We start from the raw sequence: 42,609 nt of genomic DNA, 5'->3' as shown, positions 1-42,609 counted from the left end.
ACAGGGTGTGGGAGAGTAGCACACCGCCGCACCACACTTGAGGACCCCGGAAGGCGAACAACCAACCGGGGTCCTTCGCATACCCAACCTATACAACCACGCATCCACCAACACCAGCACCCCACCAACACACGTTCGTCACGCCAGACGGCATCACGCACGACTTCCGCCAGAACGGTACAGAAGACCGTCATGCTCAAAGACGCCACGCACGACCTTCGCCAGGACGGTACAGAGGATCGTCACGGGACCACCCTCAATGGATGACTTCCGTCGAGGATATACAGAGAATAGCCATGCTCACAGGCGTTTTGCATGACCTTCGTCAGAGAACCACTTAGAGAACCGAAGGGCGCCACCTGTAGATATCGCTACAGGCAGCGCCCTCTTTGCGTATATGTCAGGTTGTTCAGCACTGCGAGGTGGGCAGAAGCGCCACATCACACGAAATATAGCGGCGCTGCCATTCGAGGCACTGATACGTCTGTGTGGCGTCGGAAAGCGCGCGGTGCTCTTCGGTGTCCGCGATGCCATACCGGCGGATCAGATCCACCAGACGATGGCGTTCGGTGGGGAAGAGGCGCTTGTCGATCGTCATCGTGTCGAGCGTGGGGCGCCGGAAATTGCTGACGAACTGCAATGTGCGGTGCTCGGCTTCGGCGAGGAAGCCCATGTCGAAGCGCACATTGTGCCCGATGATCATATCGTCACCAAGAAAATCGATGAAATCCTCGAGCACATCCTCAATGGCCGGCTGCTGCTCGACCATGGCATTCGTGATGCCGGTGATCTGGGTGATGCGCGGGGAGATGAGCACACCGGGATTGACGAGCTGCGCATACCGGTCGGCGATACGGCCGTCACGAATCTTCACTGCACCGATTTCCGTGATGCGATCACGTTGCGCGCTCAGACCAGTGGTTTCGAGATCCAAGGCGATGTAATCCTTGGGGAGTCGTTCGGCAGGCCGAGTGACCAGAGGCATAACTGCTCCTTTTCCATAACCGCATTGCCAAGGCTCCACCATGGAGCGTGACTGTGGCATATCGGGTAAACTCTATCGACATCTCTTCAAAGCACGAGTCTAACGCATGCCATGCGGCGAACACACAATAATAAGGTGCTTCTTCGCAAAGAATTCTCATTGTTTTGCATTACTGCACAAGCACACGGAATTGCCCAGTACTCGTGCCGTTGTGGTCAAGATAGCTCGTGGTCTCGGCCATCGCGCGGCGGATGCTGTCCGACGTCACCTCATCCGCGTCGTCGTTGAGCATGAGACGCATCTGGTGCCACAGCGCATTGCCGTGGTTCGAAGGGCTCACGCCCTCGTCAACGAAGCCGAACGACTCGTAGAACCCCACAAGACGCTCCTTGCACGTCAACACGATGCCCGAGCGGTGTGCGATCGCGGTGTCGAGAATCACACGGCGCATCAGATAGGCCGCGCATCCGCGGTGCTGGTACACCGGGGCGGTCTCCACGCCGAACAGCATCTGCCATGCGCCGCGCTCGTCGTGCATGTCCGCGCAGCTGTACATGTCGTCGTGCAGGTCGCGCTCGTCGGTCGTCATGCCATTGATGAAGCTGACGAGCATGCCGTCTTCGAGCTGTGCGGGGAAGCACGTGTCGCCGGCCGAGGAGTCGGGATTGACCAACAGCCAGAAATGCTGGGGGAAGCGCTCGATGCGGTTGGCGAGGCTTTCGATGTCAGCGGCCTCTTTCGGAGGGAAGCATGCGGCTTCCACACTCGCCAGGGCATCGAGATCATCTAACGTGGCGTGACGCACAAACATGCCCACCATCGTCTCTCGAGGTGTGGTCAACATGCCGCATGCCATGCATCTGTGAGCGTACAGCGCAACAACGGCAACAGCCGGCAGTGCGTGGGATCTAGCAGCATGCGTGCGGTGGCGAATGCAGACGCTTACAGGAAAATGTGCCGTGTTTTGCGCCGCGGCCTGTATGCGGCGAGCTATATTGCAAGAAGCAAGGCCTACATGGATGAAGGATCGAGGAGCATCATGGCTGCGAACACCGCCGGATCAATCAGTACAGGGAAGGGGGCCGCCGTGCAGACGGCAGCACAAGGCAAGACCCATCCCAAGCGCACACTTACCACAAAGGACCTCATCGTCTTTGGCATGATCTTCATGGTGCCAATCGCCCCGTTCTCGATCATCGCCTCGGTGGCCGCCGTCTCGCACGGCATGCCGGCCATCGCGTATCTGATCGCCATGGTGGCCATGCTGTTCACCGCGCTTTCGTTCGGCATGATGGTGCCACTGTTCCCCTCGAGCGGCAGCATCTACATCTACGCCTCGCATGAGATGAGCACTGGCGTGGGCTTTGTCGTCGGCTGGCTCATGATCCTGCAATACCTCATCACACCGGCGATCATGCTGCTCATGGCCGCCAACGCGTTGCACCAATACCTGCCGGGAGTGCCGGTATGGGTGTGGTGTGTGGTGTTCCTTGCGCTCATCACCGGCATCGCCATGCGCGGCATGGGCGCCACTGTGCTCGTGGACAAGCTCGCCCTGACCGCCGAGCTCATTGTGCTCGCGCTGTTCTTCGTCTTCGGTGTCATCTACGTGGTGCGCCACCCCGAGACCGCGCACTTCTCCGGCACCGCCTTCTTCAATCCATCCAAGTTCGACATGGGCGCGATGATGAGCGCCGTCTCGCTGTGCGCGCTGTCGTATGTGGGCTTCGGCTCGATCGTGACGCTTGACGACGAATGCGTGCAGCCGAAGAAGGGCCCGGGCAAAGCGATGATCATCATCGTGCTGATCCTCGGCTTCCTGTACATGTCGATGAGCTTCCTGACGATGTGCATGGATCCTTCCGACAACATCATGATCGCCAACCAGAACAGCGGCTTCTACACGGTGGCCGGACTCGCCGGCAAGTGGCTCGGCGTGCTGTGCGCCGTGGCGAATGCGCTCGCCCTCGGCCTGTTCACTTCGCTTTCCGGCATGACCGCGATTTCGAGCCTCATGTACACGATGGCGCAGGACGGCGGCCTGCCCAAGTTCCTCGGCACCCTGAACAAGAAGACGAATGTGCCCACCGGCGCCACATTGTTCACGGCCGCCGTGAACCTTGTGCTGATCTTCGTGTTCATCTTCGTGGGGCAGAACACCGCGGCCAAGCTGAGCAACTTCGGCGCGCTCTCCACATATTTCCTGCTCAACGTGGTGGTGATCTGGGGTCTGGGCATCAAGCGCCGCCAGTACAAGGGCCGCACGTTCTGGCGGTCGATCCTGTGCCCGCTCATCGGCGCCATCGTGACCTTCGTCATCTTTGTGTCACTGGGTGTTGAGGTATGGGTCGTCGGCGTGATCTGGACGGTGCTCGGCATCGTCTATTACCTCGTGTGGACCAAGGGCATGCACCACACGATGGATCTGGAGCGCTCCGTGGCATAACGCTCAACGCGGTGCGGTAGGCATTGGTATAGCCTTCGCGCATCACGCGATATAACGCACGGTTATCGGCGGGCGTGTGCAGTGGAAAAACCACTGTACACGCCCGTTTTGTTGTGATGTCGCCAGGGCTTGCGCCGCTTCGGGTCTTCCGCACTGTATCAATTCTTCGTATAGCCACGCCGCGATGCCGCCGCCGCACGTCCCGTACATTATGAGTTGTCGCGGCCACCCGTGTGGGCTGCCCTCACCTTGGAATGCAGCGGAGGGGAGACGAATGAAGTATACGGTAATCGGCGCAGGCGGCATGGGCATACAGTTCGGCGTGCTCCTGCAGGAGATGGCTGGATGCGATGTGGACTTCATCGATGGCTGGAGCGAGAACATCGAGGCGATCCGCGCCAACCACGGCGCGTATGTCTCGCAGGACGGCCATGATCGCCATCTGGTGCCCATCGACATCTACTACCCGGAGGAATACACCGGCGACCCCGATGTGTGGATCGTGTTCGTCAAACAACATCAGCTGGCGGGGTTGCTCGAACGGTGCGCGCCGTTGTTCCGCAGCCACCAGGCCGTGTTCTCCGCAATGAACGGCCATGGGCATTTCGAGCGGCTCAACGGGTATTTCCCCGCGGACCGCATCTACGGGGGAACAGCGCTCATCGGCGCGTACGTGTATGGCCCGGGCGATTTCAACTTCACGGGCGATGCCCATGCCAAGGCGATGAACCTGTGCGCATACGACGGCCATACGCCCGAAAGCGATCCGGTGGAGCGCGCCATCGTCGAGGACTTCCGTGCGGCGACCCTGAACCCCACGGTCGTTGAGGATTTCGAAGGCATGTGTGTGGCGAAGATCGTGTTCAATTCCGTGCTCAACACGCTGTGCACCATGTACCGGATCCGCTTCGGGGAATTCGCGGCGCATCCCAGTGCCGCCACGCTCACCGAGCTGTTGGTCGATGAGGCGTACAGCGCAGCCGAGGCCGCGGGCATCACGCTGCTCGGCACGCGGGAAAGCGAAGTGGACACGATCATGCGCACCGCCGCCGTGGCACACCCGAAGCACTATCCGTCGATGTACCAGGACCTCACACGATGCCGCCCGACTGAAGTCGACTCCATCAACGGCTATCTCGCCCAGCTTGGACGCGAGCACGGCAGCCCCTGCCCGCTCCATGCGTTCCTTACGGACGAAGTGCATCTGGCGGAACACGCCTATGCGATCCACCACCCGGAAACCATCTGAACCTTACGAGAGGACAACCACCATGGCAATCATCACACGCCGCACCCCAGTTTCGACCATCGCAGCAGCGCTTGCGGCATGCGTGCTGTTCTCCACAGCCGCATGCGGCGGGAACGCTGCCGCCGCCTCCGGCCAGATCGACAAGCCGCAGGACGGCGGCACCACGACGATCGAAGTGGGGGTATGCCCCGGACCGTATGGGGACATGGTCGAGGAGGTCATCGCGCCACTGCTCAAAGACGATGGCTACGAACTCACCACAAAGGAATTCAACGATTACGTGCAGCCGGACAAGGCCCTCGCCTCGGGGAGCATCGACGCGAACCTCATGCAGCACGGCAACTACCTGACGAAGTTCAGCGCAGACAACAACCTTGATCTCGTGTCCCTCGGCCAGGTGCCCACACTCGGCTTGGGCGTGTATTCCAACAAGTACGATTCCATCGACGAGATCGCGGACGGCGCCAGCGTCGGCATCGCCAACGACGCCTCCAACATGGCGCGCAGCCTTGGTGTGCTTGAACAACAAGGCCTCATCACGCTCGATGGCGATGTGGACGCCACCAAGGCCTCGACCGGCGACATCGCGTCCAATCCGAAGAACCTCACGATCAAACCGCTGGACGCGGCACAGCTCGCGCGTTCCCTCGGCACCGTGGACGTGGTGCTTGTTCCCGGCAACTACGCATGGGCGGCCGGTCTCAAGGCCCAGGACGCCCTCGCCCTTGAACAGCAAGGCGACGGCGTGATCAACGTCTTCGCCGTGAGCGGCGCCAACAAGGATTCCGACTTCGCACAGAAAGTGCAGCAGCTGCTCGTCAGCGACGAATTCAAGGACGCGATCGCCGCCAGTGAATTCAAGGACTTCGGCAAGCCGACCGCGTGGAAGGAGTGAGCCATGGCCGCCATCATCACACTTGACGACGTCTCGGTCACATTCCATGAGGCCGGGCGCACCATCGAGGCGGTCAAACACGCCAGTCTCGAAGTCGAACAGGGCGAGATCTTCGGCATCGTCGGCTTTTCCGGCGCCGGGAAAAGCACACTCGTGCGCACCATCAACCTGCTGGAACGCCCCACTTCGGGCCGTGTGCTGATTGACGGGCACGACGTCACGCAGTTGAAGGGAAGTCCGTTGCGCAGCCTGCGCAAATCCATCGGCTTCGTCTTCCAAGGATTCAACCTCATCGGCAATGCGACCGTGGGCAGGAACATCGAGTTCGCATTGCGCGCAGGAGGCGTCCCCAAAGCGCGCCGCCGCGAACGCACGCAGGAACTGCTCGAGCTCGTCGGGCTCTCAGGGAAGACGGACAGCTGGCCATCGAGCCTTTCGGGCGGACAGAAGCAGCGCGTGTCGATCGCCCGCGCACTGGCGAACAATCCGCGCATACTGCTGTGCGATGAGGCGACGAGCGCGCTCGATCTGGAGACGACCGAAGGCATCCTCGCCTTGCTCGAGCGCATCAATACGGAACTCGGCGTCACCATCGTCTTCATCACCCACCAACTCGAGGTCGCGCAGCGCATCTTCGACCGTGTGGCCGTGATGGAAAACGGCGTGATCATCGAGCAGGGGAAGACGTTCGATGTCTTCGCCGACCCCCGGCATGAGACGACGCAGGCGCTCGTGGAACGGTTCCTCGGCGTGGCGGTGCCGGAACGCCTGGTGCCGGAGCTGCCCGCCGGGCGTCTCGTCGAGCTTCGGTACAAGGGCGACCATGCGTTCGATCCGCTCATCAGCGCGGTCTCCAGCCGGCATGGTGTGGCCATCAATGTGCTGCACGGCAACGTCGAATACTTCGGCACACAGCCGATCGGCACTCTCGTGGTGCTTGTCTCGGCGATTCGCGAAGGGCAGCGCGGGGCACAGGATGTCGAGGACGCGCTCGACGAACTGCGCGGAACCGTGTTCGGCTTCAAAGAACTGACCGATGCTGCCGTCGAGGAAGCGCTCGACTCGCCGTACGGCGGCGGCCCGCGCACGGCAGCACAGACGAAAAAGACCGTACAGCAGGAGGTGCTGGTATGAGTGACACAGTGGAGATTCTGCGCGAACATCTGGGCAAGGCGCTCTGGGACACCTGCACGATGGTCGGCATAGCCACGGTAGTCGGCGTGGTGTTCGGCACGGCGCTCGCGGTCGTGCTGTATCTGACACAGGCGCGGCTGTTCACACCGAACCGGCTCGTCAACACGGTGGTCGGGTTCGTGGTGAATGCCATCCGTTCGCTGCCTTTTCTGATCCTGCTTGTTGTGCTGATCCCACTCATCCAACTGTGCATCGGCGATCCGTATACGCCGGCCGGTGGCGCCATCGCGCTATCAATCGCGGCGATCCCCTTCTTCGCGCGCATCGCCGAAAGCGCGTTCGCCGACGTCGATCCGGGGTTGCTCGAAGCGGCGGTCTCGACGGGAGCGCCACTGCGCCAGATCATCGCCGGTGCGGTGTTCCCGCAGGCGTTGCCGAGTTTCATTCGGGGCATTGTGCTCACGGTGATCTCATTGCTGGGCTATTCGGCGATGGTGGGCACCATCGGCGCCGGCGGCATCGGCGACCTGGCCATCCAATACGGGTATAACCGGTATGAGACCGGCGTGCTCATCGCAATCGTCGTGCTGCTTGTGCTCCTCGTCCAGCTCATCCAATGGGCCGGCGACCGCCTTGCGCTTAGGTTCACGCACTGACAGTCCACGACCATCAACCATCGACCGTCAACCATCCATCAGGAGTGTCCATGACCATCGTATTGTCGGAAACGGCCCGGTCCATACCGCCGAATGTGTTCGAGCGGATGGACCGCACGGTCGCCCAGGCGCGTGCACGCGGCGTCGATGTGATCGACCTGTCGAAAGGCAATCCCGACGGATTCCCCGAAGCGCGCATCCGTGCAGAGGCCAAAGCCGCCGTGGACAGCCCTGCGAACGCCCGTTATACGCCATTTGACGGCAAGCCGCTGTTCCTGCAGGCGGCGGCCGCATGGTACGCGCATGAGCACGGCGTGGCGTTGGACCCCGGCACGCAGCTGTTCGCGGTCGAAGGCGCCGTCGACGGGCTTGCCTCGGCCTTCGCCGTATTGCTCGACCCCGGCGATGCGGTGGCGTTCGCCGACCCGTACTACCCGTCGTACCATTGCATGGCCCGGATGCTCGGCGCCGAGGAGCTGCCGCTGCCCGCGCGCGCCGAGCTGGGCTGGCTGCCGGACCTCGACGCGGTGCCGGTCGAGACATGGGAGCGCGTGAAGCTGCTCGTGCTGAACTACCCGAACAATCCCACCGGCGCACAGGCCCCACCGCGGTTCTTCGCCCGCGCGGTGGAGCTCGCCGCCCGCCACGGGTTCGCCATTGTGCATGATTTCGCCTACGCCGGCCTCGGTGTGCACGAGAACCAGAAGAGCCTGCTCGCGGTGCCGGGCGCGCGCGACGTGGGACTCGAGATCGTCTCACTGTCGAAGATGTACGCGATGGCCGGCTGGCGCGCGGGGTTCGTGGCCGGCAACGAACAGCTCGTCGCCGCCGTCAAGCAGTACCACTACCAGATGGGCTCCATGGTCACGTCGTTTGTGCAGGACGCCGGCGCCGCCGCGCTCACCGGGGATCAGGCGTTCGTGCGCGAGCAATCCGCACGGTACGCGGCGCGGCGTGCGATTGTGGCCGAGGGCCTGCGTGCCGCCGGCTACAGTGTGTTCGCATCCCAGGGCGGATTGTATGTATGGGCACAGGCGCCTGCGGCGATGACGGGCGATGAACTGGCGGCGCGCTGGCTCGGTGAGGCCGGAGTGGCGGCGTTGCCGGGCAGTTGCTTCGGCAACGCTGGCGTGCGGTATGTGCGCTTGAGCCTGCTCCAGCCTTCACAACGGCTGCACGAGGCCGTGGCGCGCATAGGCAAGCTCTCCCCGGATATGGAAAAACTGCACGCTTGAAGCGAATATGCTTCACAAAACAGATACAATGAGTCCGCGGTGACCTGTGCGTCACCATCCACCAGCCGAGGGTCTTTGAAAGGAGGGGATCGTCGTATGCTCGATTGGGCGTTCGTTTCGCGGTACGCGCCGTTTTTTGTGACCGGCGCGGAAATGACGCTGTTCATATCGGTGTTCGGCATCGCGCTCGCCATACTCACCGGATTGGTGTGTGCGGCGATCGAGACCGCGCGCATACCGGTATTGCGCCAGATCGTCCGCGTGTACATCGAGGTCAGCCGCAATACACCGCTGCTCGTGCAATTGTATTTCCTGTATTTCGGCTTGCCGAAACTGGGGTTTGTCTGGTCTGCGGAGATGTGCGCGATCATCGGCCTGGGTTTCCTCGGCGGTTCCTACATGAGCGAGGCGATGCGCGCCGGGCTTGAGGCGGTGCCGCAGATCCAACGCGAGAACGCCTATATGCTGGGCCTCAGCTCGCGGCAGACGATGTTGCATGTGGTGATTCCGCAGGCGGTCAGCACGTCGATCCCCGGCGTGGTGGCCAACGTGATCTTCCTGATCAAGGAATCCTCCGTGGTCTCGGCGATTGCGCTCGCCGATGTGATGTACATGGCCAAGGACCTCATCGGCATGTACTACACCACCTACGAGGCGCTGTTCCTGCTGATTGTGACATATTTGATCATTCTGTTGCCGATCTCGATCATCGGCACCTGGCTGGAGCGGAGGTTCGATTATGCAAAGCGCTAACATCCTGCTCCAGCCGGGCGTGATGCCGCGTCTGCTGCAGGGCCTGTGGGTCACGATATGGCTTGCGGCGGTCTCGGTGGCGTTGAGCGTGCCGGTGGGTCTTGTCACCGGTTGGCTCATGACATTGCGCAATCCGGTGATCCGGGTGATCATGCGCATCTACTTGGATTTCATCCGCATCATGCCGCAGCTCGCGTTGCTGTTCATCGCGTTCTATGGATTGGCGCGCGCATGGAACTGGAACCTGGATGCGACCGGCGCCTGCGTGTTCGTGTTCGTGCTATGGGGAGGCGCCGAACTTGGCGACCTCGTGCGCGGCGCACTCGAATCGATCCCGGCGATCCAATACGAATCGTCGTACATGCTGGGCCTGAGCAACTGGCAGACCTTCACGCATGTGATTCTGCCGCAAGCCGTGCGCAGGCTGCTGCCTGCCTCGGTGAACTTGGCCACGCGCATCGTCAAGACCACGTCGTTGGCCACCCTGCTCGGCGTCGTCGAAGTGATCAAAGTGGGCCAGCAGATCATCGACGCGCACCGCTTCGATTACCCGGCCGGCACACTGTGGGTCTATGGCGTGATCTTCGCGATGTATTTTGTGGTGTGTTGGCCGCTTTCGATGGCAGCACGGTATCTGGAAAAGAGGTGGGCGAATGAGTGAGCCAATGCTCACGGTCGACAATCTGCTCAAGCACTATGCGGGGGCGGAACGCAATGTGTTCGACGGCATATCGTTTGACGTGCCGAAAGGCAAGGTGCTCGTGATCATCGGGCCATCCGGCTCGGGCAAATCCACGCTGTTGAGGTGTGTGGCCGGCCTTGAACCCATCCAAGGCGGCACCATCGCGCTCAACGGCCAGGTGATCGACCGCGGCGAGCCCGGCAACGAAAAGTCGGGGCGGGCCAAGCGCTCGAGCCAGCTGCGCACCAAAATCGGCATGGTGTTCCAAAGCTACGACCTGTTCCCAAACCGCACTGTGCTCGGCAACATCACGATGGCGCCAGTCATGGTGCAGAAGCGGCCCAAGCCAGACGTGGAGCGCGAAGCGATGGAACTGCTCAAGCGCGTCGGCCTCGCGGACCGCGCGCAGGCCAAGCCGCACGAGCTTTCGGGCGGCCAGCGCCAGCGCGTCGCCATCTGCCGCGCGTTGATCGAACACCCCGAGCTCATGCTCATGGACGAAGTGACCGCGGCGCTCGACCCGGAGATGGTGCACGAAGTGCTCGACGTGGTGCTCGAATTGGCCGATGCGGGGCAGACGATGCTCATCGTGACGCACGAGATGCAGTTCGCGCGGGCGATCGCCGACAAGATCATCATGATCGACAGCGGCGGCATCGTGGAAACGTCCGACGATCCGGAAGCGTTCTTTGCGCACCCAACCACACAACGCGCGCAGGAGTTCCTGCGCACCTTCGAATTCAGCCGCCACCGCCGCACGGAAAAGGACGGCGCCGGCGCACAGACGGCGTGACGCCGCAGGCGCACGCACCAGCAGAGAGGAACAACTCATGACAACAGCAGTATGGAAGAACGTGGGCAAGACCCTTGCCGCAGCCGCCGCGGGCGTGCTGCTCGTGCTCGGCGCCGCCGCCTGCGGCCCGAACGCGGGCACGCCGAGCGAGGCGGGTGGAACCGCCACCGGTTCGAGCGCGCAGGGCGGTTCGGCCGCCAAGGCCCGCACGCTCGACGAGATCAAGAAGTCGGGGGAGCTGCGCGTGGCGGTGTTCTCCGACAAGGCGCCGTTCGGCTATGTGGACAAGGACGGCAACTACGCGGGCTATGACGTGGTGTTCGCCGAACGCCTCGCCAAGGACCTGGGCGTGAAGCCGGTGTACACGTCGGTCGATCCGGCGGCGCGCGTCGACGTGCTCAGCTCGAACAAGGTGGACGTGACGCTCGCCAACTTCACCGTGACGCCCGAACGCGCGGAGAAGGTGGACTTCGCGAAGCCGTACATGAAGGTCTCGTTGGGCATCGTGTCGCCTGAGGACGCGCCGGTCAAGGACGTGAAGGACCTCGAAGGCAAGACGCTGATCGTGGCCAAGGGCACGACCGCCGAAACGTATTTCGAGAAGAACCACCCCGAGATCAAGCTGCTCAAGTTCGACCAGTACGCGGATGCATACAACGCGCTGCTCGACGGCCGTGGTGACGCGATGAGCACCGACAACACCGAAGTGCTCGCATGGGCCAAGGCGAACAAGGGCTACGTGGTCGATGTGACGAATCTGGGCGATGTGGACACAATCGCACCGGCGGTGCAGAAGGGCAACACGGAACTGCTCGACTACATCAACGAAGAGATCGAGGCGCTCGGCAACGAGCGGTTCTTCCACGAGGATTACAAGGAGACGCTCGAACCGGTCTACGGCGACGCGGCGAACCCCGACGACATCGTGGTGGAAGGCGGCGTGGTCGAAGAGGAAACCACCAAGTAAGTGATATGGGCTCCCGCAAACGGGGACCGTGATTCCAGTGTGACCCCTGTCCAGCTCGTGGGCAGGGGTCGCGCGCGTTTTGACGCCATTGCTACGATTGCGGGCAATGAGGCTTGCGGCCACCGTGGCCGCGCCGAGAAGGAGATTCCATGGCAATCGCACTTGTGGTCATCGCTGTGCTCGTCATCATCGTGCTGGTGTGCACCGCGTATGTGGTGCCGCAGCAGCAAGCGTACATCATCGAACGGTTCGGCAAATTCCATGCGGTCAAGTTCGCCGGCATCCACTGCAAGCTGCCTCTGATCGACCGCATCGCGATGAAGACGAACATGCGCGTCTCGCAGCTCAACGTGAAGATCGAAACGAAGACGCTCGACAACGTGTTCGTGGAGATCGTGGCCTCGACGCAGTACCGCGTGAACGCCGAGAACGTGGCGAAGGCCTACTACGAACTGCGTGACCCGCAAGGACAGCTGCGTTCGTACATGGAGGACGCGCTGCGTTCGGCGATCCCCACGCTCACGCTCGATGACGCGTTCGCGCGCAAAGACGATGTGGCGGCCGACGTGCAGCAGACCGTGGGCAACGAGATGGCTCGTTTCGGTTTCACCGTGGTCAAGACACTGATCACGTCGATCGACCCGAGCCCGCAGGTCAAGACGGCGATGGATTCGATCAACGCCGCCCAGCGCGAAAAGGAGGCCACGCGCCAACGCGCGGAGGCCATGCGTATCCAAATCGAGACGCAGGCCGCCGCGGAGGCGGAGAAGGTGCGTCTGCAGGGCGAAGGCCAGGCCAACTACCGTCGCGAGATCGCCAACGGCATCGTCGACCAGATCAAGAGCCTGCAGGAAGTGGGCATGGACATCAATGCCGTGAACAACGTGGTGCTGTTCAACCAGTACCTCGACGTGCTGCGCTCGCTGTCCGAATCGAACAACGCGAAGACCGTGGTGCTGCCCGCTTCCACGCCCGGCGGCTACAGCGAGGTGTTCGACCAGATGACCAAGGCGATGGTCACATCCCAGGAATCCTGACGGTTCAGGCGGCGAGGAAGTCGGCGATGCGCCCCGCCTGACCATAGCCGGCGCGGTACATGCGTTCGAGGCCCTCGTAGGTCTTCGACAGCGTGGACAGCCCGTACAGCTCCTCGGGGGCGAGGATCAGCACTGTGCCCTCCGCTTCGTATTGCTTGGCCGCAGCGACTTCGGTGTTGTACGTCTCGTAGCGTTCGAGCAGACGGTCGGCCGCTTCGGGGTGGCTCCGGCGCAGGATGCGTGCCGGAGCCACATCCTTGTGCTGTTCGCGGATCACGTCTTTCGGGCGTGTCAGCACGAGCACGATGCGGTCGCAGCCGTCATCGATCGCCTTCTGCACCGGCACCGGGTCGGCGATGCCCCCGTCGAAATACGGCACGCCGTCGATCACATACGGCTGGCAGGCCACCGGCACGGCCGAACTCGCCTTGAGGATGTCGTAATCGTCGTAATGCATGTCGTCTTTGGTGAAGTACTTCGTGGAACCGTCGCGCGCGTCGCACGCCACCACGGTGAATTGCGTGGGGTCGGCGGCGAAGGCCTCGTAGTCGAGCGGGTTCTCGCCGTCATGGTTGCTCAACGTGCCATACACATAGTCGAGATTCGCGAAGTTATGGTTGTGGATGAACGAATTGACACTCGCATACTCTTTGCGGAACGCATACTGCGTGTAGAACGTGTGGTTGCGCCCATGCTGGTGCGCGAGGAACGACGTGAGGTTCGCGCTGCCGGCCGAGACGCCATAGCAGTGGTCGAACGCGATGCCTTCCTCAAGGCAGCGGTCGAGCACGCCTGCGCCGAAGATCGCGCGGAATCCGCCGCCGACGTCGATGATCGCGGTGGTATGGGGGTTCTGTTCACTCATATTCGCCTCATGTATTCTGTGAAATGTCTGGGGAAATCAGCCGGTGCCACGCCTCACGCGGCGCACGGCGGGGCGTCGAACAGCACCTGTGCAAGCTGTTCGACGCGCGGGGAGGGGTCGGAGTTGGTCAATGTGACGGATCCGGTTTGGTCTTCCGGCGCGAGTGCGCCGAGGGATTCGAGGATCACGTCGAGATGGTGCACGGTGCCGTGGTTGCCGTCGATGATCGCGGTGGATTCGGGCAGCAACTCGCGGAAATAGTCGCGGTAGAACACGAAATGCGTGCAGCCGAGCACGACCGAATCCACGGTGGGCAGGTCGTACTGGTCGAAATAGCCGTGCAACGTGCGCATGACGAGGTCATGGTCGTCGAGCTGGCCGTGCTCCACGATCTCGACGAGTTTCGGGCACGGCTGCGGCCAGATGGTGTTGTCTGATTCGAAGCGGTGCATCAGTGCGGCGAACTTGTGCTCACGCAACGTGAGCGGCGTGGCCGCCACCACAACCCGCTGTGGCACTCCATGCCCGCGGTCGCACGCCACCTTGAGTGCCGGCTCCATGCCGATGATCGGCAGGCTGTATTCGTCGCGCAGCTCGTCCACGGCGGCCGACGTGGCGGTGTTGCAGGCGATGACAATCGCTTTGGCGCCTTGTTCCACGAGGTGTTCCACGATGGTGCGTGACAGTGCGCGCACTTCCTGGGGTGTTTTGGTGCCATAAGGGGCATGCGCGGAATCACCGAAGAAGAGGATGCGCTCATGGGGCATCTCCGCACGGATCTGCCGCACCACGGAAATGCCTCCCAACCCGGAGTCGAATACGCCGATTGGTGCAGATGAACTCATCACGCCGTCCTTTCCGTATGCCCGTGTGGCATGGCATCGAGTGCCATTATATGCCGCGGCCGTTTTGCGCGCCGATGGCACAGAGGCCAGCCGTGCGGAACACGGGCGAGTACAGTGAAGGCATGACTATTGCACAGACTTTGACCAAAGCACAGGCGACCGGCAACGATTTTCTCATGTTCGCCGACGACCATGGTGCCTATGACCCGCAGCCGAAGGAGATCGCGCATGTGTGCAACCGGCACTTCGGCATCGGCGCCGACGGCGTGATCCGCGTCACCCACCCCGAATATGTGGCCGACCTGACTGACGCCCAGCGTGAGGAGCTCGCGAAGGCGCGCGTCGACTGGTTCATGGACTACCGCAACGCGGACGGCACGTTGGCGCAGATGTGCGGCAATGGCGCGCGCGCGACGGCGCTGTTCATCCAGGCGATGCACTTGGCGGTCGTGACCGAGGGCCAGCCGCTGCGGTTGGGCACGCGCGCTGGCATCAAAACACTGACACCGCTCGCCGACGACCCCGATCTGGGCACCCAGCTGTTCCGTGTGGACATGGGTCCTTGGTCCATCGGCGAGGAGGACGCCTATACAGTGACGGTTGACGCGGCGGCCGGCGAAGGCAAGGGCACATTCGTGGACATGGGCAACCCGCATGTGGTGACCGTCGTCGAGGACGCCTTCACCTCGCTGCCGGTGCTCGACAACCTCGATCTGAGCGTGCAGCCGGTGGTGGAGCCGGGCATCGACGAAGGCCAGAACGTGGAGTTTGTGCGCATCGACGAGATCGACGCCGCCACCGACATCGGCGAAGCCACGATGCGCGTGTATGAGCGCGGGTGCGGCGAGACGATGTCGTGCGGCACCGGCCTGTGCGCCACGGCGATCGTGCTGCGCGCCAAGACCGACATCAGTCACTGGCGCATCAAGGTGAAGGGCGGCACGCTGCGCGTGGACGTGACCGACGACAATGTGATGTTGACTGGGTCCGCGGCGCTTGTGGCCACCGTGCAGATGATGCAGGAGCGGTGACGCGCCGGGCGCCTGCTAGAACGTGAACAGGTAGGCGCCGTCTTTGACGAGGATGAGCGTGACGAGCGCGACGATCCACACGGCGTCGGCCATCAGGTCGAAGCCCAGCCGGTAATACTTGCGCAGGCCGCGGGCACGTGCGGGCAATCCCTGCACCGTGACCGTGGCATGACTGAGCGCCATGAACTGCACCGTTGTGGCGAAGCACAACACAAGGCACCACGGGCACAGCGCATTGATCACAAACAGCGACTGCGACGTGAGCCAATATGAATAGGCGAGCGCAGCCAAGCCGCCCAGCCATGTGCATGTGGCGAACCATGCGGGCATGCGCATGCGGGCGAGCCCGATGACGGCGATGGTGACGAACACGGATTCGGCCGCGATGCCGAAGAAGGCGTTCGGGAAGCTCATCTCGCCGAATTTGACGATTTCCGATTGCCATGCCTGCGCCACGGTCGTGCATGAGAGCTTGGCGTTCACGTCGCAGCTCAGCGTCTGATTGGGATTGCGGGCCATCTGCAGTGTCTCGGCGGAGAGGATGAACGAGACGAGCAAGGCGACCGCCGAGGCCACGAGCATGACGAGATAGAGCCATGTGGCCCCATGCCTCCAACCGCGTGGTTCGTCGAGTTCCGCAGGTGTGCTGCCACCGATTGCCGGTGTGGTGTCTTGTGCCATGGTGGGTCCCCTCTTCATATGTCATGCCAAACACTGGTGTACGGGTTGCGATGCATACCACGTTACCGCACCCACAGGGCCCGGCGGGGGATTGGTGGTTCGATCTGGCTGGCGTTGTTCACGATGCGGATACCGTTTGAGGCGTCCAATGGTTAGGATGGGAACCATGAACGAGCCAACGATGCCGATGCGCCCGCCGACCCATGGCTGGGACCTGCACTGCCATACCGTGTTTTCCGATGGAACCGAGACGCCCCGGACCTTGGTTCGAGAGGCGAAACAGGCCGGGTTGCATGGCGTGGCGATCACCGACCACGACACGACGGCCGGCTGGGTGCAGGCCCAACAGGCGTCGGTGGACTATGGGCTGCCGTTGGTGCGCGGTACGGAGATCACAGCACAGGACGGCCGCGTCTCCGTGCACATGCTGGCGTACCAATACGATCCACGTAATCGGCATATCTGCGATCTGTTCACGGCGACGCGGGCCGCGCGCCTCGAACGGGTCAAACGCATGGTGGCGCTGCTGTCGAGGGATTACCCGATCACGTGGGATGATGTGCTGGCACAAGTCAAGGAGGGCGGCAACACCACCATCGGGCGCCCGCACATCGCCGACGCCTTGGTGGCGGCAGGTGTGTACGCCACGCGTTCGGATGCGTTCGCCGATGCGATCAGCTCGCATAGCAAGTATTACATTCCCACGCCGTCGCCGACGACGACGCAGGTGGTGCAAGCGGTCAATGAGGCAGGCGGGGTGAGCGTGGTCGCGCATGCCGCCGACCCCAGCCGCAACCGTGTGTTGTTGAGCGACGGTCAAATCGGCAGGCTTGTGGACGAAGGCCTCGATGGTCTGGAAGTATGGCACCGGGGCAATCCGGAGCCCGAACGTCAGCGTTTGCTCAGGCTTGCCCAGCGTTACCATCTGCTCGTCACCGGAGGCTCGGACTGGCATGGGGCCGGCAAGCCGAACGCCTTGGGTGAGAACCTGACCGATGACGAGACGGTGGCAAAGATCGTGGAACGCGGCGCGATCCCACTGTGGAATGCCTGCGGCTTCAAGGAGCCGCAGGCATGATGGCTAGTTGAGGGCGCCGAACCCGACCGCATGGCGGGTCTCAGAGCCGATGATCGCATAGCCGAGGGCGTCTGCGGGCACAATGATGTGGCGGTCCTTGGTGTCGGTCAGCGTGATCGGCTCGTGGTTGGCGATCGCCTGGTTGATGGCGGCGCCCACCTGGGCGGCCGGTTCATCGGTGTTGAAGGTGACGGCGCCGGCGACGTTGCGGATTCCCAATTCGATTTCCATGGTTGTTGCTCCTTGCTGTGGTTGTATGGGCATTGTACGCGCGTGTGCGCGCGGAGGTTCACGATTGTGTCACGTCGTCGGGCGTTGCGGCGATTTCACTGGACGATGTGTGCGGGTGCGTCCCGTTGAGGCCGGCCCGGGCATCGCGCATCGCGCGCTCCTCACGCTCGAGGAGCGGGATGAGCATCGTCTTGGCGTCGGCGGGCCCCGATTGGGCGGCCTGTGTGTCGGTGGACGGCGTGGAGGTGAGGCTCACTGCGGCTTCGCCGGTGACGTCGGTGTCGGTGCGTTCGTCAATGCCGATCACCATGGTCTCGCTCGACGCAGCAGAAGCCGCATACTGGTGGGACGCGGTGTCGTCGGCGTCGATAACGCCGATCGCGTCGATCGAATGCGAATTCGTGCGGTCGTCCGTGACGGCGTGCACCGCATGCTCGTTTGTCGTGTCGCGGTCGGCGGTCTGGTCGAACGAATCGAACCGGACGGCTGCCGCGGCGGTGGAGGAGGGGGTGTCGCGGCGCTGCTGGTCTTCACGCAGCAGCGTGTTGACGGTGACCGTGCTCGGCGGCTTGCCCGTGCCGCCCTCCGACACGTCGTCGCGGCGGCGGTGCATCGTGGTGCCGAGCTGGTGGGCGAGGCGGTCCACCTGCGCCTTGAACTGCATGATGCGCGCGTTGTCGCCCTGATTGAGCGCTTGGATGAAATCGCCGACCTGGTCCATCTGCACCCACAGATTGGCGCGCAGCATGATCAGATCGTCGAGACGGTTGCCCAGGATGCGCCCGTACGCCGAGATGACGGCGTTGCGGTGCGTCTCATCGAGCTTGGAGAAAATCCATGCCAAGTCGCGTGCAGGGTCATTGATCTGCATCTCCTGCCAATTGGTGATCGTCGTGATCGTGGAGCCGGAGAAGATGAAATCGCCGTCGGAGAACCCGCCGTGCACCGGGCACGTGGCGAACGACCACAGTCCCTCCGTCTCGAGGATATGCGCCCAGCTGTCGGTGATCTCCTGCGGCACATGGCCGGCTTGGCGCAGACGGCGGATCCAAGCGGTGAGCTGCGCGTGGATCTGGCCTGTGGTGAACGCCGGGTATTTCGCATTGACAAGGAACGAAGGGCGCAGACGGTGGATCGCGCCGATGGCGGTGCCGATGCTGGCGCAATCGCCGAGCGTGAGCAGGTCCAACGAGCGCGCGACACCGTCGGGGTGCGTGGTGACGAGCACCGCGGCCTCGTCGGGGTCGTTGTTGGCCGGGTCGAACGCCACCACATGGTCGGTGGAGAACCCGAGTCCGGCGAGTTCGCGCGATTGGTCGACGACGCGCGCGGCGCGCACACGGCCGGCCAGACGCTTCTTGCCCTGCGGCATGTTCGTGGCGTAGACGTTGTAGAAATTGCCATGCACGTCTTGCACGACGGCCTGGTCGATGCCCGCGGCCTGGTCGGTCTCGTTTTTCTGCTCGCTGTCGCGTACCCCTACCACGGCGACGTTCGGCATCGTAGCCGAGGCGAGGGCCGCCAACATCAGATTGCTTCGTTCAGTCACACACGGTATTTTTCCATGCGGAGGGTACAATTCGCAAGCATTGCAACGCTTTCATGACCCAGCCCCAGTCGCGGCCGGCGGGTCCTGCACTGTGTTCACACACAGCTGAGCGGGGCGGGCCGCACGCCGGCGCGTTCCGCTCGAACCGCGGGCATGGCCGTGCCACAATGGGGCCATGGCAATTTCGGCGAATGAGATTCTCGACGGGCTCGACGACGCACAGCGGCGGGCCGCATGCAGCGTGGACGGGCCGGTGCGCATCATCGCATGCGCCGGCGCGGGCAAGACGCGCACGATCACGCGTAGAATCGCATACGCGTGCGCAAGCGGCGCATGGGAGGCGTCCCGTGCGCTCGCGGTCACGTTCTCGGTCAAGGCAGCGCAGGAGATGCGCACGCGTCTGCTCGACCTCGGAGTCGGTGAAGACATGCACATCGCCACGTTCCACGCCGCCGCGCTGCACCAGTTGCGCACCATGTGGCCCGATGTGTGCGAAGGGCCGTTCCCGGTGCTGTCCGAATCGCCCCGCGACCTGGTGGGTGCCGCGCTGTTCCGTGCGCTCAACATGCAACCCGACCGCAATGTGGTTCAGGATGTACATGCCGAAATCGACTGGTGCAAGGTCTCGCTGATCGCGCCGGAGGATTACGTGCGGGTGTGCGAAGCCACGCATCATGCGCCGCCTGCGCCATTGGACCCGCAGTCCTTCACGCGTGTCTACGACCAGTACGAGCAGGAGAAGGCCGCACGCATGGAGATCGATTTCAACGACATCCTGCTTGTGACCGCGCATATCCTCGACACCTACCCCGAAGTGGGGGAGCAGGTGCGGGCGCACATTGGCTGGCTCACAGTCGACGAATACCAAGACGTCTCGCCGTTGCAACACCGGCTGATGCGCAGCTGGCTCGGCGCGCACCGCAATGTGTGCGTTGTGGGCGACCCGGCGCAGACAATCTACTCGTTCGCCGGCGCCACGAGCTACTACCTCAACCATTTCGCGCGCGAGTTCCATCCGCTTGCCGCGGACATCGCCCTCGACACTGATTACCGCTCGGCGCAGTCCATCGTCGCGCGGGCGAACACCGTGCTGGGCAAATCCGCGCAACGCGAGGACTATCTCAAGCTCAAGGCGGTGCGCGAAGGGTCACGGCGCGTGCTGAGCGCGGCGTATGAGACCGACGCGCAAGAGGCACAGGCCGTCGCCGCGCGCATCGCCCGTTTGGTGGGGCAGGGCGCGCGTCCGGGGGATTTCGCCGTGCTCACACGGCTCAACGGCCAGCAGCGCGTTGTGGTGCAGGCATTGCAGGAGCAGGGATTGCCCTACCAAGTGCGCAGAAACTCCGGGTGGCAGCAATCCGCTCTCCAGCCGGCCGCCGCAGTGGAAGGCGCGCCGGTGGGCGATGTGGAGGCGCTCGACCAAGGGCGCGTCACCGTTTCTACGATCCACGCGTCGAAAGGGCTCGAATTCGACCATGTGTTCCTTGTCGGGCTTTCGGAAGGCCTGATGCCCTACCGGGCTTCCGACGACGTGGAGGCGCTCGAAGAAGAACGGCGCGTGCTCTATGTGGGAGTCACGCGCGCGCAGGAATCACTGTATCTGTCATATGCGAAGCGGCAGGACGAGCGCGCGGGCCGGGTACGCCAACCCACGCGCTTCCTGTAAGCCGGTGCGGACGATCAGGCCTGATGGCCCGGTTCCGATGCGTCGGAACCATCGTCGTGTGCATCGCCGGCCGTCGAATCACCGTTTTCCTGGGCATCATCGCCTTCGGCTTGGCCATCGCCGGCGCCGTCGGCATCGAGCAGTTTGCTCAATTCGGCGTCCCAATCGATCGAGCTGCCCTTGCGCGGCTCTTCTTCGGCGGGGCCAGTGGTGTCGGCGTCGGTGGCGTCGCTCGGCAACGCGGGAAGCATGTCGGGGTGGCCCCACATGGCGTCGCGCGCCTCAAGGCCTTGTTCGTTGGTGATCCGCTCCCACTGCGCCGCGGCCTCGCGCACGCGCTTGGGGCGCAGCTGCAAGCCAAGCAGGTTCTCGAACGTCAGCTCGGCGGGGCCGCCTACCGCACGCTCGCGGCGCATCATCTCACGCAGCTGGTCGAGATGCGGCAGATGAGCCATGCCGGCGCGCCACACCGCGCAGTCGACCCAGCCTTCGACAAGCGCGAGCAGGGTCTCGATCGACCGCAACGCCTCACGCTGTTCCGGAGTGTCGGTGATGCCGACGTTCGCCAGATTGACCGCTCCCGAAAGCGATTCGGGATCGAACGCCGAAGCGTCGCGCAGCTGCTCCTCCATCGCGTCGAGGTCGATTGTGATGCCGCGCGCGTATTTGCCGATGAGCGCGGTGAATCGCGGCATGAGCCACGGCACCGACGCGTAGAGGCGCGCGTACGCCTGTTCTCGCAAAGCGAGGAACTCGGTGACTTCGGACGCGTCGAATTCGAGTGACGTGGCATAGTCATCGACGTTCTGCATGATCAGGCCGCCGGCCGGATTGTCGAGCATGCGGATGCCCTGGTCGAAGCTGCCGCGTACCTCGAGGCTCAGCGCGCCGGCCGCCTGCCCGAGCTGCATGGCGTACGACGTGTTCGCGAACAGTTTCATCAACTGCTTGGGGTCCTTCATGCCGTCCGGTATCGGAATGGGCACCGGCCCGGCGTACATGCCGGTGATCTCGCCTTCGAACGCGTCGCCAAGACGATCCGAGATGACGGCGCTCAGCGCCTCGTTCATCGAGGCGGCAACCGGGGCGGCGAACTGCGCCCATGCGTCGATCGTGCCTTCGACCCACCCAGCGCGCGTGAGCGGTTCGGCCTCGCCGGCTGGGGGATTGAACGCGGTGGCGATGTCGAGCCACAGATTGGCCTCGCTCATCGCGCGGCGCATGGTGGCGCCTTCCTCCGCGGTCACGGAGGATTCGCTGCCCGACGAGTTGACGCGCTGCAACGCAATCGATTTGGCGAGCTTGACATTGATCGGTCCCTCGCTGATCGTCTGCTGCATCTCACCGAATGAGTTCATGCCACCACCCATGAAGGCCTGCATGAGCGACTGCACCTGCTGCGGGTCCGGAAGACTTTCGGCGCCGCGGCTGAGCAGCTGCTCACGGATCTCTTCGGGCAGGTTGTTGAATTGCGAAAAGGCCATCTCGCCCTGGACAGGGCCGAAACAGTTGATGAACCATTGATGCAGTGCGTTCTCATCCATGGTGGTGACCCCCTTTAGGTCTTGTCGATGAATCCGGTTTCTACTATGCATCAATACGCGCACAGGCGTAATAATTCCAATTTGCGCCATACTATGGGAGCATGACTCAACGCAACACAGACGGGCAGGTGCGGCTCGACGGCGCCGCCGAGGCACAGGGAACGCAAGGCATCCAAAACGCGGCACCATCCGCGCATGTGGGCGTGTGGCAGCTGCTCAGCGCGCATTGGAACGGACGGCCCGCGCGGTTCTTCGTCGGCGCCGTGGCCGTGCTGCTTGCGGTGCTCGTGCTGATGTTGCCGAGCGCGTATGTCGTGGAGACGCCGGGGCCCACCCAGGATGTGCTCGGCGACAGCAACGGCACGCCGGTGATCCAGGTCGAGGGCGCGAAGACCTACCACGACAAAGGGCGCCTGCTGCTCGTCACGGTGAACGCGGCCGGTGTGCCGGGGTACCCGGTCTCGAACGCGGAGGCGCTGTGGGCGTGGGCCAACCCGAACATGGAGCTGACACCGCAGGAGGCCGTGTTCCCGGTGGGGCAGAACGCCGAACAGTACCAGCAGGAGTCGGACCAGGAGATGGCGTCCTCGCAGGACGCCGCCGTGACCGCCGGTCTCGATTATGCGCAGCGTCTGGGAGTGGACGTGGATGGCGCCAAAGTGACGATGCACGTGGACGACATCGGCGGTCCCTCCGCCGGCATGATGTATGCGCTGGGGCTCGTGGACATGCTCACCCCCGAGCATGAGTCGGGCAAGCAGACCGTGGCTGGCACCGGCACGATTGACGACGAGGGCAAGGTCGGCGCCATCGGCGGCATCGACCTGAAGATGCAGGGCGCCAAGCGCGACGGCGCCACATGGTTCCTGGCCCCCGCCGACAATTGCGCGCAGGTCGTGGGCAAGGTGCCTGCGGGGCTGCGTGACGTCAAGGTCTCCTCACTGGAGGACGCGTACACCGCGCTCGTGAAGATCGGCAACGGGCAGGCGGATAGTTTGCCGCATTGCACCGTTGAATAAAAACGTCCGCATGAGCGGTTTATTTTGTGCGCGGCATGAAGCGAAGCCTACGAAATACGCTGTTCGGCGGTATTGGTATATTGGCGAACGTGAATCAAACAGCATCAGACAACGCTGAGGAGTTCGGCTTCCGCACCGGCGACCTGATCCAGGAATGGCTTTGGGACGATGATGTGGACGATACGATCAGGGAAAAAATAGAAACGCTCACTGGAGAAGAGCTGGTTGACGAGGATTACGATTCCGCGGTTGACGGCGTGATCATCTGGTGGCGTGACGGCGACGACGAAGACGCCCTGTCAGACACCATCGTGGACGCATATGCGGTGCTGGGGCAGGATGGCCCGTTCTGGGTGCTCACCCCCAAGCCCGGCCGTAGCGGTGCTCCGGCCTCCAACACCGTGCAGAACGCGGCGAAGACCGCAGGCATGAACGCGTCCACGCCGCTCACCGTGAGCGACGATTGGAACGGCATCCGTCTGCGCGCCTTCGGCAAGAGCGCGAACCGCTGAGCGTTCGCGCCGATCTGCGCGTGGCCGGCACGGGCGTGCTAGACGAGCCACGCGCAGATCAACAGCACCACGGACGCCACGAGCAGCACGATGGCGTCCATGGCGCGCGGCAGGCGGTCACGTAGGATCACCGTCGCCGCGCATGCCACCATCGCAAAGGCGGCGAGGCCGAACGAGACCCATTTGATTGGCTGCCCAAGGGGATTGATCACGCCGAACAGAGTGAGGAACACGGGCACAAGCACGCCTACGGCGATCACGAACAGCACAAGCGCCGTGATCTTGTCGGCAAGCGTCCACTCCCGGACATGCCGGTCACGTTCGGCGTTGCGCTCGATGGTGGTGTTGAGTTCGTTGATGCGCCGGTCGAGTTCGATGCCGCGCCACTGTGATTCCTGCTCGAGCCGCGTCACCTGTTGTTCGAGCGCGCTGATGCGCTCGTGGAGTTCTTCATCATGACGGGAGTTGCCGGGAATCATCTGCTGCAGGGACTTCCAGGCATTCGGCCAAACATCAAGCGGGTTGTTCATGTGGCGATTATACGGTCGTGCGCCCAAACCGTGCGCGATGGCGCTGAGAGGGGAATCGCGAGCCCCATGGGGGCGCCCGCGTGGCGGGGAAGTGGGCGATGAGGGATTCGAACCCCCGACATCCACCGTGTAAAGGTGGCGCTCTAACCAACTGAGCTAATCGCCCGCGCACTCATACTGTACAGGCACGGGTGAAGAAACCGGCGTGCACCGCGCGCAATCGTTGCAACACCGCGACTGCCGTGCGTGTTGTCTGCGCCGGCGGTTGCGTGGATGGGCGCAGCGCGTGCCGCAGCCGTCGCAAACATCGCGTAATCTAATGGGGAATAGTGTGTATCCGAGGAGGACAGTCGATGGTGCAGCATCAGGAAGAGGCCGACGGCACGACGACGATCGCGCGCGTGGGCAAGCGCAAAAAGGGGTATGACGTCCATCAGGTCGATGCTTTCCTGGAGCAGGCGCACGCGTTGTATGAGGCCGATGGCATTCAGCTGCACCGCAGCGACATTCAGGACGCCTCGTTCGACATCGTCAAGGGTGGATATGCCATCCCACAGGTGGACGCCGCACTCGAACGCCTTGAACAGGCCGTGACCGACAAGCAGACCCAATACGACATCGCCCAGCTCGGGCGTGTGGCGTGGAAGGCGCAGACCGAAGCCCAGTTCCAGGAACTCGACCGGCACGCGCAGCGCGCCGAGGGCCAACGGTTCGCGCCGGCGCAGCCGAAGACGCCGTCGTACGACCGCAAGCAGGTCGACCGGCTCATCGACCGCGTGCTCGCGAAGGCCGAAGCCGAACTCGAGCGCATCAGCGCAGGCTCGTCCGGCAGGCAAGGCCCGGAAGCCGACCCAACGCTTACGTCGCAGTATGTGGAAGATGTGAGCTTCACGCAGCGCAAAGGCAAGCACGGGTATGACGAGCGCCAGGTGGACTACTACCTCAATGCATGCGTGAACCTGCTCGCCAGCCTCGAATCGTACGAGCGCATCGCCGATTACGCTGCGCCTGCCGCGCACGCAGCGGCGCCGAGTGCACCGGTCCCACTCATCGCGGCGGATCAGGCCAATCCGCAGACACAGCACTACGGCGTGACCGTGGAATCGGACCTGCCGGCGCGACCGGCGGGCGGCGAGACGACGGTCGTCGCCGAGGTGCAGCCTGCGCAGTCGTTTGATGAGCTGAGCCGTGCGGAACAGGAGATCTTCGCGCAGGCCCAGGAAGCGGGTGCTGCGATGCCGCCGTCGTTCGCCGTGCAGGGCGTGGCAGCGGCCGTCACCGCGGCGCCCGCCGTGGCGCAGATCGACGAAGGCAGCGCGACTGCGGTCTTCACGCCGATCACCGACACCACCGAGGACGGCGATACCGCGCCGGCCGCCGACGTGGTCAAGCACGCGCCGACGCTTTCGGACATCAAGCCGATCACACCGGCCCCGCGCACGATTCCCGAGCATGAGAAGACGGCCAGCGCGATGGATGATTCGATGAGCACGATCCCGCACATCACCGAAATCAGTGATGAGACGACGATCGCCGCCCCGAGCGAACCGTTGCGCGACCTGAACTCGCCGTCGCTCGCCGCGCTGGCGTCGCTCGCCGAGACCACGCAGACGGCTCCGGAACGCGAGAACCCCGCCATCACGTCCGGCGTGCAGCCGCTTGCGGTGCCGAAGCTCTCGAGCATCCTGCCCGACCTGCCGCCGTTGCAGCCGCTCACCGCCCCGGCCACCGCGGCGGCGCCCGAGGTGCCGCCGGCAGCCCAACCCACACCAAGCGCAGCCCCGACGGCAGCCGCAACGCCGTCGGCGGCGCCGGTGCATGCACCGGACGAACCGGCCACTACGGATGCCGCGCCCGCGAACGTCGCCCAGCCGGGCGACTACCCGCGGTTCGCGCCGAGCGACAGCATCGACATTGAGATCCCCGATCTGTCGTTCCCCACGATTTCCACGGATGAGCCGCTCATCATCGACGGCAAGCCAAACGAGAAGCAGGCGTGATGCAGCACCAGACAGTAGTCATCCTCGGTTCCACCGGTTCGATTGGTACGCAGGGACTCGACGTCATTGGCAGGCACCCTGAGCGGTTCACTGTGGCAGGCCTTGCCGCGGGCGGATCGAACGTGGACCTGCTGGCGCAGCAGGCCGCGCGGTTCCGTGTGCCCGAAGTGGTCGTGGCGAATCCAGACGCGTTGGAGCCCTTGCGTGAGGCACTCGCGGCGCACGGCGCAACCGGCACCCAGGCGCGCGCCGGCCGCGACGAAGTGAACGCGATCGCAGGGCTCGGCGCTTCGGTCGTGCTCAACGGCATCACCGGGTCGATTGGCTTGGAACCGTCGATAGCGGCGCTGCAGGCCGGTTCGCAGCTGGCGCTCGCCAACAAGGAATCGGTTGTGGCGGGCGGACACCTGTTGTTCAGTGCCCAGACACGCGACCAGCAGATCAACCCGGTGGATTCCGAGCATTCGGCAATCTGGCAATCGCTGCGCGCAGGCACGCATAGCGAGGTCTCGCGACTCATCGTCACCGCGTCCGGCGGTCCGTTCCGCGGCTGGACGCGCGAACAGATGCAAGACATCACCCCCGAACAGGCGCTCAACCACCCCACATGGCATATGGGCCCGGTCGTCACAATCAATTCATCGACCCTGATGAACAAGGGCCTCGAGGTCATTGAGGCGAGCCGCCTGTTCAACATCGAACCGGACCGCATCGAAGTCACCGTGCACCCGCAGTCGATCGTGCATTCGATGGTGGAGTTCTGCGACGGCGCCACAATCAGCCAGGCCTCGCCGCCTGACATGCGCCTGCCGATCGCGTTGGGGCTTTCCGCTCCCGAACGGTTGAACGACGTGGCCCAAGGCTGCGATTGGACACAGGCCGCCGAGTGGACCTTCGAGCCGCTCGATGACGAGGCGTTCCCCGCCGTCGAACTGGCACGGCATTGTTTACGCTCGTCGGAAAAACACACCGCGGTGCTCAACGCCGCCAATGAGCAGGCGGTCCATGCCTTCCTCGATCATCGCTTGCCATATCTGGCGATAGTGGATACTGTGTCTGAAGTGCTCAATGAGATGGACGGCGAGTTGCGCGGCGACCCACAGTTCTCCTCGGTCGCAGACATGGTGGAACTCGAGCAGGAAGCCCGCGCGCGTGCGGACGCCCTCATTGCGCAACGCTAAACGGTCACAGACCGGGTAAGGGCGGCGGCCGCCGTATGGGCCGCGCGGCTTGGACGAAGGCCGTAGGCGGATTTCCAGTCGATTGAAGTGAGGAACAGCACCAGTGGATAAGCCATTTCGTAAAACAGGCGAATCGTCAATCAGTGAAAGCCCCCTGCACCCACGGCGCCAGTCGCGGCGCATCATGGTCGGTCCCGTGCCGGTGGGTGGCGGGGCGCCGATCTCGGTGCAGTCGATGACCAACACGAAAACCGCGAATGTGGGTGCCACGCTGCAGCAGATCGCCGAACTCACAGCCGCTGGCTGCGACATCGTGCGCGTGGCCGTGCCCAGTCAGGAGGACGCCGACGCGTTGCCGCGCATCGTCGCCAAATCGCCGATCCCGGTGATCGCCGACATCCACTTCCAAAGCCGGTATGTGTTTCAGGCCATTGACGCTGGCTGCGCCGCGGTGCGCGTCAATCCGGGCAACATCCGCAAATTCGACGAAGTGGGCCCGTCGATCTGCCAGGCCGCGACCGACGCGGGCATCTCGCTGCGCATCGGCGTGAACGCCGGCTCGCTCGACAAGGAGCTCTATGCGAAGTACGGCGGCCCCACACCCGAGGCGCTTGTGGCTTCCGCGATGAAGGAAGCGCGCATGTTCGAAGACGTGGGCTTCCACGACTTCAAGATCTCGGTGAAGCACCACGACCCCATCACGATGGTGGAGACCTACCGCCTGCTCGCCAAGCAGGGCGATTGGCCGCTGCACCTGGGGGTGACCGAAGCCGGCCCCGCATGGCAGGGCACAATCAAGTCCTGTCTGGCATTCGGTGCACTGCTGGCCGAAGGCATCGGCGACACCATCCGCGTCTCGCTGTCCGCGCCACCGGTCGAAGAGGTCAAGGTGGGGTGCAAGATCCTCGAATACCTAGGGCTTCGTGCACGCCATTTCGACATCATCTCGTGCCCGAGTTGCGGCCGTGCACAGGTCGATGTCATCGCGCTCGCCAACGAGGTGACCAACGGGCTGTCCGGCATCATGGCGCCGATTCGCGTGGCTGTGATGGGTTGCATCGTCAATGGGCCGGGCGAAGCGCGCGAAGCCGACTTGGGTGTGGCCTCCGGCAACGGCAAAGGGCAGATCTTCATCAAGGGCAAGGTCATCGAGACCGTGCCGGAGGACCGCATCGTCGACACACTGCTCAAGCACGCGAACGCCATCGCCGAGCAGATGGAGGCCGACGGGCTCGTGACCGACCAGTCGTCCGGCCCCGTTGTGGTACCAGTCGTGGACGAATAATTGCCCGCAGCATGGGCAGACACCGATAGGATGGTTACGTGAGTCAGCAACGAACGTCGGATGTACAGCAAACAGGTGCCTTCAGCCGTGGCAGGCGACTGATGGTCAGTCTGCCCATTTTCATCATCCTGCTGGGCATCCTCATGATCGCCTCGAACAACACACGCATCCCCACGCAGAACAATCCGCGCGCACAGACCTTCGCCACGCTCACCGCCGACACGCAGGTCACGTTCGACTCACCGGAACCGTTGCCACGCCTCGGCACGTACAAAGTGACGAGCCGGCACATCGAAATCGACGCGAAACAGCCGTCCACCGGCGAAGTGCAGCGCATCCGCATGAACATCCGCGAACCGCAGGGCGCCGGAACCAATCTGCCCGGCATGGTGTTCATGCATGGCGCCGGTCATGGCGGCACTTGTGACGATTCGTTCGGCGACATCGCCACAAGCATGAGCTCCGCTGGCTTTGTGACGGCGGTCATCGACAAGCCGGTGTGGTCCACCAACGACCTGACACGTGACTATCCGGGGTCGGCGGCCGTCTACGACCAAGCCATCAACGTCATCCGCGACCTCGATCAGGTAGACGCGCACAAGGTGGGCATCTATGCGACTTCGGAAAGCACATGGATCTCGTCGTACCTGGTCGAGATGGACCACGACATAGCGTTCCAGATCCTGCTGTCGCCCATGGTGTTTTCACCGCGGCACGCCGTTGCGTTCCTCGCCATACAGAACTTCGCCCTCGCCGGCGCCAACGACGGCTATCAGGCGATTGTGCGCCGCATACTGTCACTGGACATGGGCATGTTCGGGCTCACCAACATCGACTTGCATACGGCCACGCCACAGGCGTACTCCATCCCCACGCTCGTGGCGTATGGGTCGAAAGACGTGATGACGGCGCAGGTGCAGGGGTTCAAAGACATCCTTGACCAAGCGCACCGCGCCGGCAACTGGAATGTGAGCCTGCGCAGCTACCCGGTGGCCAACCACGTGCTCCGCCTTGGTGACGAAGCGCAGACCGGCACACCGTTCGCCGACGATTACGAGCGCGACGCTGTCAGCTGGGCGGTCGGCACATCGCGCGGACTGACCCAGACGAGCGAACCGATCGCCGGCGCACCGCTCTACCAGTCCATTGCGGTGCCGCTCGGCCTGCATGCGCGACGTGCCATGACGATCTACGGCATGCTCGTACTCGGGCTGATGGTCATCATGATGCTCGTGGCCGCCATCGTCGGCGTCATCGCGCTCATCGCGCATATCCGCAACCGCATCACACACCGCGGGCCGGCGCTGGGATTCCAATACCGATTCGGCGGCTCACTGCTCATGCTCACGATCATCACGATGGCCTGCATGCTGTTGTTCGTCGGTGGTCTGGGCGAAGTCGTGCTCGCCGTCGTGCATCTGTCGTGGGGCAGCGCGCCGCAGGAGGACGCCGGCATGATGTACTGGAGCTGGCCGGTCGTGCAGATCGTGTGCATCGGCGTGGTATGGGCATGGTCACGCGTGTTCGCCGGCATGATCGAGGTCGCGTCGATGCGCGGACTGCTCACATGGCCAGTGAAGCGCGGCACCATCAGACACATCGTCAGCGGTGAGGAGCCCGTCGTGGCCACCACGCGGCTCGGACGCGTGCTGTTCTGGACCACGACCGTGGCCATGCTGCTCGTGCTGCTGAGCTTCTCGTTCTGGGGCCTGTTCCTGTTCTGATCCACTGCGCACGGCGCGGAGAGGGGAATCATGGCGCTCTATAGCGACGAAGGCATTGTTTTGCGCACGGCGAAGCTCGGCGAGGCCGACCGCATCATCACACTGTTCACCCGTGGGCACGGCAAAGTGCGCGCGGTAGCCAAAGGTGTGCGCCGCACCAAATCGCGGTTCGGTGCGCGTCTCGAACCGTTCATGCGCGTCTCGCTGCTCCTCGCGGAAGGCCGCTCGCTCGACAACGTGTCACAGGCCGAATCCATCGCCGCGTACGCCGGGGCGATCAGCGGCGACTACGAGGCCTACCGCGCGGCGAACGTAATCTGTGAGACGCTCAACGACCTCGTCACGACCGAACACGAGCCGCAGCCCGCGCAATACCAGCTCGTCGTTGGCGCATTGCACGCGCTCGCCGCGCGCGCGCACCATGCGCAGACGATCTGCGAATCGTATGTGTTGCGCGCGCTCGCGCTCGCCGGTTGGACGCCGCGCCTGCACGCGTGTGTGGTGTGCGGGCGGGCCGACGGGCTCATGTTCTTCTCATCCGCGGCCGGCGGAGCGATGTGCATGGCAGACCATACGCCGGAAGCGAAGCCGGCGAACGCGGCCGTTTTGCGGCAGCTGCGCGCGCTGCTCGACGGCGATTGGCGCACGCTCGACGCGCAGCCGCTCGAACCGGGCGCCGAACGGCTCGTCGAGGACTGGGCGCAGTACTACCTCGAGCGGCCTATTCGTTCGCTGCGCTTGCTAGATTAAGCGGTATGGCATTCGAACACGTGGACTATACGTCATTGGACATTCCTGCGGCCCCGTTCTCTGATCCGGCGATTGTGCCGGACTTTCCCAAGAACAAAGTGCCCAGGCATGTGGGCGTGATCATGGACGGCAACGGGCGCTGGGCGCAGCAGCGCGGACTGATCCGTACCGAAGGGCACCAAGCTGCGGAACCCGTGGTCTTCGACACCATCGCCGGCGCGATCGAGGCAGGCGTGCGGTATTTGAGTCTGTACACCTTCTCGACCGAGAATTGGAAGCGTTCGCCGCAGGAAGTGCGGTTCCTCATGGGGTTCTCGCGCGACATCATCCACCGGCGTGTGGCGCAGATGGATGAATGGGGTGTGCGCGTGCGCTGGTCGGGTCGCCGGCCGAAGCTGTGGAAGTCGGTCATCGACGAGCTTGAAGTGGCCATGGAACGCACGAAGCACAACAAGGTCATCGACGTCGTGTTCTGCATCAACTACGGCGGGCGCGCGGAAATCGCCGACGCGTGCGCCGCCATCGCGCGCGAGGTGCGCGACGGCCGCATCAAAGGCGACCGTGTGACGGAGAAGATGGTCGCCGAGCATCTGTACAATCCCGACATCCCCGACTGCGACCTGGTGATCCGCACGTCGGGCGAGCAGCGCACGAGCAACTTCCTGCCGTGGGAGGCCGCGTACGCGGAGCTTGACTTTGTGCCCGAGCTGTTCCCCGATTGCGGACGCACGGTGCTGTGGGATTCGATCGAGCGCTACATCCACCGCGACCGCCGTTTCGGAGGCGTCAAGAAGTAGCCAGCGCTACGGGGGAGCGTATCACTAGAGGAATGTCATGTTTTGACTGCCTAGGCATGACGTTTGTCTGCCCAACACAGACAAATGTCGTCCTATGGTGTGTGGGGCATGACAAGGATCTATGGGAATACGACGAATGTCATGTGACAGCCTGTTGTGGATGACAACAGGCTGCAGTTCATTGACGAATGTCGTCCGATACCTGAGCATATATGACGTTTCTCTGTATTTTCCAGACGAACGTCATCTGTAGCCTCCTTCATCATGACTGCTGTCTGTTCAGGACTGACGATTGTCATCTTCTGAACTGTCGAGCATGACAGGACTCTGTGGACGCACGACGCATGGCATGCAGCTACGGGCGAATGTGGATAACGCACCGTCCGACCACACTGTTCTGCGTGGATTGTCTCCATGCTGTGATTTCCATACGATTGTTGCATGAAAGCAACAGAACGAATAGACCGGCTACTCGCACAGGCGCATGACATGCAACGCTGCATCATCGCCCCATCGCATAACGACCGTTGCATGCTTTTGCGTCGAGTTCAACAAGGGCAAATCCTGCAGCCGGTGCGGGGAATGTACATCGACAGTGCATATTGGAACGGATTGCACTCCGATGAGCGTATGCGGCACATCACTCGTGCGTACGCCCACGCTCATCCGAATTGGATATTCGAGGGGCTTACGGCTGCCTGCATACATCGACTTGACCACGATTATGAACTGCCGCACCGGACCATTTCCGTTATGGTCCCCTCACCGCCCAATGCGCGTGCACCACATTGGATGCAGTACAGGCAATGCGAAGATGCGGAGTATGTCATTGTCGACGGCGTGAAAGTCACCCCGTTGGCCAAAACCGTGGCTGATTGCCTATGCACCCATGATTTCTGTAATGGGTTGCAGATGTGCAACGATGCCTTGCGCCGTGGCGTCACACGGGCAGCGATTACTGACACGTTGGAATCGATGCCTCATGCGACTGCAGGTGCGTGGAATGTGGTGCACCATGCCACACCACGCTGTGAGAATGGAGGGGAATCACGTGCGCTGGCGGTGATGATTGAAGGTGGCTTGCAGGTTCCGCAATTGCAGCGTGAATTCCATTGCGCGCAAAATGGTGAGACGAGGCGTGCAGATTACTGTTGGGCCACCGAGAGTGGATTGATTGTCGGGGAATTGGATGGCAGGGAGAAGTATATCGATCCCACCATGACTGGTGGTCGAATGGTGGAGGAAATCGTTGATGATGAGCGTATGCGTGTGGATACGCTCATGAAATGCGGTGTAATACGCATTGTGCGTTTTCGGGTTCGCGAGACGTTTGACCCGCCTGCGTTCATCGATAAACTGATGAAAGCCGGGGTCCCACGCGTTCTACGATAACCGCTACTCCGATGCATGGAACACTTTCCAGAGATTTGTCATGCTTGCAGTCCTCGAACATGACAAATCTCTGGGAAAGCTGATGGTAGTCAACCTGCAGAAACGAATGCATGACAAGCCTCTATGATTTTTTGAGACTTGTCATGCTAGGGGCTTGGATGAACGACGTTTGTCAGAGAAAGACAGAGGTTTGTCATGCCGCGGAGGAAGAAGCATGACAAACCTCAAGCTCCATAGACATTCGTCATGTTCCTTCCTCCACAGCATGACAAATCTCTACGGATCTTGAGCTTTGTCGTATAGATGGATTAGTTGGATGACTTTCGTCTGGGGAAGGCAGAGGATTGGCGCGGCTTGGAGCGCTGGACATGACATTCGTCTGGAAACAGCGCGCAGTGCGCGTCATCCGGCCATACCCAACGCTCCTACAGATGGGATGCTACTGCACGAATTCGCCCGTGGAGAGGGACTTCGCGCTGGGGGCCGTGTGCAGGACCTTTCCATCGGCATCCGTATAGGCGTCTTCCTGCGCGAGAAAGTCGAAGTACGCCTGCGTCTGGGTGGTGTCCGGCATGCCGAAGGTGAACGAGCCGTCGGCGATCGCCTTGCGGCTGCCCCAATACTCGCCGTCGACGATCGTCTTCATGCTCGCCTTGACGAGGTCGAGTTCGAGATTCGCGTCCGGCGCCTCGTGCACGAGGATCTCCGACGCGTCGTCCGGGTGGCTGTATGCATACTCGTACCCGCGCCTCGTCGCCTCGACGAACGCGCGCACCGTCTTCGGGTCGTCCTTCACCATCTGCTCCGACGTGATGACGCCGATCGAATCCGCATTGCCCGGCACGCCGTAGTCCGGCTCGGTGAAACAGTTGAGCTCAGGCCCGTGCAGCTGCGCCTGCACGCCTTCCCACGTGCTGTAGAATCCGCCGAAGTCCGCGCGGCCCGACTGCAGCGCCTGGAACGTGGACGTGCCGACGGTGACTTTGTCGAAGTCGCCGCTGCCGCCGTCATGCTGGATCATGCGGCGCACCACGGCGTCGGATTCGCTGCTGCCGAACGTGGCGAAGGTCTTGCCATCGAAATCCTTGGGGCTGGAGATGGCCGTGTTCGACGCCAGCGAGCACCAGATCGCGCTCGGCTTCTGCTGCATCTGCATGACCATCGTGATGTGCGCGCCTTTGGCATCGTAGACGCTCACGTTCGTCATCGTCGAGATCGAGAAATCCGCGGCGCCCGTATTGACCGCCTGCTCGGACCCGGCCTGCGAGACCGGCACGATCGTCACATCAAGGCCGGCCTCGCGGTAATACCCTTTGTTCTGCGCCACGTAGACGCCGATGTGATTGGTGTCGGGCGCCCACCAGTTCATGAAGGTGACCTTCGTCAATCCCTGCGCCGCCGTACCGCCCGACCCGCATGCCGCGAACGGCAGGATGAGCGCGAGCGCCGCGACGGCCGCCAGAACCGCGCGCGCGAACCGTGAAAGGGTGTGGTTGGAAGACATGCCAGCTCCTTTGTGTACTACTGCTTGGACAGTGGGGGAATATGGGTGGGGGAATATGGGGGAGAGAAGAAACGACTATTCGTCCGCGTCCGGATTCTCGCGACTGTCCGGTGCGCCAAGCACACACCGTTCCACCGCGTGCACCGCAAGCATGAGCACGCCGGTCAGCGCCATGATCATCACGGCGGCGGCGAAGATGAGCGGGGTTTGGAACGAGTTGTACGCCGACTGCAGCCAGATGCCGAGCCCGGAGCGCGCGCCGAGGTATTCGGCGGTCGCGGCGGTGGCGAACACGTAGGCGGCGGAGACGCGGATGCCGCCGAAGACCTGGCGTGCGGCCACGCGCAGCTGCACGTGCCACAGTGTCCAGCGCGGGGTGGCCCCACACGTCAGCGCGACGTCCGCGTAGAACGAGGGCACGGCGCGCAGTCCGCGCACGGTCTGCACGGCGATGGGGAAGAGGGCGAACACCGCCACGATGACGATCTTGCCGATCGGCTCAAAGCCGAACCAGATGAGCAGCAACGGGGTGATGGCGATGAGCGGCAGCGTCTGCGCCGCCGTCAGCGGCGGCATCAGCGCCGCATCGACCGTGGACGAACGGAACACCGCGACGCCCAAGGGGATGCCCACGGCCACGGCGATGAGGAACCCGCACAGGCCTTCGTATGCCGTGGTCCATGTGGCCGGGCCGAGCGTGGGCCAGGTGCGTGCGATCGACGCTGCGATGTCGGTTGGCGACGCGACGAGTGCGGGATCCGGATGCGCCACGGCGACCCAGACCTGCCAGATCGCCAGAAGGGCCATGATCGTGACGACCGTGGGTATGCGGTTGCGCACGGCGCGGTGCCACCGTGTGGATATGGAGCTGGAATGCGCCGAAACGGCCATGTCCACCTTACTTCCTGCGCTGCTGGCGCGCTGACGGCCGGGGCGCCATGTAGCAAGGTGAGGAGTCTACGCACCGCTCGGCCAGAAAAGTTGCTTGCGGCAATGGTTACATTGCCAACGGCATATTGTAATCCCGCGGCCGGTCAATGCGCAAGGCCGCGGGATATACAGACTGCCGTGAGTGAGGCGAGGGGCGGTTACAGGCCGATCGAATCGAGCTCGTGCACGGTGAGGCCGCTCACCTGCATCGCACCGGATTCAGCGATGAGCTGGACGGCGCGCGGGCCTTCGCCGGAGAACGAATACGAGCTCATCGCCTGTCGGCCGCCGTTCACGTAGACCTCCACGCAGCCGCGGTCGATGAACACGCGCAGGGTGAGTGTGCCGTTCGCGAGCTCCTCCTCGCTCAGCGGCGCGGCGCGGTAGCCGCGGTCGCCGTGCGCCACATTCTGCCGGTCGATGACGACGCGCCCCGTCTGCGCATCGTAGACGATCGTGGTGCCGTGGTCGTCCGGCGTGGCGTGCACGCGCAGGCCGGCGCGTTCGGCGTTCGTGGCGTTCAGGTCGATCGTCATCTCGATTTCGGTGGACTGCGCGTCGTCGAGGATCGTCACATCCTGGTTCGGTTCGACGTGCATGGATCCCAGCTCCACGGTGGACAGGCGCAGCCCCTCCACTTCCTTGACCGGCGCCGTGTGCAGGTCGCCGTCCGCGCCGAGCGTGATCTCGCGCGGCAGCGTCAGGTTGCCGCACCAGCCGTCTTCTTCCATCGAGATGGGCGAGACGAATGGGCTCATCCAGCCGTACATGATCTGGCGGCCGTCGGTGGCGAAGGACTGCGGTGCGTAGAAGTTGTGGCCCCAGTCCCACAGGCGGAACTCGGTTTCGGGCTTGAACGACTCACCGGGCTTCCACGTGCCGATCATGTAGCCGGCGTTGTTGAGGTTGCGGTTCATGAACCCGCGCGGCTTGGCGCCCATCGCCGAAAAGCCGATGACCCATTTCTCATTGCCGTTCGCATCGGTGATGGGGAAGAAGTCGGGGCATTCGAGCATGAAGACGTCGGGGTCCGGGTGTTCGAAAAGCACACGGTCGAAGGTCCAATGCACCATGTCCGGCGAGGTGTACAGCCACATCTGCCCGCGCTTGTCCTTGGACGAGACGCCGAAGGTCATGTACCACGTGCCTGCGGTCTTCCACACTTTCGGATCGCGGAAATGGTGGTCCACCTCGTCGGTGGGGCAGTCGATGATCATGCCGAGCTTGGTGAAGGATGTGAGCTCGTCGTCGTCCGGCTCGGCGAGCATCTGCACCTGCCAGTCGCCGCCGGTGTTGTCTTTGCCGTTCGCCCAACGGTGGCCGGTGTAGTAGATGCGCGGCCTGCCATCGTCGCCGATCACCGCGGATCCGGAGAACACGCCGTGGCGCTCCTGCTCGAGGCTCGGCGCGAACGCGATCGGCTCACGGCGCCAATGCACCATGTCCGGTGACGAGACGTGCCCCCAGTGCATCGGGCCCCACTGCGTGCCGTACGGGTGCAGCTGGTAGAACACATGCCAGCGGCCGTTGTAGTGGCACAGGCCGTTGGGGTCGTTGATCCAACCGCCGTCGGAGGCGATGTGGAAGCGTGGGTACCACCGGTCGTTGCGGGTGGCGGCGAGGGCGGCCACGCCGGCTTCGGCGGCCGCGAGGCGTTCGGCGTGGTCGGCGATCGGGGTGAGGACCGGATCGTTGGATTCGGTGTCGTTCGCGAGGGCGATGCCCGGGTTGAGGGTGGTCATGCTGGTTGCCTTTCGTGCTATGGGATCGAAATCGCTTGCGGTTGGGTTGCGTGTGCCGTGGGTCACATGTCCTCGTCATCGGCGGCGAGGCGTGCCTCGTCCTGGGCGAGCGACGGCAGCGGCCGCTTGGAATCGCGGATGAACGGGTCGCCGTCCACCTGCTCGTCGTCCTTCTTGATCACGAAGACGCCGTAGACGACCGCGCACAGCACAATGCCGGAGATCGTGAGGAAGGTGGTGCGGTCCCCAAGACGGTCATGGAGCATGCCGAGCGGGGTGGAGAAGACGACCTGCCCGATCTGCGAGGCGATCTGGAAGCCGACCATGTACAGGGTGGCGGAAAGCTTCGGGTTGAAGTGCAGGGTGAAGTAGCGGAAGGCCGGCAGGCAGAACAGCGGCACCTCGATGGCGTGGAACATCTTGACGATCGAGATCATGACCGGGTCGTGGAAGATGCCGCACAGGCCGATGCGCAGGAACATGACGGTTCCGCCGAGCAGCAGTGCGTTGCGCACGCCGATCTTGCGCATGATGATCGGCACGACGCCCATCATGGCGGATTCGCAGAACACCTGCACGGAGTTGAGGATGCCGTAGACGGTGTTGCCGGTCGCTTCGGTGGGGAAGAGCGAAGCATAGTAGGTGGGGAACATCTGCTGGTCGAACACGGTGTAGAACGTGTTGGTGAGCAGCATGAACACGATGAGCACCCACAGGGCCGGCATGCGCAGGACCTTGACCATCTCCTTGAGCGAGGGGTTGGTGGGTTCCGCGTCGGGCGCAGCCGCTTCCTTGAGCGCTTCGCGCTGGTCGGCGGGGTACCACGTGAGGTACACGATGAGCATGCCCACGCCAAACGCCGAGCCGAGCCAGAAGTTGATCATGGGGTTGATGTTGAACACGATGCCGGCCACAAGCGCTACGATGGCGTAGCCGAAGGAGCCCCAGGCGCGCGACTGGCCGTATTCGAAGTTGAATTTGCGGCTGTACCGTTCGGTGACGGCCTCGATGAGCGAGCAGCCGGCCATGAACCCGGCGGACAGCACGACGGAGCCGATCAGCGCGGCGGCCATCATGTTGGTGTGCATGAGCGGCGCGTAGATGAATTGCACAAAGGGGCCCACGAGCGCCGCGATCGCGGAGATCACCAGCACGAGGTGCCGCTTGAGGCCCAGATTGTCTTGGATCAGGCCGTAGCAGAACATAAGCACAAGGGTGGCGAGTGAATTGATGGAGTAGATCGTGCCCACCTCAGCGCCGTTGAGGCCCATGGAATTGAGCCAGCGCTGGAAGAAGGACCACCAGATGCCCCAGGAACAGAAGAAGAGGAAGATACCGAATGAGCTTTGCAGGTAAGAAGGGTTCTTCCACAGTTTCGCAGTGCGAGTCATGATGAAACCTCGTTGTTCGGTGCCGTCATCGGCGTGGCTGGTTGTAGCGGCGCTTCTGGAGGCTGCAGTGCCTTTTCGAAGAAACCGATGGTCCCAGCATAGAACGTCAAACGATTTACGTCAAACGGTTTACGGAGTTTCTGCATAACGCAGGAAGTACTGAATCGTATAATGTCAATCGTTTGACGAGTTTTGAGGGCTTGCAGCGAGGCGCCGGGGTCATCCCCTCGGCGTGTCGCGCACGGAATCACGTTCGATGAGTGTGCAGTGGACCATCGCGGGCATGGGGCCGTCGAGCGGCGGCATCGGCGCGGTGGTGTGGGGCCACTGCACCTCGGTGCCGGGGGAATCCGAAAGCAGCGAGATGAGCTTGGTCGCGGCCCAATATCCCATTTCGTAATGGGGCAGTTCCACCGTGGTCAGCTGCGGCGAGAAGGTCTCACTCACCACGGGATGGTTGTCCACGCCCACCACCGAGACGTCCGATCCGATGGTGAGCCCGCGTCGGGCGGCGCATTCATAGACGTACCAGGCGCGTGAATCGTTGAAACAGAACACGCCATCGGGATGCTGTTCGTCAAAGAGGCGCTCCACGGTGCGCAGCGCTTCGTCGTTATACAGCACGTCGCACACGAGCTCTTCCCGGTATTCGATCCCGGCGCCCTCCAAGGCCTGCCGGTAGCCTTCGAGGCGCAGCCCCTGCGCTACAAGGGGCACGGTGCACCCCACATAGGCGATGCGGGTGAGCCCTGCGTCGATGAGGCGTTGCGTGGCGTCGCGCCCGATGCGCACCTCATCGGGAACGATTGCGGGGAAGCGGTCGTGGGCGTCGGCCGCATCGGCGAGCACAAGGGGATAGGAGGCAAGGCTGTCGGGGATGTCCGTGACGCGGTTGGACATGGTGGAAAACAGGAAGCCGTCCACCCCGTAACGGTGCAACGAGGCCACCTCCTGCTCCAGATTGACCTTGCCGTCGGCGTTCACCGTGGTGAGCAGGTACCCGGCTTCGCTCGCCGCCTCCTGCGCGCCCAGGATGATGCCGCCCGCATACGGGGTCGTGGCGACTTCCATGCTGACGAATCCCAGCATGCGCGTGCGGCTTGTGCGCAGGGACTGCGCAAGGGGATTCGGCCGATAGTCCAACGCGCGCGCGGTATCTCGCACACGCCGCGCGATGTCCGCCTTGACACGGCCGCTGTCGCGCCCGTTGAGCACAAGCGAGACAGTGGACACCGAAACGCCGGCCTGCTGCGCCACTTCCTTCATCGTCGTCATGGCTTCTACGATAGAACGGCAGGTGGAATGCCGCCTGCCGTTCACCGCACGCGAGGGCCCGAAGGCGTGCGTCTAGGCCTCGTCGATCAGTTCGGCCACGAGACGCGGCTTCTCCTCGAGCTGTCCGCTGAAGCCGGGGCGGATGTCGAGCTTGAGGCTCACGCCGGTGCGGTACCCCTGCCCGGCGAGTGCCATGGCGGCGTCGCGCACCACGCGCAATACGTCGTCCAGGTCGCCTTCGATGTTGGTGAACATGGCGTTCGTCTCGTTGGGCAGTCCGGATTCGCGGATCACGCCCACGGCCTGCGCCACATATTCACTCAGCTCCGCACCCACACCGCTGGGTGCGATCGCCACGGCGGCCACGGTGTTGATGACCGGCTTGCCGGTCGTGGGGTCGGTCGGCACTTCCTGCCGTTCTGCGTAACGATCCATTGATGCTCCTATTCGTTGTGCCGGCGTCGAGCGCCGGGGTGTGCGGGCGCGCTCAGTGCTGCGCCCATCCATGGTCCATGGGGCCGGAACCGGCGCCGAGGTCGAGCATGGCGCGCAATGCGCCGCTCACATACGCCTTGGCGTGCGCGACCGCGTCGCCGAGCGGCTCGCCAAGCGCGAGATGCGCGGCGATCGCCGACGACAGCGTGCAGCCGGTGCCGTGGGTGTTGGGATTGTCGATGCGCTCGCCGTCGAACCATTGCGTGGCGCCGTCGGGCAGCGCGAGCACGTCGTTGGCGTCCTGTGTGCCATGGCCGCCCTTGACGAGCGCCGCGCACCCGAATCGCTCGGCGAGCGCCCGCGCGGCGTGCTCCATGTCTGCCGCAGACGAGATCTGCGCGCCGGTGAGCGCCTGCGCTTCGGGGATGTTCGGGGTGATGAGCGTGGCAAGCGGGAAGAGCGCGCGGGTCATCGTGCGCACGGCGCTGCTGTCGGCGAGCGAGGAGCCTGATGTGGCGACCATGACCGGGTCGACCACGACGTTCTCGGCGTTGTGGTCGCGCAGCGCGGCCGCCACCGTCTCGATCTGGTCGTCGCCGACGATCACGCCGATCTTCACTGCGGCGGGGCGGATGTCGGTGAACACGGAATCGATCTGCGCGCGCACGACGGGGGCGTCGACCGGTGCGATGAGCTGCACGCCGGTCGTGTTCTGCGCGGTGATGCCGGCCACGACGCACATGCCGTACACATCGTTCGCGAGCATCGCCTTCAGGTCGGCGGCGATGCCCGCGCCGCCCGACGAATCGGTCGTCGCGATCGTCAGCGCGGCGGGCAGTGCGTGTGGGGCGGCCGTGTGCTGCGCATAGCCGTGCCGCGTGTCGCCGCGCACGGCGAGCCACGCGTTGACGAGGTCCTGGGTGGCCTGCTCGGGGTCGTTTGCGGCGGCGATCGCCGAGACCACGAACCAGCCGTCGGCGTAGGTGCCGGCGAGCATCGGCACATCCTGCACATGCACGCCTCCGCCGACGACGAGCGGGTAGAGGCTCGCCTCGCACAGCGCGTTGATGCTCTGTGCGCTCTGGGTGCCTGTGGTGCCGTCGGCATGGGTGACGACGCAGTCGGGCTTGGTGGCCGTCTCATGCAACGGGCCGGCTCCCAGATAGTCGATCGTGCCGCCGGGCAATGCGTTGGCTGCCTCGACCTCGTCGAGCGTCTTCGCGGACAGCCCGATGATCGCGTCGTTGCCCAGCAGGCGCCGCGCCTCGAGCGGGTCGAGGTCCTGTTGGCCGATGTGCACGCCGTCGACCTTGATGCCGCGGTGGCGCGCCTCGAGGGCGGCGTCCACGCGGTCGTCGATCACGAAGGCGACGGAATCCTCGAGATGGTGCCCGCGGATCTCGTGCGCGATGCCTTCGGCCATCGAGACGATCTGCGCGACGTCGGCGTGTTTGGCGCGCAACTGGATGAAGCTCGCGCCGCCGTCGAGCGCCTTGGCCACCACGTCAAGCAGCGTGCGGCCCGCACAGTCGTCGGGGCCGACGACGAAGTAGAATCGCAGGTCGAACGAGCCACGCATCGAAGGGTAGGGGAACGTCACGGCCATGCTCACGCCTCCCAGATGGTCGACGACGCCACATCGTCGGCGTCGATGTTCCACAGCGCGTCCAGGAACGCGGTCTGGAACGAGCCCGGCCCATTGGCTGCGGCCGCGGCGCGCTCGCCGGCGCGTTTGAACAGCAGCGAGGCGGCGAGCGCGGCCACGAGCGGGTCGGCCACGCACAGGTACGTGGCCACCACACCGCCCAGGGCGCAACCGG

At 63.5% G+C, this 42,609-nt stretch carries 40 protein-coding genes and 1 tRNA gene (1 of these 41 cut by a window edge); 23 read left to right on the top strand and 18 right to left on the bottom strand.

Features of this window, described 5'->3' with window-relative positions; genetic code table 11:
* Positions 1-409: 409 nt before the first annotated feature.
* A complete protein-coding gene (locus PG2093B_RS06860) occupies positions 410-985 on the bottom strand; it encodes a 3'-5' exonuclease (RefSeq protein ID WP_129897854.1) in 576 nt (191 codons plus the stop codon).
* Between the two features lie 169 nt (positions 986-1,154).
* Positions 1,155-1,796 (bottom strand): GNAT family N-acetyltransferase, encoded by a 642-nt coding sequence (locus PG2093B_RS06855; protein WP_129897864.1) that lies wholly within the window; start codon positions 1,794-1,796, stop codon positions 1,155-1,157.
* A gap of 228 nt (positions 1,797-2,024) precedes the next feature.
* Between PG2093B_RS06855 and PG2093B_RS06850 the strand changes: the two genes are divergently transcribed.
* The 11 genes from PG2093B_RS06850 (at position 2,025) to PG2093B_RS06800 (ending at position 12,832) form a co-directional block, all read left to right on the top strand.
* Positions 2,025-3,431: an APC family permease gene (locus tag PG2093B_RS06850; protein WP_129897853.1), complete on the top strand. Its 1,407-nt coding sequence runs from the start codon at positions 2,025-2,027 to the stop codon at positions 3,429-3,431.
* Positions 3,432-3,705: 274 nt separating this feature from the next.
* Positions 3,706-4,680: a ketopantoate reductase family protein gene (locus PG2093B_RS06845; RefSeq protein WP_129897852.1), complete on the top strand. Its 975-nt coding sequence runs from the start codon at positions 3,706-3,708 to the stop codon at positions 4,678-4,680.
* Between the two features lie 22 nt (positions 4,681-4,702).
* Positions 4,703-5,575: a MetQ/NlpA family ABC transporter substrate-binding protein gene (locus tag PG2093B_RS06840; RefSeq protein WP_129897851.1), complete on the top strand. Its 873-nt coding sequence runs from the start codon at positions 4,703-4,705 to the stop codon at positions 5,573-5,575.
* Positions 5,576-5,578: 3 nt separating this feature from the next.
* Positions 5,579-6,709, top strand: coding sequence for a methionine ABC transporter ATP-binding protein (locus tag PG2093B_RS06835; RefSeq protein ID WP_129897850.1), 1,131 nt, complete (start codon positions 5,579-5,581; stop codon positions 6,707-6,709).
* On the top strand, positions 6,706-7,365 hold the full coding sequence (locus PG2093B_RS06830) for a methionine ABC transporter permease (protein WP_129897849.1): 660 nt from the start codon (positions 6,706-6,708) through the stop codon (positions 7,363-7,365). The genes PG2093B_RS06835 and PG2093B_RS06830 overlap by 4 nt, the downstream gene beginning before the upstream one ends.
* Positions 7,366-7,415: 50 nt before the next feature.
* Positions 7,416-8,600, top strand: a complete 1,185-nt coding sequence (locus PG2093B_RS06825; protein ID WP_129897848.1) for a pyridoxal phosphate-dependent aminotransferase — start codon at positions 7,416-7,418, stop codon at positions 8,598-8,600.
* Between the two features lie 96 nt (positions 8,601-8,696).
* Positions 8,697-9,353 (top strand): amino acid ABC transporter permease, encoded by a 657-nt coding sequence (locus PG2093B_RS06820; RefSeq protein WP_022858081.1) that lies wholly within the window; start codon positions 8,697-8,699, stop codon positions 9,351-9,353.
* Positions 9,340-10,014: an amino acid ABC transporter permease gene (locus PG2093B_RS06815; protein ID WP_039172235.1), complete on the top strand. Its 675-nt coding sequence runs from the start codon at positions 9,340-9,342 to the stop codon at positions 10,012-10,014. The genes PG2093B_RS06820 and PG2093B_RS06815 overlap by 14 nt, the downstream gene beginning before the upstream one ends.
* The gene (locus tag PG2093B_RS06810; protein WP_026644173.1) at positions 10,007-10,828 is read left to right on the top strand and encodes an amino acid ABC transporter ATP-binding protein; all 822 of its coding nucleotides are present in this window, start codon (positions 10,007-10,009) and stop codon (positions 10,826-10,828) included. Before PG2093B_RS06815 ends, PG2093B_RS06810 begins: the two co-directional genes overlap by 8 nt.
* Positions 10,829-10,865: 37 nt before the next feature.
* The gene (locus PG2093B_RS06805; protein WP_129897847.1) at positions 10,866-11,795 is read left to right on the top strand and encodes a cysteine ABC transporter substrate-binding protein; all 930 of its coding nucleotides are present in this window, start codon (positions 10,866-10,868) and stop codon (positions 11,793-11,795) included.
* 149 nt (positions 11,796-11,944) lie between these two features.
* Positions 11,945-12,832 carry an SPFH domain-containing protein gene (locus tag PG2093B_RS06800; protein WP_039172230.1) on the top strand — a complete coding sequence of 296 codons (888 nt, stop codon included), beginning with the start codon at positions 11,945-11,947 and terminating at the stop codon, positions 12,830-12,832.
* Positions 12,833-12,836: 4 nt separating this feature from the next.
* Here PG2093B_RS06800 and PG2093B_RS06795 read toward each other — a convergent pair whose 3' ends face one another.
* Complete coding sequence (locus PG2093B_RS06795; RefSeq protein WP_129897846.1) at positions 12,837-13,697, bottom strand: patatin-like phospholipase family protein; 861 nt, start codon at positions 13,695-13,697, stop codon at positions 12,837-12,839.
* Positions 13,698-13,750: 53 nt separating this feature from the next.
* Positions 13,751-14,542 carry a glutamate racemase gene (gene murI / locus PG2093B_RS06790; protein WP_129897845.1) on the bottom strand — a complete coding sequence of 264 codons (792 nt, stop codon included), beginning with the start codon at positions 14,540-14,542 and terminating at the stop codon, positions 13,751-13,753.
* Between the two features lie 122 nt (positions 14,543-14,664).
* On the opposite strand from murI, the gene dapF reads away from it, so the two are divergent.
* Positions 14,665-15,573 carry a diaminopimelate epimerase gene (dapF, locus tag PG2093B_RS06785; protein WP_129897844.1) on the top strand — a complete coding sequence of 303 codons (909 nt, stop codon included), beginning with the start codon at positions 14,665-14,667 and terminating at the stop codon, positions 15,571-15,573.
* Positions 15,574-15,588: 15 nt separating this feature from the next.
* Here the strand turns inward: dapF and PG2093B_RS06780 are convergent, their stop codons facing one another.
* Complete coding sequence (locus tag PG2093B_RS06780) at positions 15,589-16,254, bottom strand: vitamin K epoxide reductase family protein (RefSeq protein WP_242502848.1); 666 nt, start codon at positions 16,252-16,254, stop codon at positions 15,589-15,591.
* A 166-nt stretch (positions 16,255-16,420) separates the two neighbouring features.
* Between PG2093B_RS06780 and PG2093B_RS06775 the strand changes: the two genes are divergently transcribed.
* On the top strand, positions 16,421-17,332 hold the full coding sequence (locus PG2093B_RS06775) for a PHP domain-containing protein (protein ID WP_129897842.1): 912 nt from the start codon (positions 16,421-16,423) through the stop codon (positions 17,330-17,332).
* Positions 17,333-17,335: 3 nt separating this feature from the next.
* Here the strand turns inward: PG2093B_RS06775 and PG2093B_RS06770 are convergent, their stop codons facing one another.
* Entirely contained in the window at positions 17,336-17,563 is a 228-nt protein-coding gene (locus tag PG2093B_RS06770; RefSeq protein ID WP_129897841.1) for a DUF3107 domain-containing protein, read from the bottom strand.
* A gap of 58 nt (positions 17,564-17,621) precedes the next feature.
* Entirely contained in the window at positions 17,622-19,064 is a 1,443-nt protein-coding gene (locus tag PG2093B_RS06765) for a phosphotransferase (RefSeq protein ID WP_129897863.1), read from the bottom strand.
* Between the two features lie 223 nt (positions 19,065-19,287).
* Here PG2093B_RS06765 and PG2093B_RS06760 point away from each other — a divergent pair, with 223 nt between their 5' ends.
* A complete protein-coding gene (locus PG2093B_RS06760; protein ID WP_129897840.1) occupies positions 19,288-20,778 on the top strand; it encodes an ATP-dependent helicase in 1,491 nt (496 codons plus the stop codon).
* Between the two features lie 14 nt (positions 20,779-20,792).
* On the opposite strand, the gene PG2093B_RS06755 is transcribed toward PG2093B_RS06760, so the two are convergent.
* The gene (locus PG2093B_RS06755) at positions 20,793-22,322 is read right to left on the bottom strand and encodes a zinc-dependent metalloprotease (protein WP_129897839.1); all 1,530 of its coding nucleotides are present in this window, start codon (positions 22,320-22,322) and stop codon (positions 20,793-20,795) included.
* 101 nt (positions 22,323-22,423) lie between these two features.
* On the opposite strand from PG2093B_RS06755, the gene PG2093B_RS06750 reads away from it, so the two are divergent.
* Positions 22,424-23,341: a YlbL family protein gene (locus PG2093B_RS06750; RefSeq protein WP_129897838.1), complete on the top strand. Its 918-nt coding sequence runs from the start codon at positions 22,424-22,426 to the stop codon at positions 23,339-23,341.
* Positions 23,342-23,430: 89 nt separating this feature from the next.
* Positions 23,431-23,853, top strand: coding sequence for a DUF3052 domain-containing protein (locus tag PG2093B_RS06745; protein WP_026644184.1), 423 nt, complete (start codon positions 23,431-23,433; stop codon positions 23,851-23,853).
* Between the two features lie 38 nt (positions 23,854-23,891).
* On the opposite strand, the gene PG2093B_RS06740 is transcribed toward PG2093B_RS06745, so the two are convergent.
* Together PG2093B_RS06740 and PG2093B_RS06735 are read right to left on the bottom strand one after the other, a co-directional pair.
* Positions 23,892-24,383: an MbeD/MobD family mobilization/exclusion protein gene (locus tag PG2093B_RS06740; RefSeq protein WP_129897837.1), complete on the bottom strand. Its 492-nt coding sequence runs from the start codon at positions 24,381-24,383 to the stop codon at positions 23,892-23,894.
* A 92-nt stretch (positions 24,384-24,475) separates the two neighbouring features.
* Positions 24,476-24,549 (bottom strand) — tRNA-Val (locus tag PG2093B_RS06735).
* Positions 24,550-24,736: 187 nt separating this feature from the next.
* Between PG2093B_RS06735 and PG2093B_RS06730 the strand changes: the two genes are divergently transcribed.
* The 7 genes from PG2093B_RS06730 (at position 24,737) to PG2093B_RS06700 (ending at position 33,512) form a co-directional block, all read left to right on the top strand.
* Positions 24,737-26,383 (top strand): DivIVA domain-containing protein, encoded by a 1,647-nt coding sequence (locus tag PG2093B_RS06730; RefSeq protein WP_129897836.1) that lies wholly within the window; start codon positions 24,737-24,739, stop codon positions 26,381-26,383.
* Positions 26,383-27,564, top strand: coding sequence for a 1-deoxy-D-xylulose-5-phosphate reductoisomerase (dxr, locus tag PG2093B_RS06725; protein ID WP_129897835.1), 1,182 nt, complete (start codon positions 26,383-26,385; stop codon positions 27,562-27,564). Before PG2093B_RS06730 ends, dxr begins: the two co-directional genes overlap by 1 nt.
* A 103-nt stretch (positions 27,565-27,667) precedes the next feature.
* Positions 27,668-28,849, top strand: a complete 1,182-nt coding sequence (gene ispG, locus PG2093B_RS06720; RefSeq protein WP_129897834.1) for a flavodoxin-dependent (E)-4-hydroxy-3-methylbut-2-enyl-diphosphate synthase — start codon at positions 27,668-27,670, stop codon at positions 28,847-28,849.
* 101 nt (positions 28,850-28,950) lie between these two features.
* Positions 28,951-30,573 carry an alpha/beta hydrolase family protein gene (locus PG2093B_RS06715; protein WP_129897862.1) on the top strand — a complete coding sequence of 541 codons (1,623 nt, stop codon included), beginning with the start codon at positions 28,951-28,953 and terminating at the stop codon, positions 30,571-30,573.
* A gap of 30 nt (positions 30,574-30,603) precedes the next feature.
* Positions 30,604-31,323, top strand: coding sequence for a DNA repair protein RecO (gene recO, locus PG2093B_RS06710; RefSeq protein WP_129897833.1), 720 nt, complete (start codon positions 30,604-30,606; stop codon positions 31,321-31,323).
* A gap of 5 nt (positions 31,324-31,328) precedes the next feature.
* Positions 31,329-32,120, top strand: coding sequence for an isoprenyl transferase (locus PG2093B_RS06705; protein ID WP_022858059.1), 792 nt, complete (start codon positions 31,329-31,331; stop codon positions 32,118-32,120).
* 441 nt (positions 32,121-32,561) lie between these two features.
* Positions 32,562-33,512 carry a type IV toxin-antitoxin system AbiEi family antitoxin domain-containing protein gene (locus tag PG2093B_RS06700; RefSeq protein ID WP_129897832.1) on the top strand — a complete coding sequence of 317 codons (951 nt, stop codon included), beginning with the start codon at positions 32,562-32,564 and terminating at the stop codon, positions 33,510-33,512.
* A gap of 439 nt (positions 33,513-33,951) precedes the next feature.
* Here PG2093B_RS06700 and PG2093B_RS06695 read toward each other — a convergent pair whose 3' ends face one another.
* The 8 genes from PG2093B_RS06695 to PG2093B_RS06660 all read right to left on the bottom strand — a co-directional run.
* Positions 33,952-35,016 carry an ABC transporter substrate-binding protein gene (locus PG2093B_RS06695; protein WP_129897831.1) on the bottom strand — a complete coding sequence of 355 codons (1,065 nt, stop codon included), beginning with the start codon at positions 35,014-35,016 and terminating at the stop codon, positions 33,952-33,954.
* A gap of 75 nt (positions 35,017-35,091) precedes the next feature.
* Positions 35,092-35,907 carry an ABC transporter permease gene (locus tag PG2093B_RS06690; RefSeq protein ID WP_129897830.1) on the bottom strand — a complete coding sequence of 272 codons (816 nt, stop codon included), beginning with the start codon at positions 35,905-35,907 and terminating at the stop codon, positions 35,092-35,094.
* 197 nt (positions 35,908-36,104) lie between these two features.
* On the bottom strand, positions 36,105-37,688 hold the full coding sequence (locus PG2093B_RS06685; RefSeq protein WP_129897829.1) for a glycoside hydrolase family 32 protein: 1,584 nt from the start codon (positions 37,686-37,688) through the stop codon (positions 36,105-36,107).
* A gap of 62 nt (positions 37,689-37,750) precedes the next feature.
* A complete protein-coding gene (locus tag PG2093B_RS06680) occupies positions 37,751-39,079 on the bottom strand; it encodes an MFS transporter (RefSeq protein WP_129897828.1) in 1,329 nt (442 codons plus the stop codon).
* 219 nt (positions 39,080-39,298) lie between these two features.
* Entirely contained in the window at positions 39,299-40,354 is a 1,056-nt protein-coding gene (locus tag PG2093B_RS06675) for a LacI family DNA-binding transcriptional regulator (RefSeq protein WP_129897827.1), read from the bottom strand.
* Positions 40,355-40,426: 72 nt separating this feature from the next.
* A complete protein-coding gene (locus PG2093B_RS06670; protein WP_242502847.1) occupies positions 40,427-40,789 on the bottom strand; it encodes a thiamine-binding protein in 363 nt (120 codons plus the stop codon).
* Positions 40,790-40,841: 52 nt separating this feature from the next.
* Entirely contained in the window at positions 40,842-42,395 is a 1,554-nt protein-coding gene (gene thiD, locus PG2093B_RS09150) for a bifunctional hydroxymethylpyrimidine kinase/phosphomethylpyrimidine kinase (protein ID WP_431520218.1), read from the bottom strand.
* A 2-nt stretch (positions 42,396-42,397) separates the two neighbouring features.
* Positions 42,398-42,609, bottom strand: partial view of a hydroxyethylthiazole kinase gene (locus PG2093B_RS06660; RefSeq protein ID WP_129897825.1) — the final stretch only. The gene runs 679 nt beyond the window's last position; only the last 212 of its 891 coding nucleotides appear in the window; its start codon lies off the right edge, out of view — the gene reads right to left on this strand; its stop codon occupies positions 42,398-42,400.

The sequence above is a fragment of the Bifidobacterium pseudolongum subsp. globosum genome (assembly GCF_004155535.1).
In the GTDB taxonomy this organism is placed as follows: Bacteria; Actinomycetota; Actinomycetes; order Actinomycetales; family Bifidobacteriaceae; genus Bifidobacterium; species Bifidobacterium pseudolongum_C.
The sequence above is the reverse complement of the archived record's forward strand: the minus strand, read 5'-3'. Positions and strand labels throughout refer to the sequence as shown.

Bases quoted from the DNA above. Each gene is read 5' to 3' on its own strand.
- PG2093B_RS06700 (WP_129897832.1), top strand. From the start codon at position 32,562: ATGAAAGCAACAGAACGAATAGACCGGCTACTCGCACAGGCGCATGAC.
- murI (WP_129897845.1), bottom strand. From the start codon at position 14,542: ATGAGTTCATCTGCACCAATCGGCGTATTCGACTCCGGGTTGGGAGGC.
- PG2093B_RS06800 (WP_039172230.1), top strand. From the start codon at position 11,945: ATGGCAATCGCACTTGTGGTCATCGCTGTGCTCGTCATCATCGTGCTG.
- PG2093B_RS06715 (WP_129897862.1), top strand. From the start codon at position 28,951: ATGGTCAGTCTGCCCATTTTCATCATCCTGCTGGGCATCCTCATGATC.
- PG2093B_RS06840 (WP_129897851.1), top strand. From the start codon at position 4,703: ATGGCAATCATCACACGCCGCACCCCAGTTTCGACCATCGCAGCAGCG.
- PG2093B_RS06740 (WP_129897837.1), bottom strand. From the start codon at position 24,383: ATGAACAACCCGCTTGATGTTTGGCCGAATGCCTGGAAGTCCCTGCAG.
- PG2093B_RS06755 (WP_129897839.1), bottom strand. From the start codon at position 22,322: ATGGATGAGAACGCACTGCATCAATGGTTCATCAACTGTTTCGGCCCT.
- PG2093B_RS06695 (WP_129897831.1), bottom strand. From the start codon at position 35,016: ATGTCTTCCAACCACACCCTTTCACGGTTCGCGCGCGCGGTTCTGGCG.
- PG2093B_RS06805 (WP_129897847.1), top strand. From the start codon at position 10,866: ATGACAACAGCAGTATGGAAGAACGTGGGCAAGACCCTTGCCGCAGCC.
- PG2093B_RS06830 (WP_129897849.1), top strand. From the start codon at position 6,706: ATGAGTGACACAGTGGAGATTCTGCGCGAACATCTGGGCAAGGCGCTC.
- PG2093B_RS06860 (WP_129897854.1), bottom strand. From the start codon at position 985: ATGCCTCTGGTCACTCGGCCTGCCGAACGACTCCCCAAGGATTACATC.
- PG2093B_RS06760 (WP_129897840.1), top strand. From the start codon at position 19,288: ATGGCAATTTCGGCGAATGAGATTCTCGACGGGCTCGACGACGCACAG.
- PG2093B_RS06770 (WP_129897841.1), bottom strand. From the start codon at position 17,563: ATGGAAATCGAATTGGGAATCCGCAACGTCGCCGGCGCCGTCACCTTC.
- PG2093B_RS06825 (WP_129897848.1), top strand. From the start codon at position 7,416: ATGACCATCGTATTGTCGGAAACGGCCCGGTCCATACCGCCGAATGTG.
- PG2093B_RS06815 (WP_039172235.1), top strand. From the start codon at position 9,340: ATGCAAAGCGCTAACATCCTGCTCCAGCCGGGCGTGATGCCGCGTCTG.
- PG2093B_RS06690 (WP_129897830.1), bottom strand. From the start codon at position 35,907: ATGGCCGTTTCGGCGCATTCCAGCTCCATATCCACACGGTGGCACCGC.
- dapF (WP_129897844.1), top strand. From the start codon at position 14,665: ATGACTATTGCACAGACTTTGACCAAAGCACAGGCGACCGGCAACGAT.
- PG2093B_RS06685 (WP_129897829.1), bottom strand. From the start codon at position 37,688: ATGACCACCCTCAACCCGGGCATCGCCCTCGCGAACGACACCGAATCC.
- PG2093B_RS06680 (WP_129897828.1), bottom strand. From the start codon at position 39,079: ATGACTCGCACTGCGAAACTGTGGAAGAACCCTTCTTACCTGCAAAGC.
- thiD (WP_431520218.1), bottom strand. From the start codon at position 42,395: ATGGCCGTGACGTTCCCCTACCCTTCGATGCGTGGCTCGTTCGACCTG.
- PG2093B_RS06845 (WP_129897852.1), top strand. From the start codon at position 3,706: ATGAAGTATACGGTAATCGGCGCAGGCGGCATGGGCATACAGTTCGGC.
- dxr (WP_129897835.1), top strand. From the start codon at position 26,383: ATGCAGCACCAGACAGTAGTCATCCTCGGTTCCACCGGTTCGATTGGT.
- PG2093B_RS06765 (WP_129897863.1), bottom strand. From the start codon at position 19,064: ATGCCGAACGTCGCCGTGGTAGGGGTACGCGACAGCGAGCAGAAAAAC.
- PG2093B_RS06795 (WP_129897846.1), bottom strand. From the start codon at position 13,697: ATGAGTGAACAGAACCCCCATACCACCGCGATCATCGACGTCGGCGGC.
- PG2093B_RS06820 (WP_022858081.1), top strand. From the start codon at position 8,697: ATGCTCGATTGGGCGTTCGTTTCGCGGTACGCGCCGTTTTTTGTGACC.
- PG2093B_RS06855 (WP_129897864.1), bottom strand. From the start codon at position 1,796: ATGTTTGTGCGTCACGCCACGTTAGATGATCTCGATGCCCTGGCGAGT.
- PG2093B_RS06675 (WP_129897827.1), bottom strand. From the start codon at position 40,354: ATGACGACGATGAAGGAAGTGGCGCAGCAGGCCGGCGTTTCGGTGTCC.
- PG2093B_RS06705 (WP_022858059.1), top strand. From the start codon at position 31,329: ATGGCATTCGAACACGTGGACTATACGTCATTGGACATTCCTGCGGCC.
- recO (WP_129897833.1), top strand. From the start codon at position 30,604: ATGGCGCTCTATAGCGACGAAGGCATTGTTTTGCGCACGGCGAAGCTC.
- PG2093B_RS06670 (WP_242502847.1), bottom strand. From the start codon at position 40,789: ATGGATCGTTACGCAGAACGGCAGGAAGTGCCGACCGACCCCACGACC.
- PG2093B_RS06780 (WP_242502848.1), bottom strand. From the start codon at position 16,254: ATGGCACAAGACACCACACCGGCAATCGGTGGCAGCACACCTGCGGAA.
- PG2093B_RS06810 (WP_026644173.1), top strand. From the start codon at position 10,007: ATGAGTGAGCCAATGCTCACGGTCGACAATCTGCTCAAGCACTATGCG.
- PG2093B_RS06775 (WP_129897842.1), top strand. From the start codon at position 16,421: ATGAACGAGCCAACGATGCCGATGCGCCCGCCGACCCATGGCTGGGAC.
- PG2093B_RS06730 (WP_129897836.1), top strand. From the start codon at position 24,737: ATGGTGCAGCATCAGGAAGAGGCCGACGGCACGACGACGATCGCGCGC.
- PG2093B_RS06750 (WP_129897838.1), top strand. From the start codon at position 22,424: ATGACTCAACGCAACACAGACGGGCAGGTGCGGCTCGACGGCGCCGCC.
- PG2093B_RS06835 (WP_129897850.1), top strand. From the start codon at position 5,579: ATGGCCGCCATCATCACACTTGACGACGTCTCGGTCACATTCCATGAG.
- PG2093B_RS06850 (WP_129897853.1), top strand. From the start codon at position 2,025: ATGGCTGCGAACACCGCCGGATCAATCAGTACAGGGAAGGGGGCCGCC.